This is a genomic window from Psychromonas arctica (genome assembly GCF_036697365.1).
Classification (GTDB): domain Bacteria; phylum Pseudomonadota; class Gammaproteobacteria; order Enterobacterales; family Psychromonadaceae; genus Psychromonas; species Psychromonas arctica_A.
This window is the reverse complement of sequence record NZ_JBAHZA010000017.1, coordinates 1-57,671: the sequence shown is the minus strand read 5'-3', so window position 1 is coordinate 57,671 and position 57,671 is coordinate 1. Positions and strand designations below refer to the sequence as shown.

At 37.5% G+C, this 57,671-nt stretch carries 54 protein-coding genes (1 of these 54 running past the window's edge); 30 read left to right on the top strand and 24 right to left on the bottom strand.

Annotation, left to right across the window (positions count from 1 at the left end; all coding sequences use genetic code 11):
* Positions 1 to 940, bottom strand: partial view of a type IV pilus twitching motility protein PilT gene (locus V5290_RS15400; protein WP_333387747.1) — the 5' portion only. Its footprint begins 95 nt before the window's first position; 940 of the gene's 1,035 nt are visible here — the first part of the coding sequence; the start codon lies at positions 938 to 940; its stop codon lies off the left edge, out of view.
* Between the two features lie 20 nt (positions 941 to 960).
* On the opposite strand from V5290_RS15400, the gene V5290_RS15395 reads away from it, so the two are divergent.
* The 7 genes from V5290_RS15395 to V5290_RS15365 all read left to right on the top strand — a co-directional run bounded on the left by V5290_RS15395 (position 961) and on the right by V5290_RS15365 (position 6,231).
* Positions 961 to 1,653 (top strand): YggS family pyridoxal phosphate-dependent enzyme, encoded by a 693-nt coding sequence (locus V5290_RS15395; RefSeq protein ID WP_333387744.1) that lies wholly within the window; start codon positions 961 to 963, stop codon positions 1,651 to 1,653.
* A 24-nt stretch (positions 1,654 to 1,677) separates the two neighbouring features.
* Positions 1,678 to 2,502, top strand: a complete 825-nt coding sequence (gene proC, locus V5290_RS15390; protein ID WP_333387741.1) for a pyrroline-5-carboxylate reductase — start codon at positions 1,678 to 1,680, stop codon at positions 2,500 to 2,502.
* Between the two features lie 37 nt (positions 2,503 to 2,539).
* On the top strand, positions 2,540 to 3,085 hold the full coding sequence (locus V5290_RS15385; RefSeq protein ID WP_333387738.1) for a YggT family protein: 546 nt from the start codon (positions 2,540 to 2,542) through the stop codon (positions 3,083 to 3,085).
* 164 nt (positions 3,086 to 3,249) lie between these two features.
* Entirely contained in the window at positions 3,250 to 3,861 is a 612-nt protein-coding gene (locus V5290_RS15380; RefSeq protein ID WP_333387735.1) for an XTP/dITP diphosphatase, read from the top strand.
* A 143-nt stretch (positions 3,862 to 4,004) separates the two neighbouring features.
* Positions 4,005 to 5,147, top strand: coding sequence for a radical SAM family heme chaperone HemW (gene hemW / locus V5290_RS15375; RefSeq protein WP_333387732.1), 1,143 nt, complete (start codon positions 4,005 to 4,007; stop codon positions 5,145 to 5,147).
* Between the two features lie 17 nt (positions 5,148 to 5,164).
* Complete coding sequence (locus tag V5290_RS15370; protein WP_333387729.1) at positions 5,165 to 5,917, top strand: AzlC family ABC transporter permease; 753 nt, start codon at positions 5,165 to 5,167, stop codon at positions 5,915 to 5,917.
* A complete protein-coding gene (locus tag V5290_RS15365; protein WP_333387726.1) occupies positions 5,914 to 6,231 on the top strand; it encodes an AzlD domain-containing protein in 318 nt (105 codons plus the stop codon). Before V5290_RS15370 ends, V5290_RS15365 begins: the two co-directional genes overlap by 4 nt.
* A 101-nt stretch (positions 6,232 to 6,332) precedes the next feature.
* Here the strand turns inward: V5290_RS15365 and recA are convergent, their stop codons facing one another.
* Both recA and V5290_RS15355 read right to left on the bottom strand, forming a co-directional pair.
* Positions 6,333 to 7,382, bottom strand: a complete 1,050-nt coding sequence (recA, locus tag V5290_RS15360; RefSeq protein ID WP_333387723.1) for a recombinase RecA — start codon at positions 7,380 to 7,382, stop codon at positions 6,333 to 6,335.
* A 94-nt stretch (positions 7,383 to 7,476) separates the two neighbouring features.
* A complete protein-coding gene (locus V5290_RS15355; RefSeq protein WP_333387720.1) occupies positions 7,477 to 7,983 on the bottom strand; it encodes a nicotinamide-nucleotide amidohydrolase family protein in 507 nt (168 codons plus the stop codon).
* Between the two features lie 45 nt (positions 7,984 to 8,028).
* On the opposite strand from V5290_RS15355, the gene mutS reads away from it, so the two are divergent.
* The 4 genes from mutS (at position 8,029) to V5290_RS15335 (ending at position 14,228) form a co-directional block, all read left to right on the top strand.
* Positions 8,029 to 10,629, top strand: coding sequence for a DNA mismatch repair protein MutS (mutS, locus tag V5290_RS15350; RefSeq protein WP_333387718.1), 2,601 nt, complete (start codon positions 8,029 to 8,031; stop codon positions 10,627 to 10,629).
* A 292-nt stretch (positions 10,630 to 10,921) separates the two neighbouring features.
* A complete protein-coding gene (locus tag V5290_RS15345) occupies positions 10,922 to 12,061 on the top strand; it encodes a Na/Pi cotransporter family protein (protein ID WP_333387715.1) in 1,140 nt (379 codons plus the stop codon).
* A gap of 215 nt (positions 12,062 to 12,276) precedes the next feature.
* Complete coding sequence (locus V5290_RS15340) at positions 12,277 to 12,975, top strand: response regulator transcription factor (RefSeq protein ID WP_333387712.1); 699 nt, start codon at positions 12,277 to 12,279, stop codon at positions 12,973 to 12,975.
* Positions 12,975 to 14,228, top strand: coding sequence for a HAMP domain-containing sensor histidine kinase (locus V5290_RS15335; protein ID WP_333387710.1), 1,254 nt, complete (start codon positions 12,975 to 12,977; stop codon positions 14,226 to 14,228). The genes V5290_RS15340 and V5290_RS15335 overlap by 1 nt, the downstream gene beginning before the upstream one ends.
* 295 nt (positions 14,229 to 14,523) lie before the next feature.
* Here V5290_RS15335 and V5290_RS15330 read toward each other — a convergent pair whose 3' ends face one another.
* Positions 14,524 to 15,099, bottom strand: coding sequence for a nucleoside triphosphate pyrophosphohydrolase family protein (locus tag V5290_RS15330; RefSeq protein WP_333387706.1), 576 nt, complete (start codon positions 15,097 to 15,099; stop codon positions 14,524 to 14,526).
* 84 nt (positions 15,100 to 15,183) lie between these two features.
* On the bottom strand, positions 15,184 to 16,491 hold the full coding sequence (gene guaD / locus V5290_RS15325; RefSeq protein ID WP_333387703.1) for a guanine deaminase: 1,308 nt from the start codon (positions 16,489 to 16,491) through the stop codon (positions 15,184 to 15,186).
* 300 nt (positions 16,492 to 16,791) lie between these two features.
* Between guaD and V5290_RS15320 the strand changes: the two genes are divergently transcribed.
* Complete coding sequence (locus V5290_RS15320) at positions 16,792 to 18,252, top strand: hypothetical protein (RefSeq protein ID WP_333387700.1); 1,461 nt, start codon at positions 16,792 to 16,794, stop codon at positions 18,250 to 18,252.
* Between the two features lie 129 nt (positions 18,253 to 18,381).
* Here the strand turns inward: V5290_RS15320 and V5290_RS15315 are convergent, their stop codons facing one another.
* From V5290_RS15315 to leuA, 11 genes are all read right to left on the bottom strand, one after another.
* Positions 18,382 to 19,263 carry a metal ABC transporter solute-binding protein, Zn/Mn family gene (locus V5290_RS15315; protein WP_333387697.1) on the bottom strand — a complete coding sequence of 294 codons (882 nt, stop codon included), beginning with the start codon at positions 19,261 to 19,263 and terminating at the stop codon, positions 18,382 to 18,384.
* 2 nt (positions 19,264 to 19,265) lie between these two features.
* Positions 19,266 to 20,141: a metal ABC transporter permease gene (locus tag V5290_RS15310; RefSeq protein ID WP_333387694.1), complete on the bottom strand. Its 876-nt coding sequence runs from the start codon at positions 20,139 to 20,141 to the stop codon at positions 19,266 to 19,268.
* Positions 20,141 to 20,872, bottom strand: a complete 732-nt coding sequence (locus tag V5290_RS15305; protein WP_333387691.1) for a metal ABC transporter ATP-binding protein — start codon at positions 20,870 to 20,872, stop codon at positions 20,141 to 20,143. Before V5290_RS15305 ends, V5290_RS15310 begins: the two co-directional genes overlap by 1 nt.
* Positions 20,872 to 21,774 carry a metal ABC transporter solute-binding protein, Zn/Mn family gene (locus V5290_RS15300; protein WP_333387688.1) on the bottom strand — a complete coding sequence of 301 codons (903 nt, stop codon included), beginning with the start codon at positions 21,772 to 21,774 and terminating at the stop codon, positions 20,872 to 20,874. Before V5290_RS15300 ends, V5290_RS15305 begins: the two co-directional genes overlap by 1 nt.
* Before the next feature lie 53 nt (positions 21,775 to 21,827).
* Positions 21,828 to 22,403, bottom strand: coding sequence for a DUF6162 family protein (locus V5290_RS15295; protein ID WP_333387685.1), 576 nt, complete (start codon positions 22,401 to 22,403; stop codon positions 21,828 to 21,830).
* Entirely contained in the window at positions 22,400 to 22,705 is a 306-nt protein-coding gene (locus V5290_RS15290) for a hypothetical protein (RefSeq protein WP_333387682.1), read from the bottom strand. The genes V5290_RS15295 and V5290_RS15290 overlap by 4 nt, the downstream gene beginning before the upstream one ends.
* Positions 22,706 to 22,725: 20 nt before the next feature.
* On the bottom strand, positions 22,726 to 23,559 hold the full coding sequence (locus V5290_RS15285; protein ID WP_333387678.1) for a DUF4198 domain-containing protein: 834 nt from the start codon (positions 23,557 to 23,559) through the stop codon (positions 22,726 to 22,728).
* A 38-nt stretch (positions 23,560 to 23,597) separates the two neighbouring features.
* Positions 23,598 to 24,116: a DUF2271 domain-containing protein gene (locus V5290_RS15280; protein WP_333387675.1), complete on the bottom strand. Its 519-nt coding sequence runs from the start codon at positions 24,114 to 24,116 to the stop codon at positions 23,598 to 23,600.
* Between the two features lie 14 nt (positions 24,117 to 24,130).
* Positions 24,131 to 24,766, bottom strand: a complete 636-nt coding sequence (locus V5290_RS15275; protein WP_333387672.1) for a PepSY-associated TM helix domain-containing protein — start codon at positions 24,764 to 24,766, stop codon at positions 24,131 to 24,133.
* A gap of 344 nt (positions 24,767 to 25,110) precedes the next feature.
* A complete protein-coding gene (locus V5290_RS15270) occupies positions 25,111 to 25,803 on the bottom strand; it encodes a response regulator transcription factor (RefSeq protein WP_333387670.1) in 693 nt (230 codons plus the stop codon).
* 162 nt (positions 25,804 to 25,965) lie between these two features.
* Positions 25,966 to 27,702, bottom strand: coding sequence for a 2-isopropylmalate synthase (gene leuA / locus V5290_RS15265; protein WP_333387667.1), 1,737 nt, complete (start codon positions 27,700 to 27,702; stop codon positions 25,966 to 25,968).
* 289 nt (positions 27,703 to 27,991) lie between these two features.
* On the opposite strand from leuA, the gene V5290_RS15260 reads away from it, so the two are divergent.
* Positions 27,992 to 28,459: an Lrp/AsnC family transcriptional regulator gene (locus tag V5290_RS15260; RefSeq protein ID WP_333387778.1), complete on the top strand. Its 468-nt coding sequence runs from the start codon at positions 27,992 to 27,994 to the stop codon at positions 28,457 to 28,459.
* 53 nt (positions 28,460 to 28,512) lie between these two features.
* Positions 28,513 to 29,181, top strand: coding sequence for an alpha/beta hydrolase (locus V5290_RS15255; protein WP_333387664.1), 669 nt, complete (start codon positions 28,513 to 28,515; stop codon positions 29,179 to 29,181).
* Positions 29,182 to 29,245: 64 nt separating this feature from the next.
* On the opposite strand, the gene V5290_RS15250 is transcribed toward V5290_RS15255, so the two are convergent.
* Positions 29,246 to 30,112, bottom strand: coding sequence for a LysR family transcriptional regulator (locus tag V5290_RS15250; RefSeq protein ID WP_333387660.1), 867 nt, complete (start codon positions 30,110 to 30,112; stop codon positions 29,246 to 29,248).
* 107 nt (positions 30,113 to 30,219) lie between these two features.
* Between V5290_RS15250 and V5290_RS15245 the strand changes: the two genes are divergently transcribed.
* From V5290_RS15245 to V5290_RS15215, 7 genes are all read left to right on the top strand, one after another.
* Positions 30,220 to 31,353 carry an S-(hydroxymethyl)glutathione dehydrogenase/class III alcohol dehydrogenase gene (locus V5290_RS15245; protein ID WP_333387657.1) on the top strand — a complete coding sequence of 378 codons (1,134 nt, stop codon included), beginning with the start codon at positions 30,220 to 30,222 and terminating at the stop codon, positions 31,351 to 31,353.
* 63 nt (positions 31,354 to 31,416) lie between these two features.
* Positions 31,417 to 32,271: an S-formylglutathione hydrolase gene (gene fghA / locus V5290_RS15240; protein WP_333387654.1), complete on the top strand. Its 855-nt coding sequence runs from the start codon at positions 31,417 to 31,419 to the stop codon at positions 32,269 to 32,271.
* A gap of 261 nt (positions 32,272 to 32,532) precedes the next feature.
* Positions 32,533 to 34,212 (top strand): HAMP domain-containing methyl-accepting chemotaxis protein, encoded by a 1,680-nt coding sequence (locus V5290_RS15235; RefSeq protein ID WP_333387652.1) that lies wholly within the window; start codon positions 32,533 to 32,535, stop codon positions 34,210 to 34,212.
* 331 nt (positions 34,213 to 34,543) lie between these two features.
* Positions 34,544 to 35,527, top strand: a complete 984-nt coding sequence (locus tag V5290_RS15230) for a hypothetical protein (RefSeq protein ID WP_333387649.1) — start codon at positions 34,544 to 34,546, stop codon at positions 35,525 to 35,527.
* A gap of 435 nt (positions 35,528 to 35,962) precedes the next feature.
* On the top strand, positions 35,963 to 37,852 hold the full coding sequence (locus tag V5290_RS15225) for an acyltransferase family protein (RefSeq protein ID WP_333387646.1): 1,890 nt from the start codon (positions 35,963 to 35,965) through the stop codon (positions 37,850 to 37,852).
* A 353-nt stretch (positions 37,853 to 38,205) separates the two neighbouring features.
* Positions 38,206 to 40,434, top strand: a complete 2,229-nt coding sequence (locus V5290_RS15220) for a TonB-dependent receptor (RefSeq protein WP_333387643.1) — start codon at positions 38,206 to 38,208, stop codon at positions 40,432 to 40,434.
* Between the two features lie 60 nt (positions 40,435 to 40,494).
* Positions 40,495 to 41,166, top strand: a complete 672-nt coding sequence (locus tag V5290_RS15215) for a Fe2+-dependent dioxygenase (protein ID WP_333387639.1) — start codon at positions 40,495 to 40,497, stop codon at positions 41,164 to 41,166.
* Positions 41,167 to 41,632: 466 nt separating this feature from the next.
* Here V5290_RS15215 and V5290_RS15210 read toward each other — a convergent pair whose 3' ends face one another.
* Positions 41,633 to 42,844 carry an NAD(P)/FAD-dependent oxidoreductase gene (locus V5290_RS15210; RefSeq protein ID WP_333387636.1) on the bottom strand — a complete coding sequence of 404 codons (1,212 nt, stop codon included), beginning with the start codon at positions 42,842 to 42,844 and terminating at the stop codon, positions 41,633 to 41,635.
* A gap of 109 nt (positions 42,845 to 42,953) precedes the next feature.
* On the opposite strand from V5290_RS15210, the gene V5290_RS15205 reads away from it, so the two are divergent.
* Complete coding sequence (locus V5290_RS15205; RefSeq protein WP_333387633.1) at positions 42,954 to 43,550, top strand: histidine phosphatase family protein; 597 nt, start codon at positions 42,954 to 42,956, stop codon at positions 43,548 to 43,550.
* A gap of 71 nt (positions 43,551 to 43,621) precedes the next feature.
* Here V5290_RS15205 and fkpA read toward each other — a convergent pair whose 3' ends face one another.
* Positions 43,622 to 44,398, bottom strand: a complete 777-nt coding sequence (gene fkpA, locus V5290_RS15200; protein ID WP_333387630.1) for an FKBP-type peptidyl-prolyl cis-trans isomerase — start codon at positions 44,396 to 44,398, stop codon at positions 43,622 to 43,624.
* Between the two features lie 125 nt (positions 44,399 to 44,523).
* Here fkpA and V5290_RS15195 point away from each other — a divergent pair, with 125 nt between their 5' ends.
* Entirely contained in the window at positions 44,524 to 45,510 is a 987-nt protein-coding gene (locus V5290_RS15195) for a hypothetical protein (protein WP_333387627.1), read from the top strand.
* An 8-nt stretch (positions 45,511 to 45,518) separates the two neighbouring features.
* Positions 45,519 to 45,743 (top strand): SlyX family protein, encoded by a 225-nt coding sequence (locus tag V5290_RS15190; protein WP_333387624.1) that lies wholly within the window; start codon positions 45,519 to 45,521, stop codon positions 45,741 to 45,743.
* Positions 45,744 to 45,803: 60 nt separating this feature from the next.
* Here V5290_RS15190 and V5290_RS15185 read toward each other — a convergent pair whose 3' ends face one another.
* The 4 genes from V5290_RS15185 to V5290_RS15170 form a co-directional block, all read right to left on the bottom strand.
* The gene (locus V5290_RS15185; protein WP_333387621.1) at positions 45,804 to 46,535 is read right to left on the bottom strand and encodes an NRDE family protein; all 732 of its coding nucleotides are present in this window, start codon (positions 46,533 to 46,535) and stop codon (positions 45,804 to 45,806) included.
* 3 nt (positions 46,536 to 46,538) lie between these two features.
* Entirely contained in the window at positions 46,539 to 47,039 is a 501-nt protein-coding gene (locus V5290_RS15180; protein ID WP_333387618.1) for a DinB family protein, read from the bottom strand.
* Positions 47,040 to 47,170: 131 nt separating this feature from the next.
* On the bottom strand, positions 47,171 to 47,842 hold the full coding sequence (locus V5290_RS15175; RefSeq protein ID WP_333387615.1) for a prepilin-type N-terminal cleavage/methylation domain-containing protein: 672 nt from the start codon (positions 47,840 to 47,842) through the stop codon (positions 47,171 to 47,173).
* Positions 47,842 to 49,200, bottom strand: a complete 1,359-nt coding sequence (locus V5290_RS15170; protein WP_333387612.1) for a hypothetical protein — start codon at positions 49,198 to 49,200, stop codon at positions 47,842 to 47,844. The genes V5290_RS15175 and V5290_RS15170 overlap by 1 nt, the downstream gene beginning before the upstream one ends.
* 330 nt (positions 49,201 to 49,530) lie before the next feature.
* Here V5290_RS15170 and acs point away from each other — a divergent pair, with 330 nt between their 5' ends.
* From acs to V5290_RS15155, 3 genes are all read left to right on the top strand, one after another.
* Complete coding sequence (acs, locus tag V5290_RS15165) at positions 49,531 to 51,480, top strand: acetate--CoA ligase (protein WP_333387609.1); 1,950 nt, start codon at positions 49,531 to 49,533, stop codon at positions 51,478 to 51,480.
* A 194-nt stretch (positions 51,481 to 51,674) separates the two neighbouring features.
* Positions 51,675 to 52,115 (top strand): type II 3-dehydroquinate dehydratase, encoded by a 441-nt coding sequence (gene aroQ / locus V5290_RS15160; protein WP_333387606.1) that lies wholly within the window; start codon positions 51,675 to 51,677, stop codon positions 52,113 to 52,115.
* A 389-nt stretch (positions 52,116 to 52,504) separates the two neighbouring features.
* Positions 52,505 to 54,172 (top strand): hybrid sensor histidine kinase/response regulator, encoded by a 1,668-nt coding sequence (locus V5290_RS15155; protein WP_333387603.1) that lies wholly within the window; start codon positions 52,505 to 52,507, stop codon positions 54,170 to 54,172.
* Positions 54,173 to 54,219: 47 nt separating this feature from the next.
* On the opposite strand, the gene V5290_RS15150 is transcribed toward V5290_RS15155, so the two are convergent.
* On the bottom strand, positions 54,220 to 54,858 hold the full coding sequence (locus V5290_RS15150) for a response regulator transcription factor (RefSeq protein WP_333387599.1): 639 nt from the start codon (positions 54,856 to 54,858) through the stop codon (positions 54,220 to 54,222).
* 384 nt (positions 54,859 to 55,242) lie between these two features.
* Between V5290_RS15150 and prmA the strand changes: the two genes are divergently transcribed.
* From prmA to fis, 3 genes are all read left to right on the top strand, one after another.
* Positions 55,243 to 56,127 (top strand): 50S ribosomal protein L11 methyltransferase, encoded by an 885-nt coding sequence (gene prmA / locus V5290_RS15145; RefSeq protein ID WP_333387596.1) that lies wholly within the window; start codon positions 55,243 to 55,245, stop codon positions 56,125 to 56,127.
* A gap of 126 nt (positions 56,128 to 56,253) precedes the next feature.
* On the top strand, positions 56,254 to 57,216 hold the full coding sequence (gene dusB, locus V5290_RS15140; protein WP_333387593.1) for a tRNA dihydrouridine synthase DusB: 963 nt from the start codon (positions 56,254 to 56,256) through the stop codon (positions 57,214 to 57,216).
* A gap of 18 nt (positions 57,217 to 57,234) precedes the next feature.
* Positions 57,235 to 57,534 (top strand): DNA-binding transcriptional regulator Fis, encoded by a 300-nt coding sequence (gene fis, locus V5290_RS15135; protein ID WP_113820037.1) that lies wholly within the window; start codon positions 57,235 to 57,237, stop codon positions 57,532 to 57,534.
* The last annotated feature ends 137 nt before the right edge of the window (positions 57,535 to 57,671 follow it).

Below are 57,671 nucleotides of genomic sequence, written 5' to 3'. Positions count from 1 at the left end.
GCATGCCATGCACTTTACCCGTCTGTATCACCGAATACATTTGTGCCACTTTATCTTCACGAATTAAGTTTCGAATAGCTGGAATCCCGATCATGATTTCATGAGCAGCAATACGCCCGCCACCGCTTTTCTTTAATAGCGTTTGTGAAATAACTGCACGAAGTGATTCTGATAACATAGAACGAACCATCGCTTTTTCAGCAGCAGGGAATACATCAACAATACGGTTAATAGTTTTTGCAGCAGAAGTCGTGTGCAAGGTACCAAATACTAAATGGCCCGTTTCAGCAGCAGTTAAGGCTAAACGAATTGTTTCTAAGTCTCGCATTTCACCAATTAAAATAACATCGGGATCTTCACGTAATGCACTACGTAACGCCATTTCAAAGTTTAATGTGTCTTTGTGCACTTCACGTTGGTTAATTAATGACTTTTTAGCTGTGTGTACGAACTCGATAGGATCTTCAATTGTTAAAATATGCTCATTACGAGAATCATTAATATAATCAACCATAGCCGCTAGAGTGGTTGATTTACCTGAACCGGTTGGCCCTGTCACTAGCACTAAACCACGAGGGTAATCTGAGATATCTTTAAAAATAGAAGGAGCACCTAGTGCCTCTAAAGTTAGGACTTCGCTTGGAATGGTACGAAATACCGCAGCTGAACCACGATTTTGGTTAAATACATTGACACGGAATCGAGCAAGATCTTTAATTTCAAAAGAGAAATCTGTTTCCAATAGTTCTTCAAAGTCTTTACGTTGCTTATCGCTCATAATGTCATAAATTAAATTATGCACTTCTTTATGCTCTAAAGCAGGCATGTTTATTTTACGTACTTCCCCATCTACACGAATCATTGGAGGAACACCTGCAGAAAGGTGTAGATCTGATGCTTTATGCTTTACACTAAAGGCTAATAATTCCGTTATATCCATAATTTAAAAATCCTAATAATATGACTAATATACCTAACAATATCGTAGCTGTTGAACAAAAAATAGCCCAAGCTAGTATAAAAGCACAACGCCAAGACAAAGTGCGGTTATTAGCCGTGAGTAAAACCAAGCCGGTTTCCTCAATTAAACAGGCTTTCTTGCAGGGTTTATCTCACTTTGGAGAAAACTATGTACAAGAAAGCGTAGAAAAAATTCAACAAATAAAAACAGATCCATCTTTTGATAAACCGATTTACTGGTATTTTATTGGTCCATTACAGTCCAATAAAACGCGACCAGTTGCAGAGCATTTTGATTGGGTGCAAAGTGTTGACCGTTTAAAAATAGCACAACGTTTAAGTCAACAGCGCCCAGAAGATATGCCAGACCTTAATATTTGCTTACAAGTTAATATTAGCGGAGAACAGAGCAAATCGGGTACTACTTTATCGCAAGTATTAGAATTAGCAGCACAAGTTCAAGATCTGCCGCGTATAAAACTTCGTGGTATCATGGCGATTCCGCAAAAAAGTGACGACCCAAAAATAGTCGAACAACAATTTTTAGCGTTGCATGAAATTTATAAAACCCTGCAACAGCAATATAAAGATATTGATACGCTGTCGATGGGAATGAGTGGTGATTTAGAAAGTGCAATTAAATGCGGCAGCACCATGGTACGCATTGGCACCGACATTTTTGGCGCACGATAAACGTTAATAGAAAGGAAAAACATAATGCAAGATAAGAAAATCACCTTTATTGGTGCAGGCAACATGGCAGGCAGTATCATTAATGGTTTAGTAAAAGGTGGCTACCCTGCCAACTTGATTTGCGCATCGGCACCCAGTTTAACCAATACTCAAAAACTAGCGGATGAACTAGCTATTACGGCAAGCCAAGACAACAATCAATCTGCATCTTGGGCTGATGTCATTGTATTAGGTGTTAAGCCACAAATGATGGCGGATGTTTGTCAGTCTTTAGTGGATGGCGGTGTTGATTTTACTAATAAGCTGGTTATCTCTATTGCAGCAGGTGTTTCTGTGACACGCTTTCAATCAGTATTAGGCGAGAATACTGCAGTTATCCGTACTATGCCAAACACACCTTCTTTATTACAAAAAGGCATGACAGGCTTATTTGCATCACAACAAGTGTCTCCACAAGATAAAGATTTTGCCAGCGAATTAATGACTGCCGTTGGAGAAATTGTCTGGGTTGAAAATGAATCAGAAATTAACGGTGTAATTGCTGCAGCAGGTTCAGCGCCAGCTTACTTTTTCCTTTTCATGGAATCAATGCAGAAAAAAGCGATGGAGATGGGCTTCAGTAAAGAAGATGCACGTTTATTAGTACAACAATCAGCGATTGGTAGTGCTGAAATGGTTAAACAAAATGCCCACTTAGACCTTGAAACCTTACGTAATAACGTTATATCTAAAGGAGGTACAACTGCAGAAGCTATTCGTACCTTCAACGAGCTAGACCTACCAGAAATCGTAGGTAAAGCGATGCAAGCTGCATCAGATCGCGGCGCAGAAATGGAAAAACTTTTTTAACCCATTGCTTTAAACATTCTATAAAAGGTAGAAATAAATGAATGCAGTTAACTTTTTAATCGATACCGTATTTGACCTGTATCTAATGGTTGTTTTACTACGCGTATGGTTACAATTGGCTAGAGCTGATTTTTATAATCCGTTTAGTCAATTCATCGTAAAAGCAACACAGCCTGTTGTTGCACCTTTGCGTCGTATTATTCCACCTATTGGAGGGTTAGATACCGCCACGGTGTTATTTGCATTTGTTGTTGCAGTTGCAAAGATCTTAGTACTCAGCGCTGTGCTTAATTATGGTATTAACCTACCTGTTGTCTTAGCTTCTGGATTATTTATCTTAGTAACCGCTATCTTTAAAATGCTTTTTTGGGTATTAGTTATCCGCGCAATCTTAAGTTGGGTTAGTCAAGGTCAACACCCTGTTGAAGCAGTAATGATTCAACTAACAGAGCCGCTACTTCGACCTATTCGTCGTATTATTCCACCATTAGGTGGTTTTGATCTATCGATGTTAGTTGTTTTACTGGGCTTACAATTTATAGAAAAGTTAGTGACAGATATACTTGCACAAATACTCGGTTAATCACCTTCTGAATGACCGTAATATAAGGTGTGGCGAAATAACTTTGCCACACCTCGCTTCTCTCCATAACTTCCCTTCACCTCAGCCAACAAAACAGTATAATTAGCCTGTTAACATCAATAAATAAACACGCTTCACTTTCAACATCAATTTTAGGAATCAAAATGAAACAAAAATGGGTATTGGCAACGGGCAATCAAGGCAAAGTGAAAGAGATGAGCGATTTACTCAATAGCTTTTCAATTGAAGTTTTACCACAAAGCCAATTTAATGTGCCAGATGTACCAGAAACAGGTACAACTTTTGTTGAGAATGCGATTATTAAAGCACGCCATGCAGCGAAACTGACTGGACTACCAGCAATTGCAGATGATTCAGGCTTAGAAGTCGATTTTTTAAATGGTCAGCCTGGCATTTACTCTGCACGTTATGCAGGTGAAGCGGCTACTGATAGAGATAATATCGATAAACTATTATCAAAATTAGTCGGTATTAATCCAGAACAACGTAAAGCTCGTTTTCAATGTGTGTTAGTTTACATGCGTCATGCACTCGACCCTACACCAATTATTTGCCAAGGTACTTGGGAAGGCAGTATTACAGAAGAGGTTTTCGGTGAACAAGGTTTTGGTTATGACCCAATATTTTGGGTTGAAAGTGAACAAGCAACTTCAGCTCAACTGACTAAACAGCGTAAAAGTGAATTAAGTCACCGCGGTAAAGCGTTAACTCAATTAGTGAGTTTATTAAAAGAACAGCTATCAGCTAACGCGTAATACCGATTACATTAAATATGTTATCTAAATTTTGCACTAGGAAAAATAGTTAAGCTATTTATTGTGATTTGCATGAACTCTACTTTCACCATACAAATATTTTAAAGCGACTTTTATAGTCGCTTTTTAGATTGGAAAAATTAATGTTACAACTTCCCCCACTCAGTTTATATGTTCATATCCCTTGGTGTATTGAGAAATGCCCCTATTGTGATTTTAATTCACACAAGCTTAAAGGAGATATACCTGAACAAGAATACTTAAATGCATTAATAGATGACTTAAAACAAGACTTGCGCTTTGTGCAAGGTCGACGTCTGTTTAGTATTTTTATTGGTGGTGGAACACCGAGCTTAATTTCTGCACCGGGAATAAAATGGCTACTAGAAAATATTCAAGAGTTAATCGCTTTTAACGAAGATATAGAAATCACTCTAGAAGCTAATCCAGGTGCCATCGAAAACCAAAAAATTGCCGATTTTAAAAGTGCTGGTATTAATCGCTTTTCTTTTGGTGTGCAAAGCTTTCAACAAGAAAAGCTTACTAAGTTAGGTCGGATTCATGGAGTAGATGAGGCTAAAACAGCTGCGAAGCAAGCTCACCATGTGGGAATGAAAACCTTTAATTTAGATTTAATGCATGGCTTACCAAACCAAAGTTTAGAAGATGCAATGAGCGACTTAAATACCGCGATAGAGCTTAACCCTACTCATTTATCTTGGTACCAATTAACCATTGAGCCCAATACCCAATATTTTTCTCATCCACCTAAATTACCCGATGATGAAACACTTTGGAGTATTCAAGAAGCCGGTTTGAAATTATTAGCAGAGCATGGGTATCAACAATATGAAATTTCTGGCTATAGCCGACTAGGTTGGCAATGTCAGCACAATTTAAATTATTGGCGTTTTGGGGACTACCTAGGTATCGGCTGTGGTGCTCACGGTAAACTATCATTACCACTTGAAAATAAAATAGTACGAACCACTAAAATTAAACACCCAAAAGGATATTTAGACTCTTCACGCGCTTACATGGACGATTGCATTAATGTTAACAAAGAAGATTTAGTATTCGAATATATGATGAATCGGCTACGTTTAATGGAAAGCTTTAGCTTTTCAGAGTTTGAAGATTACACCGGCCTGAAGCGTTCAGCATTAACCCCCGCTTTACAACAAGCGGAGCAAAAAGGATTAATAAGTGTCATGGCTGAAACTTGCCAGGTAACAGAGTTAGGCCATCGTTATTTAAATGAATTATTAACAATGTTTATGGATTAATTGGCGAGTATTCAAATATGCAAACAAACAGTAGCGCTAATACGATTAAAAAAGCAGAACTTCTTGGCGGTGCAAAAGCAGCCATTCCTTTGATCGTGGGAGGCATTCCTTTTGGTATTTTATTTGGTACGCTAGCGCCTAGTAGCGGTTTATCTGCTTGGGCAACCATGGCCATGTCATTAATTGTTTTTGCCGGATCTGCACAGTTTATTGTGTTGGCATTAATTGCAGTACAAGCTCCTTTAGAAGTGATCCTATTAACCACTTTCGTGGTTAACTTACGTCACTTATTATATGCAACCGCCCTTGTGCCACATATCAGCCATTTATCATTTCCATTACGTAGCTTATTAGCCTTCGGCTTAACTGATGAAACCTTTGCTAATATGAGCCAACGCTATCAACCTAATTCACCGCTAGGCGATGACCACCAATTTGCACACTTTTTTTACCTCGGCTCGATGTTTAGTTTTTATGTTAGTTGGTCATCGGCCACAGCAATAGGTTTAGTGTTAGGGAACGTCATTCCAGATATGACAAGTTGGGGATTAGAGTTCGCCATGTCGGTAACTTTTATTGGTATGGTCATCCCCTATTTAAATACCAAAGCCATGTTTAGCGCAATGTTAAGTGCGGCTATTGCTTCTTTATACTTTGCTTATTTACCTAATAAACTAGGTTTAATTGTTAGTGCATTAATTGGCGTTGCGGTAGGTTTAACTGTCGTTCATTTTCAAAAGTCCCCGCTTTCTGAGGAGAAAAAAATATGAGTGAAGTTTGGTTAATTCTTGGGATGTTTGTTATTACTTTTGGCATTCGATTTGTGATGTTTGCATTTGCCGGTAAGATATCTTTCCCAGTTTGGATGCAACAATCTTTAAAGTTTGTTCCACCAGCTGTACTAACTGCGATTATTGTACCAGCGGTAGTGATGCCAATGGGTGAAATAGACTTCAGTTGGCATAATGTATATCTACTAGCCGCTATCTTCAGTATTGTTATTAGTTTACTAACGAAAAGCCTATTAAAGACTATCTTCTTTGGGATGTTGCTATTTCTATTACTGAAATTTTTGATGGGCTAATACCAATTATATTAAGCATCAATTAAGCACCAATAAAAAAGCCGATGTGATTTAGACATCGGCTTTTTTCATTGAAACAAACTGGTTAGCAGAATAAATATTTATTCTGGTGCTGGACCATCTGTTTCATCATTCTTTTCAGTTAATACAGGCTTAACTAGTAAAATTTCACGTAGCTTGGCATTTAGCTCTTCAGCTATAACAGGGTTTTCTTGTAAGTATTTACAAGCATTTGTTTTACCTTGACCAATTTTACTACCGTTATAAGCGTACCAAGAACCTGATTTCTCTACTAACTCTTGTTTAACACCTAGGTCGATTAATTCACCTAAATTGTTAATACCTTCGCCATATAAGATTTGGAATTCAGCTTGTTTAAATGGCGGTGAAACTTTGTTTTTAACCACTTTAACGCGTGTTTCATTACCAGTGATTTCATCACCGTTTTTAACAGCCCCGATACGACGAATATCTAAACGTACTGACGCATAGAATTTAAGCGCATTACCACCAGTCGTTGTTTCAGGGTTACCAAACATAACACCAATTTTCATACGAATTTGGTTAATGAAAATACACATAGTATTTGTTTGTTTAATGTTACCCGTTAATTTACGTAATGCTTGCGACATTAAACGTGCTTGCAGACCCATGTGCGAGTCACCCATATCACCTTCAATTTCAGCTTTTGGTGTTAATGCAGCAACAGAATCGACAATCACTACACCAACAGCACCAGAGCGAACTAACATGTCACAAATCTCTAATGCTTGTTCACCAGTGTCAGGCTGAGAAATAAGTAATTCATCAACATTCACGCCTAATTTTCTTGCGTAGCTTGGGTCAAGTGCATGCTCTGCATCGATAAACGCACAAGTTTTACCTTGTTTTTGTGCTTCTGCGATAACTTGTAATGTTAATGTCGTTTTACCCGAGCTCTCTGGACCATAGATTTCAACGATACGGCCATAAGGCAAACCGCCTATACCTAACGCAACATCTAATCCTAATGAACCAGTTGAAACTGATTCAATTTCCATCATGGCTGCTGCACCGTCTCCAAGACGCATGATTGAACCTTTACCAAATTGCTTTTCAATTTGGCCTAACGCCGCGGCTAATGCTTTATCTTTATTTGCGTCTTGACTCATTATTCTCTCCAGTGATTGGGTTTTTACTGTATATGCAAGCAGTATACTGACCATTTATACAGTATCAAGTTTTTTATTTAAAAAAGGGTTATATTTATACAGATCCTAGCGCATCTACGTTTTCTATTAAACCTAACAGTGCTAAACGAATAGCTTGTTTTCTTATAGCACTTCGATCGCCAACAAACAGATAACTTTCAGTTTTATGACCACTGTGTGCGTTATACCAAGCAATACAAACTGTGCCTACTGGTTTTTCGTCGCTACCACCATCCGGACCTGCAATACCACTGATGGCAACGGCGATATCGGCATCTGAATTTTTAACTGCGCCAATAGCCATCGCATTAACAACCTCTTTAGAGACAGCACCAAACTCAGTAATTAAACTTGTTTCTACATCTAACATCTGAGTTTTGGCACCATTACTATAGGTAATAAAGCTACGATCAAACCACAGTGAACTTCCAGAAATTTCAGTAATAGCGTATGCTACTCCTCCACCGGTACAGGATTCAGCGGTTGTCGCTACTAAGCCAGCATTAGTTAGTTTTTTACCTAATATTTGCGCTAGTTCTTGAACGGTTTTTTCAGTCAACATCGTTTTCCGCCTTTTTTAGAAATAGTTATTTTAAGTGTATTCATTATGAAGCCAACAGCGCAAGAATTAAAACAACATACTCCCATGATGCAACAATTTTTAACCTTAAAAAGTGAGGTACCTGACACCTTACTATTTTATCGCATGGGCGATTTCTACGAATTGTTTTTTGAAGATGCACGTAAAGCATCACAGTTACTAGGAATATCTCTAACCCAACGAGGTAAAACCGGCGGCAATGCTATTCCAATGGCAGGTGTTCCTTATCATAGTGTAGAAGGATATTTAGCAAAGCTCATTAACTTAGGTGAATCCATTGCCATTTGTGAGCAAGTTGGCGATCCAGCGACTAGTAAAGGCCCGGTTGAACGTAAAATTGTACGTATTATCACACCAGGCACGATCACTGATGAAGCTTTGTTAGATGATAAACAAGATAACTTACTCTGCTCTGTTTATCAGCAAGGTGAGAACTTTGGTATCGCATCTCTTGATATTGGTAGTGGTCGTTTTATCGTTAATGAATTTACTAAAGCAGAAGCAATACAAGCAGAGATACAACGTTTAAATCCTGCGGAGTTACTTTACCCAGATAACTTTGAGTCGATGGAATTAATTGAACATCTATCGACTATTCGTCGACGCCCTGAATGGGAGTTTGAATTTGGTACCTGTAAGAACTTATTAACACAACAATTGGGTACACAAGACTTAGTGGGATTTGGTATTGAGCAGTCGCACTTTGCTATTTGTGCTGCAGGTGCCGTATTACAATATTTAAAAGATACACAACGTACCGCGTTAACACACATTCAATCAGTGACGTTAGAACAAAGTACTGATACGGTTATTTTAGATGCAGCGACGCGTCGTAACTTAGAGCTTACCTTTAACCTGTCTGGCGGAACCGATAACACCTTAGCACAAGTACTCGATACGACTGTGACACCTATGGGTAGCCGTTTATTAAAACGCTGGATCCACCAGCCAGTGCGTAACTTAACCGTCCTTAATTATCGTCAAACCATGATCCAAACATTAATGGATTTCGATTTAACTGATGCTTTATCGATTCCACTGAAACAGATTGGCGATATTGAACGTGTCATTGCACGATTAGCATTACGCTCTGCTCGACCACGTGACTTAACTCGTTTGCGTTGCGCTTTTTCTTTATTACCTGAATTACAACATCTTATTGCAGAGCTACCTAAAGAACTGGTAGCAACGCTAAGCGAAGAGATGGGTAATTATCCTGAATTATTAAACTTATTAGAAACGGCAGTGATCGATAATCCACCCGTCTTAATTCGTGATGGTGGAGTTATTAAAGAAGGTTATAACGAAGAGCTAGATCATTGGCGTAATTTATCTAAAGGTGCAACAGATTACTTAGAAGCACTTGAGCAGCGTGAGCGAGAAAGCACTGGTATTAGTACTTTAAAAGTAGGTTACAACCGAGTACACGGATACTTCATTGAAATTGGTCGCAGCCAATCAGATAAAGTACCTGAACATTATGTACGTCGCCAAACACTAAAAGGTGCAGAACGTTACATTATTGCTGAATTAAAAGAACATGAAGAGAAAGTACTTTCTAGTCAAGGCAAAGCCTTAGCCTTAGAGAAGAAACTTTATGAGCAACTAATCGACCTGTTACTACCGCACCTAAGAAGCTTACAGTTTACAGCAAAAGCCTTAGCCGAGTTAGATGTCCTTAATACCTTAACTGAACGAGCATTAACCTTGAATTACGTTCGCCCTGTCTTACAAAAAGACAACGGCATCAATATTCAAGAAGGCCGTCACCCCGTCGTTGAACAAGTTAGCAAAACACCATTTATTGCTAATCCAGTTAATTTACATAATGACAGACGAATGTTGATCATTACCGGCCCGAATATGGGTGGTAAATCGACCTATATGCGACAAGTAGCTTTAATGGTGTTAATGGCACATATTGGGAGTTTTATCCCTGCAGAAAGTGCAACCATTGGCCCTATTGATCGTATCTTCACGCGTATTGGTGCATCTGATGATTTAGCGAGCGGGCGTTCAACCTTCATGGTTGAAATGACCGAAACAGCAAATATCCTGCATAATGCAACGCCTAATTCATTAGTATTAATGGATGAGATTGGTCGAGGAACCAGTACTTTTGATGGTTTATCACTTGCTTGGGCTTGTGCGGAACAATTAGCTGAGAAGATCCAAGCTTATACATTGTTTGCCACCCACTACTTTGAGTTAACTCAGTTGCCAGAAACTATTCCTGAACTGGTGAATGTTCACCTTGATGCTGTAGAACATGGCGATAGCATTGCCTTTTTACATGCATTACAAGAAGGTGCTGCGAATAAGAGCTATGGCTTACAAGTAGCAGCCTTAGCAGGTGTCCCGAAACTAGTATTAGACAATGCAAAAACTAAGCTACAACAATTAGAAGCATCATCAATACAATCTCAGGATAAGGCTATAAATCAACCCGTTGAAAAAGAAATTGTACCGAGTAACCTACAAGGCAGTTTAGACTTTGCACCTATTGAAGAGCATAAAGCCGTCACATTATTAGCGAGTTTAGACCCAGATGAATTAACACCTAAACAAGCTTTAGCCGCTTTATATCAACTTAAAGAACAACTATAAAAATACCGATGGGTTTATCTGCATCGAAACAGATAAACCCATCCTATTCACTTTCCTACACCTGCCATCGACTTCATTATTGCTTTTATTAAGCTAGTCTCGTTAACCCAAAAACTCAATAATCTCACTTAACTCTCAATTTCTGTTAAGTGTGACAGTAATATTTCAAAAAAATTATCAAATTATTACAATTGAAATATTTCTGTCACATTTCTCTGTTTTAATCGCGACGATAAAAAATTAAACAGATTAAATAATTGAAAACATCACGTCAGTAATAGGCTTAATAATTATGAAAAATGAACATAACAACACAACACTGAATCAATACTTCAATTGGGCTGCGGTGATATTTTTAGTTTACTGTATGTTAGTTGCTGTTAGCAGTGTAAGCAGTGGCTTCAAATTATTTTCAGGCGGTGCTGCAGGTGCTGCAGAAATATTTCAATTTGCGAGCAATCCTTTAGTTGCACTTATTTTAGGAACACTTGCAACTGCCCTAGTACAATCTTCTTCAACAGTAACAGCAGTAACCGTTGGTTTAGTAGCGGGCGGATTACCTATTTCAATTGCAATCCCATTGATTATGGGTGCAAACATAGGAACAACCATTACTAACTCTATCGTTTCAATTGGTCACGTACGTAACAGTGATGATTTTAAACGTGCCTTCAGTGCAGCTACCGTACATGACTTCTTTAATTTAATTGCTGTACTTATTTTCCTACCGTTAGAGTTGATGTTTGGTTTATTAGAAAAAATGGCAGGCGCAGCTTCTCACTTATTAGTTGGTAGCGCAGATATGTCGTTAAAAGGTTTTAACTTCATGAAACCACTCACTAAACCTGGTGTTAATGTCGTGTCTGATATTGCTTCTGTAATTCCAGGTAAGTTTGCTGGTATTGCGATGGTAGTGATCGGTGTTGCACTTATTTTATTCTCAGTTACCTTCCTGGGTAAAGTACTTAGAAAAGTGTTAGTAGGTAAAGCTAAAGCAGTATTACACAATGCTTTAGGTAAAGGTCCGGTAGCTGGCATTACGTCAGGTGCATTAATGACAGTCATGGTGCAATCATCATCAACAACGACTAGCCTAATGATTCCATTAGCAGGTAGCGGTATGTTTACGACACGTCAAATATACCCTTTCACTTTGGGTGCTAATATTGGTACAACTATTACTGCACTATTAGCAGCAACGGCTATCTCTGGCGATATGGCTGAAGCAGCATTAACGATTGCTTTAGTACACTTCCTGTTTAATTTGCTGGCAGTAATTGTTATTTACGGTATTCCGTTCCTACGTGAATTACCATTAAAAGGTGCAGAAAAATTAGCTGAAGTCGGTACTAAGAATAAGTTCCTAGCCTTTGGTTATGTAATTGGTACCTTCTTTATCTTACCAGGTTTAATCTTAGTGGGTGTACGCTAAATATAAGTAGGCATTAGACCTATATTATCAAAGCGACTCTCGAGTCGCTTTTTTTGCTTCTGTCTTTCCATAATAAACAATCAATAATTAACTAAGCATTTTTATCACTAATTCAATTTACGAGACATTGACTGTAAATTAACCTCCAATTAACCCATTTGTTGCTATTATCATGTATTAAAATAAGAAGTCAGTAGGGTAAATAGAGGTTAATCATGGATATAGATAAATTACAGTTATTATTGGTTGAGGATGATATTGACTTAGCGACAGCTGTAATCGATTATTTCGAACTAGAAAGAATCCAATGTGATCATGCAGCTAATGGTTTATCTGGCTTTAACTTAATAAAATCTAATCACTACGATGCGGTTATCCTCGATTTAAATTTACCTAAAATGGATGGTCTAACGGTATGTAATACGCTAAGAGCAGAGGGTGTTGATGTGCCTATATTAATGCTAACAGCCAAAGATACGCTGGATGATAAATTACAAGGTTTTGCAAAAGGTGCTGATGATTACTTAGTCAAACCTTTTGCCATGGAAGAGTTAATCGTTCGTATCAAAGTGCTATCTCGCCGACGTAGTGGGCAAGCAAAAAAGCTCAGCATTAGTGGACTCACTTTGGATAACGAACAACAAACCGTGACACGTGATGGCAAGCGTCTAAAGTTATCACCTATTAACTTTAAAATTTTAGAAACATTAATGTTAGCTAGCCCCAATCCCGTCAATCGAGAAAAGCTAATACAAGCTGTTTGGGGGGAAGAGCAACCTGATAGCAATAGCTTAAAGGTACATATGTTCAACTTGAGAAAAGCGGTAGATGGACAAGGCGACAACAAGCATCCAACAAAGCTTATCCATACCTTGGTAGGTTACGGTTTTGTTTTAAAGGATGAACAAAACTAATGAAGATAACTCCCAGTTTACGCGTCTATTTTATTATCGTGATGATCATTACAGGCATTACGACTATTTCGATTATGTCAGTAGTAAGCTTTAACTATTTTATCAATGGATTAGATTTCTCAATTCGTAAAGAGATGCGCACCCAGGCGTTCCAACAGCCAGTTTCTGAAGGTAAGCCAATTAAACTGAATAACTTTGTTATTGCCAGTACCTTTGATGATTTACCTGAGTCCATTAAAAATAATATAGATGAAAGTGAGATGCAGTCTAGGGAATTAGTTAAAAACGTTGATGGGCACCCTTTATTTGCTCCGCCTAAAGCCGGATATTTTGCAATGAAGCTAGAGCGCAATGGTGAAGTACGCTTTGTTGCCACTTCATTCTTTTCTGATCTAGATCTTCCTCAAAAAGATAAATTTTTTCCTCCTTTTAAATATTTAGTAATGATAGCCTTTACCGCAATGGTGTTATTTGCGTTAGTTCCTTATTTTATTTTACGCAAAATCACTAACCCAATTGAAAGCTTAATGGCTTGGGCAAAACAACTTAATAAACAGCAATTAACTAAACCTGCTCCTGACTTTCACTATAGCGAACTTAATAGCCTAGCAGAGATAGTAAAATCGAGCTTACAATCAGTGCAAGCCAGCTTAGAGCGAGAACAACAATTCTTAGGGTATGCGAGTCACGAATTACGCACCCCTATTGCGATCACTCGTACTAATACAGAATTATTACGTAAAATGATCGAGAGAGATATCAGTACAGAAAAGCAACTGCAAGTCTTAGATCGAATAGAACGAGCTAGTTTAAACATGACCAACTTAACAGAAACCTTGTTATGGCTAAATCGTCAAGCAGATAAATCCATCCCGCTAAGCACCGTCTCACTTGGTCAACTAACCGAACAATTACTCAATGAATTACAATATTTACTCAATGATAAAAAGGTTGATATACAAGTACAAACCGATCAAACAGAATATCAATTACCGGCTGTATTATGCAGGATAGTTATCAACAATCTGATCCGAAATGCACTACAACATACCAATGAAGGTAAAATAGTGATAACGCAATCGTCTCGTCAATTAATTATTCATAATCAAGATTTATCAGAAAGTATGACGGAAAATGATTTAGGCTTTGGTTTAGGACTAGAACTAATAGAGCGCTTAGTGAAGCACTATGAGTGGCAATATAAAAATACCGCCACTGAGAACGGTCATTATGTTGAAATTAACTTTATTTGAAGTAAGCAATATAGGTAAAGTTTGATAGATATTAATTTTGCTTAATACGAATAACTAAATAATACCAATTATATTAAATAAGTGATCTAAATTTTACGCAGGAAAAATGACTGAGTTCAAGGCGTAATTTAAGTTAAGTAGTTGTTCTAATTCCGAAAATTACAACGAAGAAATAAGTTATTTTAACAAGTAAAATAGATCAGTTAATTAGTGTGATTGGTATAAGAAGCACAAAAAAGCCAAAAGGCAGTCAGCTCTTTTGGCTTTTGATAGTAATTCCATTAATTAAACTTAATTAATTTACTAATGGCGCTAAATCAGCAGGGCGATAATATACCGATTTTAATACCTTACCTTTACGCACGAGTTTGCTTTCTAACTGCACATCTTCAGCACATTTAGCAATAATAAAATCACCTTTAACACTATCCGTTAATTGTACACCCTGCTTAGCATAAAAAGCGACGGTATCATCGAACTCTTGTTGGTTACGGCATACCTTGCTCATGTTACTTGAGTGCACTTCATTCCAACAAGTAATGAAATCAATATCACGCTGTTTAGCGACATTTAAGAACAGATCAATTAAGTAAGAAATCGCTAAGTTATCTTCAACTTTTGTATCACCTAAATGCACCAATCGTCCCATCAATACATATACACTATCTACAATAGCATCAGCTTGCTCAACCTTATCAGGCGCTTCAGCTAACTCAGTTAACTCTTCGATGATTAATGAAGTATGTAATTCATCAGCTTTTTCATCCATGCTTTCTGGCGCATTACATTGCAGATCAAAAGTTTCTCTAAACTGCGTAATATCGGTATAAAGCTTGGTATAAAGTTCAGTAGTTAATTGCGTTAATTTCATGGTGTTTCCTATCTGTAACAGCGTAATAGCAAAGTCTAAATTTAGCGCCCTATTATAGACAGGAAAAGTATTTAAATATATGGATTACGCAGCGCTATAAACTAATTTCCCAGCAACGTAGGTCGATTGGATATTACGTTCGTCACCTAACATCATTAATGCAAATAACTTATCCTGTAAATTAGTTGAATTCTCAAGACGCAATGCTTGTAGATCTGTTGCGGCCCAATCTACAACAATAAAGTCAGCTTCTTTACCCGCCGTTAAATTACCTACTTTATCAGCCATGCTTAATGATTCCGCACTGCCTAAGGTCGCCATGTATAAACCTTTAAAGACCGATAACGTTTGTCCTTGCAGTTGCATAATTTTATATGCCTCACTCAAAGATTGCAGTTGTGAAAAGCTAGTGCCGCCACCTACATCTGTCGCTAAACCAACACGCACTTTAATATCGTCAGCTTTTTCTAAATTAAATAAACCACTGCCTAAGAACAGATTCGAGGTAGGACAAAACGCAATCACTGAATCACTCTCAGCCATGGTTTGCCACTCTTGTTCAGTTAAATGAATACAATGCGCAAAAACACATTTATCACCTACTAACCCATAATGGTCGTAAACATCAAGGTAACCAGCACGTTCTGGGAATAAAGATTTAACCCATTCAATTTCATCTTTGTTTTCTGAAAGGTGAGTTTGCACATACACATCAGGGTATTCAGCTTTTAGCTTACCCGCCATCGCTAACTGTTCAGGTGTAGAAGTCGGTGCAAAGCGTGGTGTGATGGCATATTGTAAACGGCCTTTATTGTGCCATTTATCTATTAACGTTTTCGATTGGTCATAGCTTGATTGCGCAGTATCTAATAAATAATCTGGCGCATTACGATCCATCATAACTTTACCGGCAATCATACGCATATCAATTTTATCGGCTTCTTCAAAGAGCGCATCAACAGACTCAGGATGCACAGTACCAAATACTAATGCACTGGTTGTTCCGTTCTTTAATAGCTCATTAACAAAGAACTGCGATATTTTTTTCGCATAGGCTTTATCTGAAAATTGTTTTTCTGTTGGGAAAGTATAAGTCTCGAGCCATTCTAATAACTGTTCACCGTAAGCAGCAATCATCTCGGTTTGAGGATAGTGAATGTGTGTATCGATAAAACCAGGCATGATTAATTGCCCACGCTTATCTTCTAATTGAGGATATAAATCTGCACTTTCTTGCGAAAAAGTAGTCAATGAACTGACTTTACCATTTTCAGTAACCAGAATACCGTCGGCGATATATTGATAAGCATCTTCGATATTATCGACTTTCGCAGGATCATTAAGGAAGTGTAAAAAACTCGCACGGATAGCTGTAATAGATTTTTGGTTCATAAAATTCGCCCATAGTTAAATTGAGATTAAAAAAATAACTATGATTTTTGACTTGAATTTAACAAGCCCTTGTTCAAGCGTTTTTATTATTAACAACCGAAAATCACCAAAAGCTAAGTTAATATATCCAATTTTTTTCAAATCTGAAAGCACTAATTACATATTATTAACATCTAAAAAAGCACTGTGATTTAAAATATAAATAAAATAAATAATTATAAAAAGTTAAATTAATTCACAGCTTTATCATTACAAAGTGTAATGACATAGCTATAATAGAGCCCTACTAAGGAGGACCCATTGCCCAACATCGCTCTAAAGAAAGACGGAAAATTATCGTTCAAACTTACCCACCATATGGAACAGGGGACTTTTCGACGTATCGATTTATATTTTTCTTTGCCAAAAGAGATGGGCATCAATAAAAATACCTTATCTGAAAGTGATTACTTTAATGCCGGCATTGATGGTCGTCGCGCTTATCATACTCATGGTCTGCATTTACCTTTATTGCATCGCCGTTTTGCAACACGAATGAAACGCTCTACAGCTGAATATAAAAGCAATTTGAACATGTTTGCTTACCAATACATTTCAGCATTAGAAACAGATGCGAATGAAGTAATCGCTATTGGTGAGAATGAAGGGTTAGAAGCTTTTTATGAATCAGCAACTGAGCTAGCAGAACACTGTTTGGACATTTTAAAAAAGCACCGTGGTCACCATCCTAAAAGTACAAAACTCAATTCTATTTATGAAAATGTAGATAACTATTTATCATGGTTCACTGAACAAACTATTATGCGAATGCTGGTTAAAAAACCACGCCAAAGTGCATTTTCAGAAAATCGTTTATCATTGTTGGCGATTTGTGAAACTGAAAGTGAATACCGTAAGAAAAAAGGTTATAACTCCGATTCTACGCTAAAAGACCCCAACCGTATTGCTAATAAAATGCGCTTATTACGTCGTTTGATTGAATACAGTGTTATCTTCAAAAGTAAAACGATTGTACTAGGAAATATTACTCGAAAGGTAGTAACGGGTGTTGCTACTGCATTGTTAATGAGTGTGGTCCTAGTATTAATCATCAAAACACAGGGTGCTTTTAGCCAACTAACTACATTGATGGTGTTTATACTGTCTATTATTTATGGTGTGCGTGAAGTATTTAAAGATGACTTTAAAAATATTTTGTGGCGTTGGATACGTAAAGGTAAGCCTAAATGGGCGCGTACTTTATATGATTCAACCAATCAACATGAAATGGCAAAACAAAAAGTTTGGTTAGATTACACCAGTAATGCCAGCCTGCCTCAGCAAACTAAAGCTCTGCTAGCTGAACGTAACACTCAAAATAAACAGAGTGCACAACTCTTACATTACCGAATTGAAAGTCGTATCAGTAAAAATGGTTTTCAAGCTGGGTATGACACTCTTGAAGAGAATATTTTATTTAGTTTACGTCCTCTTACTCGTTATGCCGAAGGTGGAACAGGTAAGGTATTTGAACGTTTGAATACAACCAATAATAAAGACAAAATTCAAAGCACAACTATAGAGCGTCGCTATCAAATCAACATTATTGTCGCTGTAGATCAAGGTCAATACTTAGAGCAATTCGAGCGGTATCGAATTACCTTAAATCGTTCAGGGATTGTAGAAATAGTGAAAGCAGGCGAGGCGAAAATTAAAGATCCTGCCGATAGAAAACGTCAATCTAAACTGTCTTCATTATTGCATATTAACCGACGCACTTAAGCGATAAAAAAAGTCGTTATCCAAGTGGTGGATAACGACTAGGTACTCTTAAACTGTAGTTAATATCAATCCTAAAAAATAACTTTTCTACTTGTAAAAACAACGTTAAATTTGGGTAACGATATCACACTAAAACAACCAAGCTTGTAATGGATTTTCTAAACTAATCCCTTTACTCCCCCAGCGATCGATACTATTCACATGTAAAATATGGTCAAAATCAGGCAGTAACGCTTTCAACTGAGCAGAGACTTTTCTGGTGGTTAGGATCCACAGCTCTGGAGATTCTTCAATTAACGCTTTTAACTGTGCTTTATCTTGCTCAGTCCAATTCAACTCTTCTTTAAATAAACGATTCACTACAAATAATTGATTTGCAGAAGCAAAGTCTTCTAATTGATCTGACAATAACACAACGGAATCAATCTCTTTATCAAATAGCGTGCTTTGTTGTTGGTTAATCAATTGACGGATATCGATCAACAATTGTTGCTGATTTCTTTCTATAATCTGTTGCTGCTCTGGCCAAATGCGCTTTAAATCATCACTGACAATACTCGACATCGTGCTCAAGTTATTAGGATTAAGCCAAGCATAAATAGAGCTATTGCCACTTTCTAATTGTACGGTAGCGATCCCTTTTGCTCTTGGTGAAATCGATTGTGAGGCATCAACTTCAATGATCTTAATATTACCTTCCCGCGCGTAAGCAAATAGTGGATCTTGAGGCCAAAGAGAGCGCAGTGTAATTGCTACTGAAGCTTGCTGTGCTTCACTCATTACCTTTGCTTCACCTTTTGTTGCAAACCAATTTCCTAATCGTTCAATACCGTATCGCTTAGGCGCAAGATAAGTCGTCGTAATTGGCGTGCCTTTCATTAATTGGGTAGCAAGCATATAAGTAACAGGTGTTGTTGTTAGGATATCCTTTGCCATCGCATGGCTTGATAACAGTGACATTAGCATTATTACTAAAGGTGATGGGCGCAGTATGTTATGTAATTTTTTCATGGTTACTTTCTCCCTACAATACGTGTCACTGTGGCGATTAAAAAGAAACTTGCTGCCACAAGAATAATCGATGCTCCCGATGGGATAGGTAATTTAAGCTCCATTGGCAATAAGGTCCCAATAATACAACTCAGTGTCGCAAGTAATGAAGATAACAACACAAAACTGCCCATACTTTTAGTCATTAAACGAGCAGTAGCACCTGGAATTAATAACAATGCTCCTACTAGCACAGCTCCCACAATTTTCACTGCTGCTATTGTGACAAGAGTAATCATCATCACAAACAGGTAATCATAAAAGTGAGTATTGTAACCGCGGACTTTGGCAATATCAGGGCTAATAGACGCTAATAAAATACGGTTAAAAGTAAACATTAATCCGACGATAATTAATAAACAACTAAGCCCTAACACTAATAAATCGAAATCGGTAATAGTTAAGATTGAGCCAAATAATACATTCTCTAACATATGGATATTAATTTTACGCGCTACATACATTAACAATGCAGCCCCCCCAGCTAAAGCAACCGCAAGGAATACTCCCACTAAAGTATCGTAAGGCACAGCAGTTCGATTACGCACAAAATGCAATAACAAAGCAAAGATCATGCAGAAACAAAATAGTCCGATAATTGGATTTTCTGGGGGCTCTCCTAGTAACACACCAATGGCGATACCGGTCAATGCAGCATGGCCAACTGCTTCAGAGAAAAACGCTAAACGCTTGGCAATGACTAAGGTACCCAACCCGCCTAATAAAGGTCCGACTAACAAAGCAGCAACTAAGGCATTGACCATAAAAGCATAGGAAAAGCTTTCACTTAACCAACCTGCTTCAGCACCTTGGCTTGCCAATAAACGCAACGTATCCATTATACGACCTCACTTTTTTGCTGGCTTGAATGATGACGATAATGATTAAACAGACGCTCAATTTTACTAGGTTGTAAAACATCTTCTGCCTGCCCGCTCTCTAATAACAAGCCGTTCACTACGTGCACCGTTGCCTGTAAACGGCGTACGGCACTAATGTCATGATGAACAATCAAAATAGTTTTGTTTTCTTTAACTAAATCATTAATTAATGATTCAAAGTAACGTACACCTTGATCGTCCATACCATTGGTTGGCTCATCTAAAATCAATAAATCGGGATCATCCAGCAAAGCTTGCGCAAACAACACACGTTGTTGTTCACCACCAGATAACTGCCCCATACGAAACATCGCGCGATCTTCCATGCCCAATCGAGCTAATTGCTGTAGTGCTTTGACTTTATGCTTTTTATTGAAGTTAAAAAACAATGGAGAGCGGCTTTGGTTTAATAAAATAAAGTCCAGTACTGTCAGTGGTAAACTTGGTTCAAAAGTGGCTTTTTGCGGTACATAACCGATCTTGCCTTTGCTTTGTTGCCATTGAAATTGAATCTCACCTTTAAAGGGAGTTAAACCAAGTATGGAACGTAATAAAGAAGTTTTCCCTCCACCATTTGGTCCCATTACAACATGGCACAGCCCTGCCTCTAACCTTGCAGTGACTTTCTCTAAAATGATGTTGTTTTCATAACGTAAGCTAACATCATTTAATATGATTGCAGGTCCCATTACGCACCACCTTTTTGCTGAGCGGTATATTTCATGGCTTCGACTAATGTATCTATATTTTGCTGCATTTCGATCTCTACTTTCTCTAATCGATAAGCGCCGTGGGTCATATGTGAAAAACGATATAACTTAATACCCGTCTCTTTTTCGATGTTATCGACGTAACGATTAGGCATATTTAATTCGTAGAACAGCACATCAATACCTGATGAACGTATCTTTTCAATGGTTTCCTGCAGCTGGCTGGCACTTGGTTCAACCCCGTGCGCAGGCTCAATCACAGCAGAAACTTCAACGCCAAACTCCTGTAGGATATAACCGTAAGCATTATGTGTGGTTGCGACCTTCATACCCGCGGTATTAATATCGCTTAATGCCATCATTGCTAGGTGCTTCATCTTTCTAAACTTTAACGCGTATGCTCTTGCGTTGGCGCGATATAATTTAGCATTATCGGGATCAATCTTGCTCATTTCAGTCGCAATGGTATAAACCTTCTGAATTGTCGTAGATACTCCTACGAAGGTGTGAGGGTTTACTACGCCTGTCCCCACTGACTGCCCCATTGCCGGTAACAAAGGCACGTCTTTATTAGCTTTAATAACAATCAGATCAGTGCGGTTGGCTGCTTTAATAACTTTTAAGGCAAAGTCATCATGACCAATACCATTCACGATAATCACATCCATCTGGTTTAAACGACGTAAATCATTCGCTTGTGGTTGATAATTGTGTGGATTAAAACCTTCATCGACTAAAGGCAATACGTTAACCTGATCGCCCACAACCGCTTTAACATAACTAAAGTAAGGTTGTAGGGTGATACCAACGGTTAGTTTTTTAGCATAGATTGAAGCGCTAAAGGTCAACAGCAATAAGGTGATTGAGAGGCGTTTAAGCATGATAATAGTCTCGATAAGGCCAAATATAATTTGGTCTGTGTAAAAATAATCAATTAATGATGGTGTGCTGTCTTCTCAACGTCATCACTAAAAATAACTTGTATCCAACCGGCATTAATAAACTGCTCTGCCGATAGTGGTGTTAAATTGCCTTCTGTTGACGTTAATTCTGGCAATAAAGCAGCTTGCTGTTTTTGATCTAACCAAATATCTACTGTCTGACCTTGGCTATTTAGCAAATAACGGACTCCACCTTCAATTGGCTCACTTTGATACACACCGGGTGCAACTAGTAACCATTGATGCTGACCTCGATGGTCCCAACTTTTATCTTTAACAAAAGGAGCTAACCAACCTTCCTCTAGTCGCACTACTTCAGGCCATGTTTGGTCCGTTTCATAGAGATATCGAATTTCTTCATGGGCCAATCGAAGATCAGCAATCATGGCTAATGGTGAAGGTGTTAGATCTGCGATAAATACTTGATGTTTAGTCAATGTATGATGTTCATCATGTGCACTATTAAAGGGTAATAGTACGGCACCTAATACGAGTATAAGGGCACATAAAAAGGCTATCCAATAGCCTTCATGTCCCCTATTTTCACTAACAACGGATTGCGTGATCATTTTTCGTTAATCTCTACACCATCTACTTCAACTGGGTATTCATGCCCAGAATCAAAGACGATATAAAACTCATCAGCACTACGTTTAAAAGTGGCAATAGAGCGCTTATCGGTTTTAACTTTAGCAATTAAGTTGTCGTCATAATCATACATATTAACGGCATAATCAGTTGCTTTACTGCCGTCACTATAACCCGCTTGGCATTCGATAATATCGCCCTTTGACCAACACTCCATCAAAGGATAATGAGCTAACGCTGCGCTACTTGCGAATAGCAAGCCAGCCCCGGCTATACTATTCACGATGCGCTTAACCAATAGCACTAAGGTAATACCGCTTCAAAAGTTAGGTGTACAGCAACATTCATGTTGTCTGCTAATGGGTTATTCGCAATTGGCGCTTTATGCGATGCTTTTAGTAAGTAACGACCTGCAACTTCAGGTGTAAACTCAATGAAACCTTGTTCATCACTTACCACATCAATTTGCTCTTGTTGATTACGGTATAACGTACCGTCGCGTGTGATTTCAGCTTTTACGCCAGCTTGTGCTTTACCATTGAAGAACAACTGAAAACGTACAGGTTCTGTTGCTACGATATCAGCAGGGTTCGTTTCTGGTTGTAACTCTAAGTATTTACCTTCTAATGGGAAAGGCTTATCACTAGGTTTACCTACTGTAATGTATGTTTCAGCACGTGTGTAATTTAGCGTGCTAACAACATCGCGAGCGCCTTCTGGTAATAACGCATCTCGCTCTACTTTGCTTGCACGTAATCTTTTACGCGTATCGCGTTTACCCGCTTTATATTGAGTTACATAACTTGGGAAGTTATTAATTTGTACGCGGTGTGTACCTTCTTCAGTGAAATGAAAATCAAATACAGAGCGGCGCTTACCACGTAAAATTGCATCAGGACGTTCTTGACGACCATCTGGCATAACAATACGTGCATTTTCTGCACCAGCTGGTTTATCTAATACAAAAGTGCCATGTGATGCAGTTACGTCAAAGGTTAACCAGTCACCACCTTCTTTAGAAATACTAAAATGAGATGGCAATATCCAACGAGGATGTGCATTTGCTACAGTTGAGAAGGCAAGACCAGCCACCATAGAGCAAAGAACAGTAACTATACTTATTTTTTTAGATAACATGTGATTCTCTCTTTTCATTATTAATAGTAAAGGTAAATTTATTGAATATGGTAATGCAGGTTAATCAGGCCAGTTTCTTCAGTAGGCTGTAACGTCAGCTTAAAATCTTGTTCCGCGAATTGTATTTTTTGGCGCAAATAGTTACGTCCACCATGTTCACGTACCACTTCTACATAGAAGGTATAGTTTCCTTGCTCAACACGTTTACCTTGTTGATCTAATCCATCCCATGAAAAACGATACTGCCCGACAGGTCGAGTCGCAGACGTTACCGCATCGACTACTGCGCGATCATTACGGCCTACTTTACGCCACCAGCTTCTTAAATCTTTTAACCACTCATCTTCACCAACCCATAATTGAATAGTACGCACTGGTTGGCGTTTCTCATCTTCTATCCAAATAGCGACATAAGGACGAGCATAAATACTTGCTTCTACAGCAGGAATAGTAAATTCAATATCCATTACAGCTTGCTCAGGAAGCGGCTTAGCACTTACCCAGTTAGGAAAAATCAGTAAGGTACTCAACACATAAAACACAGCTTTAAACTTCATTTTTTAAACTCTCATTAAGGAACAGCAAATAGATAAATTAACAGGGTGACAACAGATCCAAAGGTCATCCATTTCAGCCCTAAACTAAAACTTTTCTTTTTCGGCACTAACAAGCACACACCCGTTAAAGCAAAAAACACCATTAAAAAACCACTAATATCAATAAACCACGCCCAAACCTCGCCACTATTACGACCTTTATGAAGATCATTTAATACCGCGACCACACCATAATGCGTTGACTCTATTTCAGCTTCTTTGGTAACAAGATCGATAAAGACAGTGCGATTAAAACCAGGTCCTTTGTAATCTAAAGAAATCTCTCCTTCGAGTATTTTTCCTTGCTCAATATCACTGAATGTCTGCATTGAAGAAGGTTTGCCAGAAAGGTCTGCTTGGTTGTTAAGATAATTAAGTAAACCTATTTTATTTACCGTCAAACGTGAGTTTTCTATGCTAAAAAAATGCGCTGGTACAGTTAATTTTTGTAGTGTTATCTTTGGAACATCACTGGTGTATAAATGTGGGCGGTTTAAAGTAATACCGCTAATAGCAAAGAACAAAACAACAAGTAATAAAGCCATCGAAACATAAATATGTAAACGTCGAGCCCATAGTTGTACTTGTTTATTTTTTAATGAGAGAGCCATGAAAAAAGATCTTTATTAAGAAGCTTGCTTATAAGGAATGCAAATGTAATTCATTATCATTTAATTAATAATTAAATTTACATTCTTTACATTTGAATACTGAAGATAAAAATAAAGACCAGAGATATATTGAAAAATGTAGACTGAATGAAAAGAAAAATTGGTATATAACCACATTAACTTCAAAGAATAGTTTTATCCTAACTAAATGGAATGACTTACTTGTAGAAAGCAATGCTTAAAGACTTCCTAATAAGTAGAAGAAAGTATTTAAAAGATAGTTAATTAAATAACAATATAGTTAAGGAATGATCTGAAGATTAAATGATAAGACTCAAATGTCATTACAGAAAGAACAATAATAAAGGGGCTATTTTAGTTAACCTTTCACTGAAGCTATAGCCTTTACCGTGCACTGTTTTTATATGTAACTTAGACAAGCCAGCATTAGACATTTTGCGGCGGATATTACTGATATGCACATCTAGATTACGGTCAAACATAGAAAGATCTTTCTTTAACACCTCTTTCTGCAAGGTAGCTTTAGAAATAATGTCTCCCTCTTTGCTTGTTAAATATTGCACTAGTTGCTCTTCAGTATCAGTAAAAGGTAAGCGTGATATTTTAAAAGAGAATTGTTGGCTGCAATGGGAAAAATTAGCGCGTTTTTTTTCTAAAGCAACACGACGAAGTAGTACATCTGAGTGTACTAATAAAGCATTGCTCGAAAATGGTTTCATCAAATATTGATCTGCCCCTGCCCTAAGCTGTTCAAGTAATGCCTCTTGCTTATCTGGCTCACTTAAAAGCAAAATAGGAGCAGCAAAATCTTCATAGATCTTAGCGATCAGCGCTAAAATTATTTCCGAGCTTGTGCAATCATTAATAATAACGAGGTCTGCGCCTTGCTGCTCTAGGAGGTTAAGTACACTGTCACTATTACTTAAGCAAGTCACTTGATGTGAAGCTTTGATCAGTATTTTAGTGATTAATGATCGACTTTCTAGATCAGTGTCGACCACTACTATATTAGACATAACAACCCTTATAAATGATAATGAGTCTTATTCTACTTCTTGACTAATGTTTTATCAATATATGATTGTGGGTACCTTGGAAGGAAAAGGTCTTTTATGTTTAATTGATCAAAAGAAAAAACTTCGTAGAAAGAGGGATCTACGAAGTTTCCTTATTCATTTTTAAGCAGAGATAGCAGCAGTTTTCGCTACTGATACATCACTACGACTTAACGCGTTTAATAATGCTTGCATTGAAGCTGTAACAATATCATCACAGTGAGAAGCTGCGCAGTAACGTTGACCTTGAATACTAATTTGAACGTAAGCCATTGCCACAGCTTGTTCATTTTCTGATCCTACCTTACTTGGTAAAGCATGTTCATTGTAATCAAGTAATACAATGTCATGACCAATCGCTGAACTTAAGCCCTTAACAAATGCATCTAGCACGCCTTTGCCTTTACCAGACAATTCAATGTGTTGACCTTGTGCTTGTACCTTTGCTTCTAAAGTATCAACACTGCCTTCTCGGCTTAATTGATAACTATCAATAGTTACCGCATGAACAGGGTTTAAATAGGTGTTGGAAAATATCTCGTGAATTGCAGTTGGCCCTACTTCTGCTTCACTTTTTTCAGCAAAGGCTTGAATGTGAGGACTAAAATCAACCTGCATCCAGCGTGGCATTTGAATACCGTAATCTTGCTCAAGCACATATGCTACGCCACCTTTTCCTGATTGGCTATTAATGCGAATCACTTGTTGATAGCTGCGTCCTAAATCACGAGGGTCAATTGGCAAGTAAGCGACTTCCCAATGTGCATTTGGATCATCTTTGCGTTTTTCTGCATCGATACTCATACATTTATTAATCGCATCTTGGTGGCTACCAGAGAATGCAGCAAATACTAGTTCGCCCGCATAAGCATGACGTGGATGAACAGCTAACTGAGTACAACGTTCAACCGTAGAAATAATACGGTCCATATCTGATAAAGTTAATTCTGGATCAATACCTTGGCTATAGATATTCATGGCCATAGTCACAATATCCATATTACCGGTACGCTCACCATTACCTAATAAAGTACCTTCAATACGGTCAGCACCAGCTAACACACCTAATTCCGCAGCAGCGACACCACAACCTCGGTCGTTGTGTGTGTGTAAGCTAATTCTTACAGAATCACGATGACTAATATTATCGTTGATCCATTCAATTTGGTCTGCATAAACATTTGGCGTCGACACTTCAACTGTCGCAGGTAAGTTAATGATAACTTTATTATCTGGCGTTGGTTGCCATACATTGATCACTGCGTCACAAACTTCTAGTGCGTAATCCATCTCAGTTCCAGTAAAGCTTTCTGGAGAGTATTGGAATGACCACTGAGTCTCAGACTGCTGCTCAGCCATCTCTTTAACCCACTCAGCACCTTGAATCGCAATACCTTTAATCTCATCACGAGATTTTTTGAAAACTTGTTCACGTTGAACAGTAGATGTTGAATTATATAAATGTACAATCGCTTTTTTAGCCCCTTTTAAGGCTTCAAAACTACGTGCAATAAGTGGCTCTCTAGCTTGTGTTAACACTTGGATAGTGACGTCATCTGGAATATGATTTTCTTCAATTAATTGACGCACAAAATCAAAGTCAGGTGCTGATGCAGCTGGGAAACCAACTTCAATTTCTTTGAAACCGACATCCACTAATAATTTAAACATTTCTAGTTTTTGAGTTGGGCTCATTGGCTCAATCAATGCTTGGTTGCCATCTCGTAAATCAACACTACACCAATCAGGTGCATGCTCAATTACCAGGTTAGGCCAACGGCGATCAGTCTTTTGAATAGGTGCAAAGGCACGGTATTTTTTATGATTGAAACTAGATGCTTGATTATTATTGGCTGACATAAGACATTCCCTAAAAACGATTCTTTAATGGTTACTATTTGCTAGGTATCATACTAAGAAATTAAAGATAAAGATAAAAGAATTAGCGAGTTGGCTCATCATGGTAAGAATGTTGCCCCCCATTTCCGGTTAGAAACTTCGCTCGCTATCCATGATGTAAACTATAGCGAACTTTTTAGAGTGAGTGATTGCAAAGTGTCCATTAAAAAGTAAAAATATTGCAACAAATCACTACTAATATTAAATATAGTAGTGATTAACAACATTTTAAGGAATTAGCATGCAATCAATCGTAAAATTAGATCGAATAGATAAACAAATATTGCAGCTCATGCAAGGTAATGCACGCATTAGTAATTTAGAATTGGCAGAGAGTATTGGCTTGTCACCAACTCCTTGTTCGCGACGTGTAAAACGTTTAGAAGAGTCAGGCATCATTGATAAGCATGTTACCTTACTAAAAAGTGCTGCTTTGGGTTTAAATTTAACAGCCATGATCGGTATTAGCATGGACAGGCACACCCCAGAACGCTTTGAAAACTTTGAAACTTCAGTAACCGCCCTACCGGAAGTATTGGAGTGTTTAATTGTTACCGGACAATCTGCTGACTTTTTATTAAAAGTGGTAGTACGAGATATGCAACATTATGAACAGTTTCTTTTAGGTCATATCACTAAATTAGAGGGTGTAACAGGTGTCCATTCTAGTTTCGTATTACGTGAAGTATTAAAAAAGACTGCATTACCGTTAGATTAGCGTAACCTCATTATACAAATTATTTTATTACATTATTTATAAGGAACAACAATATGTCTGCCACTTTAGAGAAGATCATTGTCAACCCTTCATCACAAGCAACGTCATGCGTTATTTGGTTACACGGTTTAGGAGATTCAGGTGCAGGCTTCTCACCTATTGTGCCAGCATTAAAATTACCAGACGACCACACTATTCGCTTTGTTTTTCCACATGCTCCAGAGCAAGCTGTCACCATTAATCAAGGTGCAGTAATGCGCTCTTGGTATGATATTAAAAGTATGGATTTACATAACCGAGCCGATATCACCGGCGTGACAGAGTCAGAACAGCGCTTGCATGCTTTAATTCAAGAGCAGATTGATAGTGGCATTAGCGCAGATAAAATTGTACTAGCAGGATTCAGCCAAGGTGGGGTGATCAGTCTATTTTCAGGGTTACGTTACCCACAAAAGTTAGCAGGCGTGCTGGCGATGTCTTGTTATCTACCAAGTCCTGATCATTTACCTACCGAATTATCAGCTGCCAATCAACAAACACCGATTATGCAGCACCATGGAGAACAAGATGAAGTTGTTCCAATCAGTGCTGGGAAAATGGCAAATACACTATTGGTTGATGCAGGTTATCAAGCGCAATGGCAATCTTATATGATGCCACACTCAGTGGTAGCAGAGCAGTTGGCTGATATTGCTGAATGGATACAAAAAGTCCTGAAATAAAACTTTAGCCCCGATATTAACTTTATTATTAAGTAAAAAAATATCGGGGATCAAATTTTGATACCTATTTTAAGTGCGTAGACAGATGATCAATCAGTAACCTTATCTTTGGAGATAAATAACGATTTTGCGGATAAACGGCCCAAATCCCTTCCGATGGCTCTCTGAATTGATCTAAGATCGTTACCAACTGTCCAGACTCAATATAGGATTGCACATAGTAATCCGGTAATTGCACGATACCAATATCTTTTAATGCTGCATCAACAAGAGCGAGTCCACTGTTACAGCGCAAATTACCTTTTACTCTAATATTTTTTTCTTTTCCTTGCTCGATAAAGCGCCAGTAATCACGAGTGCCTAACAAACAATTGTGCTGTTTCAACTCTGACAATGAATGTGCTTCACCGTGTTTTTGTAAATAAGCTTTAGATGCACACACAAAATTAGAACGTTGACTTAATTTTTTTGCGATTAAGCTGGAATCTTGCAACTGCCCCAACCTAATTGCCACATCAAAACCACCATCAATTAAATCAACGCGGTTATTGGTCAACTCGGTAGTGACCTCAATCTCATTATGCAAAGCAACAAAATCATTCACTAGCGGTAATATTTTTTGCTCTCCGTAAGTTACCGGAACTGTTAGCTTAATTTTCCCCTGAGGATTACTTTGCAAGTTTGTTATTGCCTGCTCTGCATTATTAAGCCCATCCAACAGATTACGACAATGTTGATAAAATAATTGCGCCTCTTCAGTGAGTGATACTCTGCGCGTAGTTCGATAAAAAAGTTTGACCTGTAGGCGTTTTTCTAATGCGCTAACTTGTCGGCTTACCTGTGCTGTTGATATATTGAGCTGTTTAGCCGCGAGAGAGAAGCTGTTACTTTCCGCAACGGCAACAAACTCGTTAATTCCTTGCCATGACATTGTTACCACCTAGTAAAAGTAATTTTCATTTTAGATAGATTATCATTATTGTAGAAACAAATATAATAGAGATATAAAAATGCCATACACACATAATTGGAGTAGATATGACGGATAAATTTATTAAATCAAAAGCAGCTATCGCATGGGGCCCAAATCAACCATTAGTCGTTGAAGAAGTTGATGTAATGTTACCAAGAAAAGGCGAAGTGCTGGTTAAGGTTATCGCTTCAGGAGTTTGTCATACCGATGCATTTACATTATCAGGTGAAGATCCAGAAGGCCTATTCCCAGTTATTTTAGGCCATGAAGGTGGTGGTATCGTTGAACAGGTTGGTGAAGGGGTTACTAGCGTCAGTGTTGGTGACCATGTTATTCCTTTGTATACAGCTGAATGCGGTGTTTGTAAATTCTGTACATCAGGCAAAACTAACTTATGTAGTGCGGTACGTGAAACTCAAGGTCGTGGTGTTATGCCGGACGGAACAAGCCGTTTCTATAAAGACGGTCAACCTATCTTCCATTACATGGGTTGTTCTACATTCTCTGAGTACACGGTATTACCAGAAATTTCATTAGCTAAAGTAAACAAAGAAGCACCGCTTGAAGAAGTTTGTTTATTAGGTTGTGGTGTAACAACCGGTATGGGTGCTGTGCTAAATACGGCAAAAGTAGAAAAAGGCGATAACGTTGCGATCTTTGGTTTAGGTGGTATTGGTCTATCTGCAATCATCGGCGCAAAAATGGCTGGTGCAAATAAAATCATTGGTATTGATATTAATGAAAGCAAATTTGAACTGGCTAAGCAATTAGGTGCAACAGATTGCATTAACCCTAAAAACTTCGACAAACCAATTCAAGATGTAATTGTTGAAATGACTGATGGTGGTGTCGAGTACTCTTTCGAATGTATTGGCAATGTTGATGTCATGCGCAGTGCATTAGAGTGTTGTCATAAAGGCTGGGGAGAATCTGTCATTGTTGGTGTAGCAGGTGCGGGCCAAGAAATCTCAACACGTCCATTTCAATTAGTGACTGGTCGTGTATGGCGCGGAACAGCATTTGGTGGTGTTAAAGGGCGTTCACAATTACCTGCGATCGTTGAGCAATACCTAGCAGGCGAGTTCAAACTAAGTGACTTTATCACCCACACTATGCCACTAGAAGAAATTAATAAATCGTTCGATTTAATGCATAGCGGTGAAAGTATCCGTAGTGTTATTCACTTCGATCACAAATAAATATCTTATTTATGGCTAAGCACTTATTAGCGCTTAGCCTCCTCATTTTAAAAGGGCTATACAATGATCCTTGAAAATATCAGCAGCAATAAACTCTTTGAAGGATGGCACAAGCAATATACTCACCCTTCTTCTGTATTAAATTGCGAAATGCGTTTTGCCATTTATTTACCTCCTCAAGCAAATAGCGACAACCCAGTACCCGTTATGTACTGGTTATCAGGCCTAACCTGTAGCGATGAAAACTTTATGCAGAAAGCCGGCGCACAGAGATTAGCCGCTGAGTTAGGTATTGCAATTGTTGCACCCGATACTAGCCCACGTGGCGAACAAGTCGCAGATGATGACAAACAGGCTTATGACCTTGGTTTAGGTGCGGGGTTTTACGTTAATGCAACACAAGCACCTTGGAATAAGCATTACCAAATGTACGATTACATCGTGCATGAGTTACCCAACTTAATTGAAGCAAACTTCCCAGTTAACAAGCAACGAGTGATCAGCGGCCACTCAATGGGCGGCCATGGTGCATTAACTATTGGTTTACGTAACCCAAGTTTATACACCTCAATCAGTGCATTTAGTCCTATTTGCAATCCAATAAATTGCCCTTGGGGACAAAAAGCATTTACTGCTTATTTAGGTGACGATCATGAAGCTTGGAAGGCTTATGATAGTTGTGAGCTACTCGCACCATTAAGTGAACATCAACCTATTTTAATTGACCAAGGCAGCCAGGATTCATTTCTACAAACGCAATTAAAACCCGAAAATCTATCGGCACTTGTAACCAATAAAACCAACTATTTTCAACTTAATATGCGCGAAGGTTATGACCATAGTTATTATTTTATTAGCAGCTTTATCGAGTCGCATATGCGCTTTCATGCGCTGAACTTAGGGTTATTAAAGAAATAAATTTAGATAAATAGTTAAGTTATTTTATTTCCAGTCGATAAAGCAAAGGTAGGTGTTTTCCTTTGCTTTCTTACCTGCCAGGCTCAAAAAACTAAAAGCTAATACCTCACAAACTATTGATACGTTTAAAATCACATATCATGCTTAATCTACATAAATAAAGCTGATATTTTAAACAACTTTAACTACCACTTTTTAAATAGTGGTGGTAGATTCTAAGTATCGTATTTCACAATGATGTTTATTCTATAAGGATGTAGTTTGAATTTATTTAGAAACTTAACGCTATCATTTAAGATATCAGGCTTAGTACTTCTTCTGTTATGTGCCCTTCTGTTTATCTCCATTAATCTGGTCAACAACAGCAGAGAAGTTGTTAAAAATATCACCCTAGACTCTGAAATATTACAGTTTTATTCCCTCACTAATAACCAATGGAAAGAGATCACCAAAGCTTACCAAAACTCGGAAGAGATGGGCATGAAGTTTTCAGCTCGAGCTATTGAAAAAACAGAATTAGAAACTTCCACTGATACTGTAAAAACATTACTCACCAGCTATCGTAATAATTTATTGGCCGTTAGCCCTACACTTCAGCAACAATGGGATGAGCAGCTTTCATTACCTCAAGATAGAGGATTGGGTGCTGTTCGTGATCAATTAGTGGCGCAGATTAAAGCATTAGATAGTGCTTTATCAGATTTAACTAATGTATGGTTAACTCAAGCGACCTTTGTTGCACGTAAAAAAGCAGAGAAAGCTGCACGCTTAGCTGTTCCTCCGATTTTAGAAACAATTGAACAGCTTAATACCATGCACGATAAGCTAGTGAATATCCGTGCAAAAACCATCATTGAAAAAGAAAACAAAATTATGATTCAATCGATGGTGCTGGCTGTGAGTATCTTTTTTATTGTTATCGTCATTTCCTTTTTAATTATTAGAAAATTAAAAACCGATCTACATAGCATTGTTTCTGCTACCTCTTCTCTGGCCAAAGGAGACCTGAGTAAAAGTATTGATGTAGGTGTCCACCAAGATGAAATCAGTGAAATCAAGCGTTCAGTTTCTTCAATGACCAATAATTTGAAGGGTATTTTTCAGTCCGTTATTGTTATGGCAAATAATTTAAATGACTCAACCAATGGTTTACTAAAAGATAACCAACAAAGAATCGAAGATGCAGAATTTCAACGTACTCGAATGGCCACCCTATCCAACTCAGTAGATGAACTCTACGACGTTTCAACACAGCTTGCAGAGCATGCAGATAATGCCGTAGCTAAATCAGATAACGCTATCGAGTCAGCACAAAAAGGCAAAGAAATAGTAAATGACACGATTAACTCTATTGAAGATTTAGCCAGTGAGATTGAAAATTCGGTAACCGCTATTCAGCAATTAGATATTGAAGCAGATAATATAACCAATATTCTAGAAGTAATAAAAAGCATTGCTGACCAGACTAACCTGCTAGCATTAAATGCAGCGATTGAAGCAGCACGAGCAGGAGAGCAAGGTCGCGGCTTTGCCGTGGTAGCCGATGAAGTGAGAAACTTAGCACAACGAACGCAAGATTCTACCGGTGAAATTCAACTCACATTAGAAACCCTAAAACGCAGCACTCTAAGTGCAGTCTCTGTGATCAATAATAGCCATAACAAATCATTGCAGAGTGTCGAGCATGTTTCAAACACAGGACATGTGATTGACGAAATTAACATTTCTGTAGAACAGATTAAGGATATTTCTAAGGAGACCTCGACTGCTTCTATGATCCAAACCACTACGCTTGATGAAATACGCACTAATGTAAAAGAGGTGAATCAGGTCACTGAAGAAAATAATAATCGAGCTCAAGTATCAATGGCATCAGCTTCTTCACTATCAGAGCTAAGTGAAGAATTACTCAGCTCCGTTAGTTACTTCAAACTAAAATAAACGTCACCATTATCACATATTAACGATAGGTAACTTTATGCTTATCTATCGTTAATATGTCCATTGTTTAAGCCATATTTAAAGTCATAATTATGGTAGCAAACACATGATAGTTATCACTTATATGATGCTTACAACGCTCAACATACCTTTACTATTTGTAAATATTGTCATTTTCAAAATATAAGCTTGAGACTAATCACTCTATAGTGAAATTATTTTTCTATTTTATAGGTCTTTATCTACACTTTTTATAAATGCAGTGAACTTTCACGAATTGCATGGCGTATATGTTTTCAAATGTAATAATATTCTTTATAAGGTTTCTCAAATGGTGAAAGAAGTTGCACTGCGTTTAGGTGAAAAGGTGATGCCTAAGGCACCGAAAGTATTATTGAGTAATGGCAATTATTGTATTCCTCAACACTATTTGACATACGAACACACACTAGCCAGTGTTGAAGCGTTAATTTGTGACATTGAATACGACCCGAGATACGTCGTATTTGCCGCACAAGAAGCCAATGGTTTATATATTCAAGTTGGCGTTATTGGACACGATAATTACCACAAGAAATCATCTCCTAAAAAAAATGAAGAGAAATTATTATTCGGTAGAAAGTGGCGTGTAGAGCCTGAATTACCAACGTCAGAAGTTATTCAAAGTGTTTTTTTAGCAATCAAAAAATCACGGGAGCATGAAGTAAGAGAGCTATTTAAACTGACGCTTAATAACAGCACCACCACGCCATTCAACACACACATAGATTTACCTTTAATGGCTGAGTTTTACAACAAAGATGAGTTAGTTGGAGAACAGCATTTAGCCACTAATACAGAGCAAGAAGTGAATAATACGCTGACTAAAATTAACTACGATAACAGCACATTAATATTAAGTGATGTACAACAACGACCAAATGGCTTGTGGTTAGTGGACATCGAGGTGCATCAAAGTGAGCGTAGTACATTACCTGAAATGACCGATGCGACACTGTATTTAATGGTTGAGGATCTTTCCTTAAACACGTTAACTAGAGCACTGATACAGGAATTTGTTAGATTGAGTGACTTACATGTGGATAAACATTTTAATTATCGAGGCTTTCACCGCTTTGATCCAAGTATCGACATTGCAGATATCGCTGATTTATCGCAACAAACTCGTAAACATGAATTAGCCGCGCATTTTGCTAGTGAGTTTTCTAAAACTAACCAGAAAGTAGATTTAATGCGAATTCCTCCTGTACAAGCCGGCGCTTTAGCCCAAAAACATAAACAGGTTATAGAACAATATTTACAGCCTAGTGAGTAATGCTTCTCCGACTAATAAACTAATGTGAGTATCGAGCTAGGCAACGATATTCACATCTATTGACGATATTTTCATCTGGTTCACTCTCTGACTTAAATACTTCGCACTTTCAACCTGTTCAACGTAACGACCAACCAGGTAATGTTTGGTATTACTTATCGATGCTTGGTACGTCGAACGCCTCTTTCTCTATTTGGTTTAATTTACCCCTTACTTCTGACATAAAGCATCCCGATAGTATGCTAGTAACCCAAATAAAATATGTCCTAATAATAGTTTCATTATTTTAAAGACCCTTCATTCAAATAAAATTTATTTATATAGAACTATATTTATGATCATAGCTTTATTTTAACCATTAAATGTCAATTATTGGTATTGTTTACTACACTGTTTATATATTAATTAATCAGATTCATTTATTGGACGCTTCGCTTGAAATTTAGAAAAGATATCAATGGCTTAAGAGCAATTGCTGTCATCGCAGTTGTGTTATTCCACTTTAACAATACACTTATTCCTGGCGGATTCGCTGGGGTTGATGTGTTTTTTGTTATTTCAGGGTATTTGATGACGGCGATAATATTCAAAGGAGTTGAAGAACAAAACTTTTCTATTTTAAAATTTTACATGGCTCGGGCAAATAGGATTATTCCCGCATTAGCCTTATTATGTTCAGTGTTAACCGTATTTGGTTGGTTTTATCTCACCCCCTATGATTACAGTGTATTGGGGGAACATATCCGTAGCAGTATTACCTTTGTTTCCAACATTGTTTATTGGAAAGAATCTGGTTACTTCGATACCGCATCTCATTATAAATGGCTGCTACATACCTGGTCATTATCTTCTGAATGGCAATTTTATCTTATTTACCCTGTGCTCATTGTCTTGATGCGTAAGTTCATGGAAGTGAAAACAATCAAGCAAACTATATTGTGTTTTCTGGTTATCAGTTTTATCGCTTCCATTATCCTTACTTACCATTCTCCACATTCATCATATTTTTTATTACCCGCTAGAATTTGGGAAATGTTAGTAGGAGGAGTCGCATTTCTTTATCCTATTTCCTTGAAGCTGCGTTATAAAAAGCGCTGTGAATGTATCGGATTTGCTTTGATTATCGGGTCTTACTTTTTAATTACTAAAGATAATTATTGGCCAGGATACCTTGCTTTATTTCCTGTCATTGGCACCTACTTAATTATCCAAGCAAAAAGAAAAAATAGCTTATTAACAGGCAATTGGCTATTTCAAAAGCTAGGCCTATATTCTTATTCAATTTACTTATGGCACTGGCCATTAGTCGTGGCAATCTACTACTTCTCTTTACCTAGCTTTTATATTTATATCGCTATCCCCCTCTCAGTACTATTGGGATTTTTAAGTTATCGATATATTGAAAGAATAAATTTTAACAACAATTTAAGTACTATTTTTGGCGTGATAAAGAGTAAACCCATGGTCATGGTAGTCTCTGTGACCTTGATTACATCAGTAATATGTTTACAAGATGGCTTTATTAATTATGCACCTGCAAAATACCAATACTTAATACATAATGCACAAGCTAGCCAATTAAGGGAAAAGTGCCACCTCCGTACATATCAAGCCCCTAGTAGCTCCTGCCAATATTTCATTGAAAACAATATTACTTGGGCAACGTTAGGCGATAGCCATTCAACTGAAATAGCCTATACATTAGCTAAAAAAATACACCTTAAAGACCAAGGTTTAAAACATTTTAGTTATTCTGGTTGCAAAATATCCTACAAAATGCCAAAAGATTTTAGCCGATGTGCGCAGTGGTACAATGAAGCAATTACTTACATATTAAATGATAAAAAAATTCAAAATGTTGTCATTAACCATAGGTTCACCAAAGGGTTGTTTGGTGGTGATGCGGCGCATTACCCTAATAAACCCAACGCATTGATGACCACCAAAGCGAGTCAAATGGTGCAATCTTTTGATGAATTGGTGCAGTTATTGGCAGCGAACAAAAAAAATGTTTATCTGTTTTATCCTATTCCTGAGTTACCAAAGGATATTAAAGAGCTAATAGGCATTAAATTCAGAAACGGTAACATGCCAGATAATATTATTGGCACAAGCAGAGAGTGGTATCAAGCAAGAAATCAATACATGATCGAGCACTTCGATAACGCCAGTTACCCAAGTAACGTACATTTATTAAAACCACAAAATACTTTTTGTGACAATTTACATTGCTATGCTGTTAAAGATGGGGAGCCACTCTATTTTGATGATGATCACCCATCTATTATTGGGGCAACAAAACTAATTGAATCGATCTCAATATAATAAATAACTCATCATATTGAAAAATAATATGGCATTGTATTGCCACCTGCTATCGCCATGTCATAAATCATTTAACCTTGCCTATAAAAATAATCTAGGTTTTATTATCTTCTTTAAACTCCGTTTACCGTCTTGTTTGTATTTATCCATTAGATTTAAATGGTTCTACTATTGATTGTTTTATCGTAGTAATACTCGGCAATAACATAATCTGCTTCACCTCAAATGTAAAAAATGTAAATTCCGCCTCCAACCAATAGTAATAATTATCATTTAGTTTAAAGTCCGCGCAAGTATATTGGATATACATAAATGGATTAACAAAATAATTAGCTAAAAGGAAACTCTGGAGCATGTCTAGCAAGTCTTTCACCACCTCAAAATCACTTTCTCATTTAGCAGTAGGTTCAGCGCTTATTACAGCTTTATCTCCAACTTCATTTGCAGCTGAAGCTGACACTGAAGAGGGAGTATCGAGCCTTGAAACAATCACTGTAACTGCTGAATCAGAAAAGCAAAGTATCAATAATACTGTCGACTCAACAGCAACAAAAATGAACTTAACTTTAAAAGAAACAGGTCGTTCTGTTGTGCAAATCTCAGAACAAGAAATAGATGACCTTGCAGCTGAAGATACAAGGGATTTAGCTGATTACGTGGCAAGTTTCCACACAGAAAGCTCTGCGGCTCGTCGTATTATTGTTCGTGGTATTCAAACGAACATTGATAACTTTATGGTTAATGGTTTACGTTCATTACAAGGTGGAGAAACAGGTACAGGCTCTAAGTTCCCAAGTACTTACAATATTGAATCAACGACCTTCCTTAATGGTTCTGATGCCATTTTATATGGAACAGGCGTTGGTGGTGGTATGGTTAATGTCACAACTAAAAAACCACAAAAAAAATCACAAACTACAGTCGGTTTAAAAAACCGTTCTTTCGCTTCTAGCGATACAGGGTATTTTGAACGAAACCAAACATCAGTAAATATTGACTCTACGGGTGAATTAGTCGGCGAAAATGTACTTTATCGTCTTAATGCAGAGTTAACACCAGATGCAGATGGATATCAAAAAATACGTTCACATGATGAACAGTTAATCGATGCTTCATTAACTTTTCTTGTTGGTGAAAATACACGTATCACACCGCGTTTTGAATATACCAACTTAGATAGAGTTGGTGGCAGCTCTTGGACTGATAGTGTGTTCACCACTAACTTTGCTAATGGTACTCTGGGTAATACGACAAATAGTTACGGTAGTGTTATTAATCGTGGTAGCTATTACGGTAGCCCACTTGATGATGCGAATACTGAAACAATGACTGCTGAGTTAACTGTTGAGCATCAACTTCAAAACTGGAAGCTAACTGCCAAAGGTGCCCTATCAAAAACAGAATCAGAATCTTCAGATTTATACATCAGTAGTAGCTCTGGTTTAGGTAACAGTATCGGCGATACAACTTTTGAGCGTAAATGGGTATATGCAAAGGGTAAAGATAAATATGCATTAATGGACGTCAATGCAGAAGGTAAATTTGATCTTGGTAGTTTTGAGCATCATATGCTATTTGGTGCTAACTTCCGTCATAAAGAAACAAATTTCTTCCGTAATTTCCAAGACAATGCTGAAGCTGTAGGCCTGTATACTATTGATCTATACGATCCTGATAGCCAATTATACTCAGCAATGCCAGATTCTTTAAGAGATGGAACTTACTCAACAGCAACAGATAAAGAGATCAATTTATACCTTAAAGATCGTATAACATTGAACGATTTTACCTTAGCACTAGGAGTAGGTTACACCAAGTATAAAGGTGAAGAGGTAAGCTCAAGCGACGACTCTTTCGATCAAAATCTATCTAACTTTATTTATGACTTAGGTGTTGTTTATAAACTGAATGAAGATCTAAATTTATTTGCTTCATATAGCCAAGCTTATGAGCCTATTGATACATCAACTTTAATTCAATATGGTCAAGATGGTGTTTCTTATGAACCAGAAGAAAGTGATAACTATGAAGCAGGTGTGAAAGGTACCTTCTTTGATAAAAAATTAGATGCAAGTGTCACACTGTTCTACATCAACACCAAAAACCCAACAACGACTGAAACAATTGGTGATGATCGAGTGTTAACACAAGAACTGGGAGAAGCATTCCGTTCAACAGGTGTTGAAGTTGATGCAGTCTTCCACCTAAATGACCAAATCTCAAGTCGTATTAGCTATGCTTATACTGATGCAGAAGATACGTCTGGTGATGATGCAGGCGTTCAAGCAGATTACACACCTCACCATGCGTTCTCTGTGTGGAACAGCTATACATTACAAAATGAACCATTGCGTTTTGGTTTAGGTATGCGTGCTGAAGGCTCTCGTAATGACGGTGATTACAATATCCCAGGTTACGCAGAGTTTGATTTTGGTGCTTACTATGAACTAGAGAAGTTTGATGTATCATTAGTTGTTCGTAACTTATTTGATAAAAATCGAGTAGTAACAACACCGAACTGGGTATCAGTGGAAGCAAGTGATCCACGTTCTATTAACTTAGACTTTAAATACCGTTTATAATCGTGACAAAGGGTGAGTACATAATGTACTCACCCACATTAACAGGCTAAATATTAATTAATGATCACCATACTTGAAAACGTCTTAAAGGCAGAAGACCTTAGTGCAATCCATCAAATGTTAAAACAAGGCCAGTTTTATGAAGGTTCCGAGACTGCTGGATGGGCTGCAAAATCAGTAAAAACCAATCATCAATGGCAAGCCGAACCTGAATTAGAAGGAAAAGTAACTGATATCCTCACTACTCACCTTGTTACACACCCTCAATTTTCAACAAGTACTTATGCTAAAAAATTAGCGCCTTTCTTAATTAGTCAAAGTCAACATTCTGGTGGTTATGGCAATCATGTAGATGATGCATTAATGGGAACAGACTCAATACTAAGGTCGGATCTATCATGCACATTATTCCTTAGTGAACCTAATGATTATGAAGGCGGAGAATTAGTTTTTTCATTTGGTGCAGAACAATTGAGTTACAAGCTACCTGCTGGGCATGCGATTATTTATCCTTCGACCTCTTTACATCAAGTAACGCCTGTTACTAAAGGTGTACGACATGTCGGAGTGACTTGGTTAGAAAGCTATATTCGTCATTCAGAACAACGAGAAGTACTTAAAGACTTAGATAGTGCAAGACGAGATATTATGAGAGATCAGGGTAAGAGTAGTGCTTTTGATAAAATCAGTAAATCACATGCCAACCTCTTACGTTTATGGGCTGAAACCTAAGATAGGCTAATAAGCCACAAGTAAGCGATTAAAACTGTTGTGGCTGAGTAATATTGGCCACATATTTATAGGTTTCTAACTCGCAATGGGGGCGAAATAGACTTAAAAGCAATATCTGTTTTAGTGGTTAAGTAACTTTTTTGATTGGAATGAAGTGATTATTCTAATTATTCGCCGATTCTAATCATTTTTATACTTACGATAAATTTGGAACGGCATTGTTAATAATCTAACCGCTCCATTTATACGGAAATTGAACCGCCAAATAACTCTCTTTTATAGAATAATTGGAAATTGTGACTTTATAAATCATTGCTTTAATGAGTTTTTTAAAAAATGCAGACCGCTATCATGGTTCAGTCGTCTACCTGGATTAAGTTAGTTTGTATCCTCTAAGACCTTAAGATAGGGCCATTTAATAAGAAGCCTTAAATAATTTATCTAAATTTATATTACATTGCTACAATTAAACTGCTTGCCCTGCGGCCCAACCGCAGCTCCAACACCAAGCAAAGTTAAAGCCTCCTAACCAACCTGTCACGTCCATTGCTTCACCGACAAAATACAACCCTTTAACTGATTTACACTCCATGGTTTTAGAAGAGATAACATCAGTATCAACGCCACCTAAAGTCACCTCGGCAGTACGGTAACCTTCTGTCCCGTTGATTAACGGTTGCCATTGATGGAATAACTCAACTACTTGTAATAACTGTTTTTCAGTGAATTGTTTTAAAGGGCGGCTTTCAATTTCCGCAATACTTAATAAACATTCCACCACGCGTTTAGGTAAATGTTGTGATAGTAGTGTTTTTAACGCTAATTCAGGACGATCTTGCTGCGTTTGAGTGAGTAGTAAATTTAAATCTTCACTCGGTAACAGGTCAATTGAAATAGTGTCTCCAGCTTGCCAATAATTAGATATTTGTAAAATAACTGGACCGCTTAATCCTCTGTGTGTAAATAATAGCGCTTCACTGAAACTCATTGGGCGATCTTTTTTAGTCACATTTTTTTTAATCGCAGTTGCTGTTGCGGGTAAACTAATACCTGATAATTCAGTTAGCTTCTCTTTTTGAGTCGGTTGTAAAGTGAAAGGAACCAAACCTGCACGGGTTGGCTTAACTGGTAAGTTATACTTTTCAGCCAATTGATAAGCGAAAGGTGTAGCGCCTAACTTAGGTAATGACAGCCCACCTGTTGCAACTACTAATGATTGGCATTCAAAATCACCTTGCGAGGTTTGTACGCTGAAATGATCATCTGCTAGTTGTTGATGTGTTATTACTTCACATTGCGTTTTAATAGTCACACCCGCTGCTTGAGCTTCATCGAGGAGCATTTTTACTATCTGTTTAGCACTATCATCACAAAAAAGTTGCCCATGATCGCGCTCATGCCATGCAATCTTATGTTTATCCACCAGCGCGATAAAATCCCATTGCGTATAACGACTCAGTGCTGATTTTACAAAATGCGGATTACTACAAAGGAAGTTACTTGGTTCAACGTATAAATTAGTAAAATTACAACGCCCACCACCACTCATAATGATCTTTTGACCAATACGTTTAGCATGCTCGATAACCAGTACTTTTCGTCCTCGTTTACCTGCCTCAATGGCACACATTAAACCAGATGCACCAGCACCAATTACCACTACGTCAAAACCAATCACATCAATCACCTAACACTTGTTCATTATCGTCTAAAATTTATCGCACAAGGATACACTATTTGCCATTTTATGGTGCTAATATTAGTGCTCTTTTATACTAAGGAATGCTATGACTAATGTGTATTTAATTCGCCACGGCGAAACCTTATTCAATCAACAAGGATGCTTTCAAGGACACTCAGATAGCCCACTAACAGAAAAAGGACAACAACAAGCTTTACAACTAGTCGAATATTTCAAAGCCATTCCGTTACAGCAACTCTATTGCAGTGATTTAGGTCGAGCTCAAGCTTCTGCAACGCCATTAGCAACTGCACAACAGCTGAGTTTACAAACTAGTGAAAAATTACGAGAGATTAGCTATGACTATTTAGATGGGCAGCCTAAATTACAGTTAACACTACAAGATACACAAAAGTTACAACGCTTGTTTTCTGGGGAATTAGGTTACCGTATTGGCGAGGGTGAAACGTTGCAGGAAGTACAGGCGCGAGTTGCCAATAAGCTAAATGAAATTACATTATCGCATCCTGAACAATCGGTAGCAGTGATGACACACGGATTATCTATTGTGATGCTGTTAAAGCAAATTTTACATATTCCTGTGGATGCACCACGACACTTTAATATTCACAACGCGAGTGTCTGTCACCTTACTTATCAAGAAGGGCAATGGATGCTACAAAGTATCCAACGTAACGATTAATTGTTAAAAAACTAGGTATAAAAAAGACCACTAAAAAGTGGCCTTGATAAGTTAGTTATGCTTTTACAGAATTATTTAGTTGTTTTCTTTTCTGTATCTGCCGCTTTCTTTTCGATATCTAGTAACTCAACTTCAAAAATCAGCGTTGCGTTAGCTGGAATAGAGCCAGCGCCTTGTTCGCCGTATGCTAAATCAGCAGGAATAACAAACTTGTATTTCTCACCAACACTCATTAATTGAACACCTTCAGTCCAACCAGGGATAACACGGTTTAGTGGGAATTTAGCTGGTTCGCCACGAGCAACAGAACTATCGAACTCTGTACCGTCAGTTAATGTACCAACATAATGAACAGTTACTGTATCTTCAGCAGCAGGTTTTGGACCTTCAGCTTCAGTAATGACAGAGTATTGTAAACCAGAGTCAGTAACAGTTACGCCTTCTGCTTTTGCATTCTCTTCTAAAAATGCTTTTGATTCAGCAGTTGCCTTTTCTGTTAACTCAAGTTGTTTTTTCTCTGCAGCCGCTTTAACTTCTGTATCGTATACTTTTAGCGTTTCGATCATCTCTTCATCAGTTAATTTAGAGTTACCACGTAATGTATCAGTGATACCTTGTAGGATAACTTCTTTATCTAATGTCATGCCGAATTCAGCTTGTTTTTCTAATGTAGTCGAAACGTAACGAGAAAAAGAAGCACCAATTGCGTAGGCTGCTTTTTCGTTAGCATCTTTAAAATTCACAGCAGTTGTTTCTTGAGCCGGGGCAGCTGATTCTTGTTCTTGGTTACAACCAACGGTCAATGCAACTGTAGCTGCTAGTAAAGAAACTTTAAAAATGTTTTTCATTGTTACTCCAAATATTAAATTAAAACAGATAGCTTTTGATTTCACTTCAAAAATTGTAAAGCAGTATCTAAAACAGTTAACTTATACTAACCTTATAGCTGTTTACCAACAAAGACAATTTAATCATGCAATTAGCTAATACTTTTAAATCCCTTTTACTCGTAAGCACCCTTTTTTTAACTGCTTGTGAGCAATATCCACAACCTTTGCAGCAATTTGAACATGCTGCTGAGGGAGCTTTCAGCGCGGACATCTCCGATAATGGAGATTATTCGCTTATATCTTCCATCCACCATGGTATCAGTTTATGGAACAATCGAAACAATAAACTATTGTTCAATTGGTATCATCACCAAAATCAAGATAATGACGTTTTTATTGTTCGTTTATCAGCAAATAATAGCGTTGCCTTAACGGCCAGCCGTAACGAGTTTGCATTATGGGATACCAAAACAGGTAAATCGTTAGGATTTTACCAAGTATCCGACTCTCCTATACGAGATATTCAACTTTCTGAAAACGGCAATGTTATTGCTTATGGACAGGTTAACGGTAAGTTAGTTCACATTAATTTACAGACAGGCCGCCGTATTGAAGCCCCATTACACCAAGAAAAGGTGAATAGCATTGATATGTCTAACAATGGTCGTTATGTACTATCTGGTGGTAACGATCACCAAGCATTTTTATGGGATACGGATACAGCACAGGTAGTTCAGCGCTTTGAATTTGATCAGCGAGTCAGTTTGGTAAGATTAGAAAAACACGGTCGCTTTGCTTTTATCGCAGATACACAAAAAGCCTCTCAAATCTGGAACTTACAAACAGGAAAATTACAAAGTACGCTCATTTATAAAGCTCGCCAATCAATTTTCTCTACAGTACGCTTTGTCAAAGAAGGACAATACCTTCTTACAGGCAATGCAACACAGTCCGTTACCCTCTGGGATACGAGCACAGGGCTTAAACAACAAGAATGGGCAGTGACGGCAAGAAAAGAGACACGCCCTAAAACAGCTGTAGTATACTCCACATCATTATGGAACGATTCAGCAATTGTAACTGAAAGTTCTGCAGGTTTATTAGAAATTTGGCCATTGGCGCCTTTATAAGAGACATCATGACTGACAAACAAACAGCATTAGAAGAACGTATAGAACAATTAGAAATGAAGGTCGCGTTTCAAGAAGATAATATTGATACGCTTAATCAAGAGATATTTGAGCAGCAACGTCGTACTCAACAATTAATTGAGCAAGTTGCTTTATTAGCAGTAAAATTGAAAGAAAGTCAGCCGAATCAACTAGCATCTGAGAAAGAAGAGATGCGTCCACCTCACTACTAATACCAATCACTTATCTAATATAATTGATATAATATTAAGCATCACTGATTTTTAGCTATCCTAAAAAGTTAGTGATGCCTGTTCAATCGTTTCTGCAGTAAAATAGTCTGTATAATCAAACTTCACTTTCTCACCAATTGCTTTTTTCTGATTGACTTCAATCTGTGTAAAGCTCACTGTTTTAGCATCATCACGGAACATTTTTACCGAGCACTTTCCAGACTCGCCTTGATGCTGGTGGTATTGAATATAATTATCAGTACTGGCTGTTTGCACATTAATAGCGTTAAGAAAGTGCTGCTTACGGTAAGCTGATACGACGTCGAAATCGACACCAGAAGAGGTTACGGGTAAAAAGCTTGTATCAAGATGTGAATGCTGCAGTTTTTTACCATCCCACACGTATTGTATCGCTGCACCTTTATATTCACTTGATAAACCTGCATCAAATACGCAAAGCTGGAAAGCTTGGAAACAGCTTAAATCCATGGTTATTAATTGTTGATGGATATGCTTAACGTTTTCTAATAAACGGGGAATAATAATACCACGGCTAGTAAAGTTTTTTAGGTTTGGATCAACTTGTGCTTGGTAGTAATTAAGTAATGCTAAACTGACTCCGCTCTGGTGCGTGGCTATCCAAGTGCCGCCACCTGTCGGGTCAATAGGATAAACTGCGTTGAGTTTATGATTAAAAACAGGTGTTATCGCTTGAGGACGAGTACGTTGTTCGTCTCTATTAAAAAAAAGCTGATAACCTTGTTCTGTCAGGCGATAAGTTAATGTACACATTATCTAACCTGCACGTAAAAAAGTCGCCGTTGCAGGAGCAATCCCTAAATCACGATCAAGGTCCACTTCTTGCACTTGTGCAATATGTTTAATGGTTGCAAGGTGATGTACAGTATGACTACCAACAAAAATAACTTCTCGTGCTAGCGTTGTATCCACAGTAGCAACTTGCTTATCAACCACAGAAATTTCAGTGGATAGTTTCACATTTGTTGCCAGTTGCTCCGTTGTTAAGCCCTCTAAAAATAAGCCTATTTCTTGAATCGCTGCTTGTGCTGCTTTTGGACAAGTTTCAACTACCCCCCCACGACTTCGCTTATCGTAATCAATTAAGCCTTCAGGGAAGCCATTAATAACAGACTGGTAATGATCTAATATATGACGCATATGCGCACCAGCTGAACTCATAAACATCGGAGAAATAATTTCTGTATACTGAGCTTCTGTAACTGCAGCTAAATAAGTATTAGCCTGTTGTAATATGACAAGTTGGCTTTCTATCATTGGCCAAACATTCCTTCAAATTAAATAATATAAGTTAGAGTACGATAAGTACTTTATAGTTCAATTGTAGCATGAGCTCACTTACTTATTTATCACAAAGTCATAACATCGAAGGCATTTACAGTACACTGCTATTGTTCAAATAGATTTAATTGATCTACTTGCCCATAACTATCCCACCCTATTTGATCCTTGGAATTTGAATCAACACTATAAATAGGTGGTGTACTGTTATTAGAATAAAACCCATTCGCTTGATATACATGACTGTTATAAATAACAAAATCACCCGTTTGATATTCTTTATTGGGGTCAAAATAAAGCATTTCGTTGATAGCAATGTTTGGCGTTACAATTTCTGGAAATAACGCTTCAGTTTGTTGTTCAAATTGTTCTGATATTAACGTTACCAGATTAATTTGTTGTGTATAAACAACGCGCTGAACTTCCCCTAAATTATTAGACCAAGATATATGCAAATTAATTTCTTTAAATTGATTATTCGCATTAAAATCACTGCCTACATTAATAATTTCCCACTCAATAGAGAATATTGTATTAGCCAATTGTATATCAGTTTCAACTTGATTATGTAGGGCCAATATATCATTAGGGGTATTTATATTTAATAACGCTTCTAATTTACTAGTTGCTAATGAAATAGCTGACGCATGTGTAATATTATTATTTTGCTGCTGCGAAATTTTGATTTGTAAGCCACTCATATTCAAGGCAGTTAAACTAACAATAATGAGCGATACTAAAATCTCGATAAAAGTAAAACCTTGATTTAATTTTTTCATTAGAAGTCCCTCCATGTACCAGCAATTATTTGATAATGGCTTGCCGAAGGGATCACTGCGAGTTGTTGATATAAGGTTTTTAATACTTGTTTGTCGTAACGCACTGACAAATCGCTTGATGTTAGCTCATTATCCAAATCCGATAGTTGAGTATAAGAGCAACTATATTCACTCAATAGGGCTCCATTTACCGTTATTCCTGAAAGGTTAATCGCCTGCTGCTGACTCGTTTCCTGGCTATTATCTTGATGTTGGAGATGCTCACTATTACCAGATAATACTTCATTTTCTGGCAATAAATACAACATGCCAATAACAGCGCTTTGTATGTGTTCAGCAGTAATAAATGTACCTCCTTCCATAAATACCATTTTAGGAAACTCAGTCGTCCCAATTGTAAAATGTTGCTCTCCTGATAATGAGCTAGAGGTGGCATCTAGAGTACTAATTTGACAGTCACCTTCGATATAAATAATAGAGACGGAGTCTTCTAACTGAGCTAATTGTTGCGAGCAATCCATTGTATTTCCGTAACGCATATCAATGTAAGCGACCTGCTCCGATGCAATAAAGTGCTGTTTTGCATCAGCCCAAGTGACAGCAAAAGTATTCTCAAATAACGAGCTACTATTTGTTGTATCGTCGATTTGAGGAATTTGATCAAAGATTGTATTACTAAAAGACGCAGCGCTCCCCCATTGTTGCTGATTAACAGTTTTTATACGTGAAGTACCTTCAGTATCAACTAAGGCCCCCAAAACAGTTTGAGGATCTAAGCGACTATTATCAGGGCATAAAGCGAGCCCTTGAGCATTTAATTCTACGTCTGACTGACTAATAACGATATTATCGGCAATGCTTCCAGGTGATAAGCACTCACTGGGCGAAATGCCTTCACACCCATCATTAATCGTATCCGTTGCATTAAGCTTTAAGCGACCATTACTGAGCAATGGCGCATTGGGAATATCAAAAGCCATATTGTAATAAACTTCTAGGGATATATTTCTAAGGGCCGATTTATCACTGGAATAACCCGTTGATGAAATTAATAGTTTATTATTATTTAGGCTACTCACTCTTACTTGATAATCTAACTTAAGATTATCCGGAGTAGAGTAAATAAAAGGTAATTGACTCAACATATCATGCGCATTAGTGGCTGAACTCAATTTATTCAACACTAAATTAACACCTGATTCCGCGTTGATGAAGGCTTCACTATTGGTGTAGTAATTACTCAGGACTTTATTGTCCATTAACTGCAAATAAGCCATATTAGTCGTGTAAGCAATACTTGCAATGCTCAGCACCATGACAATAGCTAATACCGCAAACCCACGGTTTCTGTTATCCATAACGTCTCTCCAGCATCCTTGTTTTCCACACTGAAGAGACTAACGCTTCCCAATACCTAATTACGTTTGATGCTCTTACGTGGTGTTAATTAAGCGTAGCCATAAAAACACAATATACGAGTGATAAATTAAAAAATATTTGATGTTTGGTTTATCTTTTTATTGATGTTGATCTCAAATATTCAGCTAACTTAATGAGTATTAACATTTATTTAACAACATAGGCCTATCTCACAATAACAATTTTATCTGTCATTTAGAATCGAATGAGAAGTCATTAAAAGCATTAACCCTTTAAGTAATGAATATTACGTAATAACGGAGCGAGCAATGAGCGAGAATAATATTTACCCAGTTTCATCTGAAGTAGCCAAGAAAAGCTTATTAACGAATGATCAGTATCTATCTGATTATGCTGAATCAATCGAAAATCCTGAAAGTTTTTGGAATGAAAAAGGTAAAATTTTAGATTGGATTACCCCTTACACTAAAGTGAAAAACACCTCGTACGCACCAGGACAAGTTGACATCAAGTGGTTTGAAGATGGCGAATTAAATGTTTCTGTTAACTGTATTGACCGCCATTTAGCAACACGCGCCGATCAAGTAGCACTTATTTGGGAAGGTGATACGCCAGATCAAGATGCTAATATTACTTTTCAAATGCTTTATACACAAGTATGTCAATTCGCCAATGCATTGAAATCGTTAGGTATTAAAAAAGGTGATGTAGTTTGTCTATATATGCCAATGACCCCTGAAGCAGCGGTTGCTATGTTAGCTTGTACTCGTATTGGTGCTGTTCACTCTATTGTTTTTGGCGGCTTCTCACCCGATGCCATTGCCGGACGAATTATAGATAGTAATGCAAAATTAGTGATCACAGCAGATGAAGGTCGCCGTGGAGGTAGAACCGTTCCATTAAAAGGTAATGTTGATGAAGCGTTAACACGTGATGGAACGAACTGTGTTGAGCACGTCATTGTATTAAAAAATACTGGTGCAGATATTAATTGGCAAGCAGGCAGAGACATTGATTGGACAGAGATAACTGATACTCAACCGACAGATTGCACGCCAGAAACGATGAATGCGGAAGATCCATTATTTATTCTTTATACCTCTGGTTCTACTGGCACACCGAAAGGGGTTCTACACACGACTGGTGGTTATCTTGTTTATGCCGCAATGACCTTCAAATATGTATTTGATTATCAAGAAGGTGATATTTATTGGTGTACAGCGGATGTGGGCTGGATAACAGGCCATAGTTATTTAGTCTATGGGCCATTAGCAAATGGTGCCACAACATTATTATTTGAAGGTGTACCTAACTACCCTACTACGGCACGTATGAGCGAAGTAGTAGATAAGCATAATGTAACATTACTGTATACAGCCCCTACTGCAATTCGAGCATTAATGGCTAAAGGCGATGAAGCAATTGCTGGGACGAAACGCAGCTCTTTACGTATTCTAGGATCTGTTGGTGAGCCTATTAACCCTGAAGCTTGGCAATGGTATTACGACAAAATAGGCGATAAACGTTGCCCTATTGTTGATACTTGGTGGCAAACAGAAACAGGCGGAATTTTAATTACGCCATTGCCAGGTGCAACAGATCTTAAACCTGGATCAGCAACACGTCCTTTCTTCGGCGTTAAACCTGCCCTTGTTGATAACGAAGGTAATATTTTAGAGGGCGCTGTAGAAGGCAACTTGGTGATGTTAGATAGCTGGCCAGGTCAAATGCGAACATTGTATGGCAACCATGATCGCTTTGAACAAACGTATTTTTCAACGTTTGATAATATGTATTTCACTGGTGACGGTGCTCGACGAGATGAAGATGGCTACTATTGGATCACAGGACGTGTAGATGATGTATTAAATGTGTCAGGTCACCGCATGGGGACCGCAGAAATAGAAAGCGCATTGGTATCACATCCTAAAATAGCAGAGGCAGCGGTGGTTGGCGTTCCCCATGAAATTAAAGGGCAAGGCATTTACGCCTACGTTACGCTAAACTCAGGAGAATACTCTACACCTGAACTGTATGCAGAAGTAAAGCAATGGGTTCGTAAAGAGATTGGCGCTATCGCAACCCCTGATATTTTACATTGGGCAGAAGGATTACCTAAAACACGCTCAGGTAAAATTATGCGCCGTATTTTACGTAAAATTGCTACCGGAGAGAGTGATCAACTAGGAGATACGTCTACCTTAGCTGATCCGAGTGTGGTGGAGCAATTGATTAAAGAGAACCAAGAAATTCAATAATAACACTATCACAATTGACCTTTGCATAAGAAACCTGGTGGTAAGTTACCAAAATGATACAAATGAGAGCATATATAACCACTAACTAGTGTAAAGGTTACTAATAGCCAACAAGATACTTTACCGTTAAACTCCTCGATAGCCTATCCGTTATCGAGGTGTTTTTTTATTGGGCAAAGACAAAGGAGTATTAAGTGAAAGTATTAGTATTAAATGGACCAAATCTCAATTTATTAGGTAAACGTGAACCGGAAGTTTATGGTAGCCAAACACTCAACGATATTATTGAAGAGCTATACACTGAGGCAAAGTCATTGAATATAACGATGTCACACTTACAATCAAATCGTGAATATGAACTTATTGAAAAAATCCATGAAAGCGCCGGTGAAATAGACTTTATTATCATCAATCCAGCTGCATTTACTCATACTAGCGTAGCAATAAGAGATGCCCTATTGGGAGTCGCTATTCCATTTGTGGAAGTTCACTTATCCAATATCCATAAACGTGAAAAATTTAGACACCATTCTTATCTTTCAGATGTTGCATGCGCAGTAATATGCGGGATGGGTGCGAAAGGTTATTCATTTGCTCTACAAAGTGCATCAAAATTTGCCCTCACTAAAGGTTAATCATTTACAAAAATGAGCAAAAAAAACTATAAAATTCATATTATAAATTTAAAAAAAGTCATTTAATTTCAAGAATATTAAAAACTACCCGTTCGGGTAGTTACTTTCTTAATAAGCTTGAGGCATTGTATAGCTGTCTTAAGGAATTGAGGCATAGTAGTACACCCACTTTGATGCCAACTAAATGGATTTTTTATTCGATTTGTAATAAAAAGACATATTACAGGCGAGCCTAACTTTGTTAGGCTTTTTTTTTGCCTTCCGTTTATACTATATTCATCACGTTAACTCGTTAATAGCACAGATTAAAAATTGCTTACTTGGCAGCCTAAAAAATCTCGGTATACCAATAGGTCAAATTTCAACAAATAGTTAAAATAGAGAGTGTAATGCACCAAGAAATTTCCGATACACATCAAACAAGATGGCAGTCATTACGTCATTTTAATATTGTTATTATGCTTTCGTTTATTTTCTTTTTTCTGATAGGTTCAGGACAAAGCTATAGTATTTTTAATTCATCGCCTATTTTCATCAGTAGTTATCATGTACCTATTTCAATATTAATATTCTCTATCGTGGCATTATTTGGTCTAGTAAGAAAGAAAGATAAACTGGTTCATTTTATTATGCCGATCACCTGCTTTTCGATTACTCTCTTTGTCTCCATTAACAGCCACTTTCAAGAGCAAACTTACCAAAATAGCTTTTTATATTTAGTCTTGTTATTACCTATTTTTTATTCATATTTATTAGCTTATAAGAGAGCTCAGCTCATATTTCATAACTTATTTTTAGTACTTTGTTATGTCTTTACTTCGCTATTAGGGGAAACCAGTACATTAGTATTTTTATTTAACAGTACATTTTTAATTAGCTTGTCATACCTCACTATTTTCACACCACATCGCCCCCATAACGATCAGCAAATAATTACAGAAGTAAAACAAGAAAGTGCAAGTTTATTAAGCCAACAAAGCGCCCTTTATTTAAAGCGTATTGTGCATGATATTAGACAGCCCCTAAGTAGTTTATCTTTATATGGTCATCTATTAGAAAATAAATTAGCAGGTACTGCACAAGAAAAATTAGCAAAAAATATTAAGCTTGCTTCGGAAGATTTGGATCGATGGATGGCTAGTTTGCTTGATTTAGCGCGCCTCGATAGTGGTAACATCACTCCTAAAATAAACGAATTTAGTTTAGCTTCAGCGTTATCTCCTTCGATTAAAAAGTATCAACATCAAGCTTTAACATCTGGTATTAAATTAACTAGCCGATTACCAGAATTAACGATTAAAAGTGATAAAAAACTACTCGCTGAGGTAGTAGAAGTATTATTAAGTAACGCACTAATTCATGGTCAACAAACACCAGGTTCAAAAATATTACTCAGTGTTCGAGATTATAAAAATAAAGCGCTATTACAGGTTTGGAATCAAGGTAATCAAATTCCTCCTACCCTTTTTGAGAGCTTATTTGACGAGGTCGCATTAGCAGAGAACCTATTACACAATAAAACCAAAGGGGTTGGCTTAGGTTTAGCAGTTGCACAACGAAAAGCATTTTTATGTGATACAAAAATTGAAGTTGTTACTAACCAATACGGTAGCCGTTTTAGCGTTATGCTAGAAACAGCAGATCATGTCACTAAACATATTGACCTGAATAAATTCTCTAACCATTCAACGCGATATAAAATACTATTAGTTGATGATGACCAAGGTATTTTAAATGCATTAAGTATGTTGCTTGAAAACTGGGGATATATTGTCGACTGCGAAGAAACAGCAGAGGCTGGCCTACAAAAATATTATACAAACAGTTATGACTTGCTTATTACTGATTATCGTCTTCCTAATCACAAAACCGGATTAGATATGATTAAAGAAGTAAAGAAAAAAGATAATATTCCAGCTATTTTATTAACTGGTGAAGCAGATCCTGGGAAGTTAAAAGAGGTTCAAGATACAGGAAGAATAATCAATTATAAAATTCTAAATAAGCCAGTTAAACCAGCATCATTAAGGTTTTTGTTGAAACAGTTATTAAACTAAACAATACAAAGCTACTTTTCTTAATGTTAGGTAGCTTTAGTCATCTGTTATACTTTTATTAATCCAAGTTTTAATGCTTTATCAACCGCTTTGATACGACTTGATGAACCTGATACATCTAAAGCTGTATAAAGTCCTTTTTGGTGAAATTTAACGGTGTCCTGTGAAATACATAAAATATCCGCTATTTCTCGGTTTTTTCTTCCTTCATGAATCAACTTAAGAATTTGTAACTGTCTTTCTGATAGATGGAAAATCTCTTTGTTTCTTTCTTCTAATTCAGCAATTTCTTGAATTGCTAACGCGACATGCTCAGGTACAAAAATATCACCAGAAGAAATACTTTGTAATGCCTCTAACATGGCTGCTGGCGAATAAGATTTAGGAATAAAACCTGCCGCCCCTTTTTGTAAGGCAAGATAAACATCTTGATAATCTTCACATGCGGATAACACCACCACTGGCGAAGCAACTTCTTGCTTTGTTAGTGCTTCTATTAATACAAGGCCACTCATATCAGGCATATAGAGATCCATCAGAATCAAATCAGGCTGAATCTGCTTTATTTCCGGCAGCGCTTGAATTGGACTGTCGAAAGTAATCACCGTATTGTCTTCATTTTCTAAGGTTAGTTTTAGACCATATAAAAACAGTTGGTGATCATCAATAATCACTATTTTATTCATTGAAACACCTTTCCTTTCTGAATCCACCATTTCCAATGAAATCACTCGTCCTCATTCAGGAGTTAATTAGTATACTGTCTTTAAACACATTAAAACTTAAAAAGAGGTCAACAAAACACCATTTTCTATAAAATTGCGCTACAAAACATTATAAATTTCAATATCTAAGGTAATTATTATACCTATAAAAGCACTAAGGAAAGATACCTTAGAATAGGTAAATATAATTATTTTTTATATTTACCTCATTACATCAAAAACACAACTATTGATTATCACTTACCCATTAGCTGATACTCAAACCACTGCTAACGCTATATTAATCAGCTAATACCCTGTATTCTTGCGTTCTATCTATCTACCGCAATCAAAAAAGAGAAAATCATGCCTTGGATTCAGCTTAAATTAAATGCAAGTAACACGAATGCAGAAGCAATTGGTGAATTATTAATGGATAACGGTGCTTTATCAGCAACGTTTACTGATTCTCAAGACACACCCATATTTGAGCCGATGCCAGGAGAAACTCGTTTATGGGGAGATACTGACGTAACAGGTTTATATGATGCAGAAACAGATATGCTACCAGTCATCGCCTTATTAAAAGCCAGTGATTTATTAGCGGATGACTTTGCCTTTAAAATAGAACAACTTGAAGATAAAGACTGGGTACGTGAATGGATGGATAATTTCCACCCGATGCAATTTGGCCAGCGCTTATGGATTTGCCCTAGCTGGAAGCCTGTTCCTGATGAAAATGCAGTTAACGTCATGCTAGACCCAGGACTTGCTTTTGGGACCGGTACACATCCAACCACAGCTTTATGCCTGGCCTGGTTAGATGCTCAAGACTTACAAGACAAAGTAGTAATTGATTTCGGTTGTGGCTCAGGCATTTTAGCGATTGCCGCATTAAAGTTAGGCGCTAAAAGAGTAATTGGTATCGATATCGATCCACAAGCCATTACCGCAAGTCGCGATAACGCACAACGCAATCAAGTATCTGATCAATTAGAATTGTACTTACCAGAAGACGCACCCAAAGATATTACCGCTGATGTTGTAGTAGCTAACATTCTTGCTGGTCCATTACGTGAACTATCAAGTAATATTGAATGTTTAGTAAAACCACAAGGAAAATTAGCATTATCTGGTATTTTAGAGCAACAAGCCGAAGAATTATTGTCTGTTTACGGCCAATGGTTTGACATGGACGCAGCTGAAATCAAAGAAGAATGGGCTCGTTTATCGGGTATAAAACACGCTTAAATTACTGAGAACAAAGTGTTGCTCAATTTGCAAGCAAAATAATTTCAAAATGGTTAATAATTAACCTTTATTCTGGATGAAAAAATGCGTAGACTACGCCGCCTTAACTTAGAGAACGCTTAGAATATGCGCATTGGACAGTATCAATTAGACAATAATCTTATTTTAGCCCCGATGGCTGGCGTCACTGATCGCCCTTTCAGAGAGCTTTGTCGAAAGCAAGGCGCTGGATTAGCCGTATCGGAAATGTTGTCATCCAATCCTCGCGTTTGGAATAGCACTAAATCTAAGTTACGAATGGACTACCATGATGAATCAGGTATTCGTTCTGTACAAATTGCTGGTTCTGAACCACTAGCAATGGCCAACGCTGCACAGTTAACCGTTCAGCAAGGCGCTCAGATCGTTGATATTAATATGGGCTGCCCAGCTAAAAAAGTGAATAAGAAAAAAGCAGGTTCAGCATTATTACCACACCCAGAACTAGTGAGAGCTATTTTAGAAAGTGTTGTTGATGCCGTTGATGTACCTGTTACTTTGAAAATTCGCACCGGCTGGGATCCAGAAAATAGAAATGGATTAGAGATTGCACAGATCGCTGAAAAAGCAGGTATCCAAGCACTATCAGTGCATGGTCGTACACGCCAATGTCTTTTTAAAGGTGAAGCGGAATACGACACGATAAAAACGATTAAAGAAAGTATAACAATCCCTGTGATTGCAAATGGTGACATTACCTCTGTAGAAAAAGCAAAATATGTGCTGGACCATACAGGAGCGGATGCCATTATGATTGGACGAGGCGCACAAGGTGCACCTTGGATATTCAATGAAATTAACCACTATCTAAACACCGGGCAACATGCTCAACGTTTAGCGCAAATGGACGTTACAGAAATACTCATAAATCATGTGCAAGCCTTGCATGGTTTTTATGGTGATGTAATGGGACCTCGAATCGCTAGGAAGCACGTCGGGTGGTATTTAAAAGAGCAAGACAGGTTAGGTTATTTTAAGCGAAAATTTAATGCGATAGACAATGCCTCGGAGCAGCTTATTGCATTAGAAACTTATTTAAATCAATTGTAATTAAAAGAGTTAACACCCATGTTTGAACAAAATATTTCTCAAGAAGCACTGACTACAACAACTAATATTCCTGCTACAGGGCAAATAACTCAACGTCCATTACGTGACTCAGTACGTCAAGCTGTTTCAGGTTACGTGGCAAAATTGAATGGTCAAGATACGACTGAATTATATGAATTAGTATTGGCAGAAGTTGAAGCGCCAATGTTAGATATCATCATGCAATACACTCGTGGTAATCAAACTCGTGCAGCAACTATGCTAGGTATTAACCGCGGTACGTTACGCAAGAAGCTTAAAAAATACGGCATGGGCTAAGCCTCACTTATTTTAATCTAAAAAAGCGACCTTAATGGTCGCTTTTTTTATGCCTAAATTTGACCCGTCCTAAATAAGGTTGACACTTTTCTACCAATTAATCGGAGAGTGTTATGAAATCAACAACTAGACGTACT

Coding starts and splice junctions, on each gene's coding strand:
- V5290_RS15395 (WP_333387744.1), top strand. CDS start 961: ATGACTAATATACCTAACAATATCGTAGCTGTTGAACAAAAAATAGCC.
- proC (WP_333387741.1), top strand. CDS start 1,678: ATGCAAGATAAGAAAATCACCTTTATTGGTGCAGGCAACATGGCAGGC.
- V5290_RS15385 (WP_333387738.1), top strand. CDS start 2,540: ATGAATGCAGTTAACTTTTTAATCGATACCGTATTTGACCTGTATCTA.
- V5290_RS15380 (WP_333387735.1), top strand. CDS start 3,250: ATGAAACAAAAATGGGTATTGGCAACGGGCAATCAAGGCAAAGTGAAA.
- hemW (WP_333387732.1), top strand. CDS start 4,005: ATGTTACAACTTCCCCCACTCAGTTTATATGTTCATATCCCTTGGTGT.
- V5290_RS15370 (WP_333387729.1), top strand. CDS start 5,165: ATGCAAACAAACAGTAGCGCTAATACGATTAAAAAAGCAGAACTTCTT.
- V5290_RS15365 (WP_333387726.1), top strand. CDS start 5,914: ATGAGTGAAGTTTGGTTAATTCTTGGGATGTTTGTTATTACTTTTGGC.
- recA (WP_333387723.1), bottom strand. CDS start 7,382: ATGAGTCAAGACGCAAATAAAGATAAAGCATTAGCCGCGGCGTTAGGC.
- V5290_RS15355 (WP_333387720.1), bottom strand. CDS start 7,983: ATGTTGACTGAAAAAACCGTTCAAGAACTAGCGCAAATATTAGGTAAA.
- mutS (WP_333387718.1), top strand. CDS start 8,029: ATGAAGCCAACAGCGCAAGAATTAAAACAACATACTCCCATGATGCAA.
- V5290_RS15345 (WP_333387715.1), top strand. CDS start 10,922: ATGAAAAATGAACATAACAACACAACACTGAATCAATACTTCAATTGG.
- V5290_RS15340 (WP_333387712.1), top strand. CDS start 12,277: ATGGATATAGATAAATTACAGTTATTATTGGTTGAGGATGATATTGAC.
- V5290_RS15335 (WP_333387710.1), top strand. CDS start 12,975: ATGAAGATAACTCCCAGTTTACGCGTCTATTTTATTATCGTGATGATC.
- V5290_RS15330 (WP_333387706.1), bottom strand. CDS start 15,099: ATGAAATTAACGCAATTAACTACTGAACTTTATACCAAGCTTTATACC.
- guaD (WP_333387703.1), bottom strand. CDS start 16,491: ATGAACCAAAAATCTATTACAGCTATCCGTGCGAGTTTTTTACACTTC.
- V5290_RS15315 (WP_333387697.1), bottom strand. CDS start 19,263: ATGAAAAAATTACATAACATACTGCGCCCATCACCTTTAGTAATAATG.
- V5290_RS15310 (WP_333387694.1), bottom strand. CDS start 20,141: ATGGATACGTTGCGTTTATTGGCAAGCCAAGGTGCTGAAGCAGGTTGG.
- V5290_RS15305 (WP_333387691.1), bottom strand. CDS start 20,872: ATGGGACCTGCAATCATATTAAATGATGTTAGCTTACGTTATGAAAAC.
- V5290_RS15300 (WP_333387688.1), bottom strand. CDS start 21,774: ATGCTTAAACGCCTCTCAATCACCTTATTGCTGTTGACCTTTAGCGCT.
- V5290_RS15295 (WP_333387685.1), bottom strand. CDS start 22,403: ATGATCACGCAATCCGTTGTTAGTGAAAATAGGGGACATGAAGGCTAT.
- V5290_RS15285 (WP_333387678.1), bottom strand. CDS start 23,559: ATGTTATCTAAAAAAATAAGTATAGTTACTGTTCTTTGCTCTATGGTG.
- V5290_RS15280 (WP_333387675.1), bottom strand. CDS start 24,116: ATGAAGTTTAAAGCTGTGTTTTATGTGTTGAGTACCTTACTGATTTTT.
- V5290_RS15275 (WP_333387672.1), bottom strand. CDS start 24,766: ATGGCTCTCTCATTAAAAAATAAACAAGTACAACTATGGGCTCGACGT.
- V5290_RS15270 (WP_333387670.1), bottom strand. CDS start 25,803: ATGTCTAATATAGTAGTGGTCGACACTGATCTAGAAAGTCGATCATTA.
- leuA (WP_333387667.1), bottom strand. CDS start 27,702: ATGTCAGCCAATAATAATCAAGCATCTAGTTTCAATCATAAAAAATAC.
- V5290_RS15255 (WP_333387664.1), top strand. CDS start 28,513: ATGTCTGCCACTTTAGAGAAGATCATTGTCAACCCTTCATCACAAGCA.
- V5290_RS15250 (WP_333387660.1), bottom strand. CDS start 30,112: ATGTCATGGCAAGGAATTAACGAGTTTGTTGCCGTTGCGGAAAGTAAC.
- V5290_RS15245 (WP_333387657.1), top strand. CDS start 30,220: ATGACGGATAAATTTATTAAATCAAAAGCAGCTATCGCATGGGGCCCA.
- fghA (WP_333387654.1), top strand. CDS start 31,417: ATGATCCTTGAAAATATCAGCAGCAATAAACTCTTTGAAGGATGGCAC.
- V5290_RS15230 (WP_333387649.1), top strand. CDS start 34,544: ATGGTGAAAGAAGTTGCACTGCGTTTAGGTGAAAAGGTGATGCCTAAG.
- V5290_RS15220 (WP_333387643.1), top strand. CDS start 38,206: ATGTCTAGCAAGTCTTTCACCACCTCAAAATCACTTTCTCATTTAGCA.
- V5290_RS15215 (WP_333387639.1), top strand. CDS start 40,495: ATGATCACCATACTTGAAAACGTCTTAAAGGCAGAAGACCTTAGTGCA.
- V5290_RS15205 (WP_333387633.1), top strand. CDS start 42,954: ATGACTAATGTGTATTTAATTCGCCACGGCGAAACCTTATTCAATCAA.
- fkpA (WP_333387630.1), bottom strand. CDS start 44,398: ATGAAAAACATTTTTAAAGTTTCTTTACTAGCAGCTACAGTTGCATTG.
- V5290_RS15195 (WP_333387627.1), top strand. CDS start 44,524: ATGCAATTAGCTAATACTTTTAAATCCCTTTTACTCGTAAGCACCCTT.
- V5290_RS15190 (WP_333387624.1), top strand. CDS start 45,519: ATGACTGACAAACAAACAGCATTAGAAGAACGTATAGAACAATTAGAA.
- V5290_RS15185 (WP_333387621.1), bottom strand. CDS start 46,535: ATGTGTACATTAACTTATCGCCTGACAGAACAAGGTTATCAGCTTTTT.
- V5290_RS15180 (WP_333387618.1), bottom strand. CDS start 47,039: ATGATAGAAAGCCAACTTGTCATATTACAACAGGCTAATACTTATTTA.
- V5290_RS15175 (WP_333387615.1), bottom strand. CDS start 47,842: ATGAAAAAATTAAATCAAGGTTTTACTTTTATCGAGATTTTAGTATCG.
- V5290_RS15170 (WP_333387612.1), bottom strand. CDS start 49,200: ATGGATAACAGAAACCGTGGGTTTGCGGTATTAGCTATTGTCATGGTG.
- acs (WP_333387609.1), top strand. CDS start 49,531: ATGAGCGAGAATAATATTTACCCAGTTTCATCTGAAGTAGCCAAGAAA.
- V5290_RS15155 (WP_333387603.1), top strand. CDS start 52,505: ATGCACCAAGAAATTTCCGATACACATCAAACAAGATGGCAGTCATTA.
- V5290_RS15150 (WP_333387599.1), bottom strand. CDS start 54,858: ATGAATAAAATAGTGATTATTGATGATCACCAACTGTTTTTATATGGT.
- prmA (WP_333387596.1), top strand. CDS start 55,243: ATGCCTTGGATTCAGCTTAAATTAAATGCAAGTAACACGAATGCAGAA.
- dusB (WP_333387593.1), top strand. CDS start 56,254: ATGCGCATTGGACAGTATCAATTAGACAATAATCTTATTTTAGCCCCG.
- fis (WP_113820037.1), top strand. CDS start 57,235: ATGTTTGAACAAAATATTTCTCAAGAAGCACTGACTACAACAACTAAT.